The sequence below is a fragment of the Tsukamurella sp. M9C genome (assembly GCF_020169415.1).
Lineage (GTDB): Bacteria > Actinomycetota > Actinomycetes > Mycobacteriales > Mycobacteriaceae > Tsukamurella.
The window spans coordinates 115344-170476 of sequence record NZ_JAIULG010000004.1; the positions used below are offsets into that span (position 1 = coordinate 115344).

Here is a 55133-nt window from a genome sequence, read left to right on the forward strand (position 1 = left end):
ACGATCGCGTCGCGCCCCTCGTCGAGCAGCTTCCAGAAGTCGTCGGCGGAGCGCACACCGCCCGGCAGGCGGCATCCGATGCCGACGACGGCGATCGGCTCGCGGTGCGCCGGTTCTCCGCACACCCGGGTTGCACTTACCTCATCCCTCACGACGAATCCCCTATCCCCTGTGGACGATTGCGGTCCGACGGTCGCTCCCCAGCGACCGTGCTCCTACTGTCTCGTTCGGTCCTTAAGGCCCGCTTGTTACGGGCCAGTCGCCGCGGGGGAGCCGCTGGAGCGGGCGCGGATCGCGGCGCGGAGCCGAGACCTGCGCCGTCCGTTCGCCTCGTCATCGCACGAGTCAAACGCGGGGCGGGGTGCGGCGCGCGAGTGGCCGACTACTCGATTCCGGGGCGGCGCGCTACCCGGTCCGCCGCGCGTGCACCGCGTGGGTCGCGTGCGCTCGCCCCGGTCTGGTACCCGCCCGCGGGTGCCGGTCGGTAGGCTGGAGTCGTTTGCCCCCGGCACACCGGTGGGTCGTTTTCGCGTGAGACAGGGCAGGGACTGTGGCTGAGTTCATCTACACCATGAAGAAGGTGCGCAAGGCGCACGGCGACAAGGTCATTCTCGATGACGTGACGATGTCGTTCTACCCGGGCGCGAAGATCGGCGTGGTCGGCCCGAACGGCGCGGGCAAGTCGTCGATCCTCAAGATCATGGCCGGCCTCGACCAGCCGTCCAACGGCGAGGCCTTCCTGGACCCGGACGCCACCGTCGGCATCCTGATGCAGGAGCCGAAGCTCGACGAGACCAAGACGGTCAAGGAGAACGTCGAGGACGGCCTCGGCCAGACGATGGTCAACCTGCGCCGCTACAACGAGGTGGCCGAGCTGATGGCCACCGACTACACGGACGAACTGATGGAGGAGATGGGGCAGTTGCAGGAGCAGCTCGACGCCGTCGACGCCTGGGAGGTCGACTCGCAGATCGAGCAGGCCATGGACGCGCTGCGCTGCCCGCCGGGCGACTCGTCGGTGGAGAACCTCTCCGGTGGTGAGAAGCGTCGCGTCGCGCTGTGCAAGCTGCTGCTGAGCAAGCCCGACCTGCTGCTCCTCGACGAGCCCACCAACCACCTGGACGCCGAGTCGGTGCTCTGGCTCGAGCAGCACCTCGCGGGCTACGCCGGCGCCGTCCTGGCCGTGACCCACGACCGGTACTTCCTGGACCACGTCGCGCAGTGGATCTGCGAGGTCGACCGCGGCAAGCTGCACGGCTACGAGGGCAACTACTCGGCGTACCTCGAGAAGAAGGCCGAGCGCCTCGAGGTGCAGGGCAAGAAGGACCAGAAGCTGCAGAAGCGGCTCAAGGAGGAACTCGCCTGGGTGCGCTCCGGCGCCAAGGCCCGGCAGACCAAGAACAAGGCCCGCCTCGAGCGCTACGACGAGATGGCGGCCGAAGCCGAGAAGCACCGCAAGCTCGACTTCGAGGAGATCCAGATCCCCACGCCGCCGCGCCTGGGCAACGTGGTGGTCGAGGTCAAGAACCTCGACAAGGGCTTCGACGGCCGCGTGCTGATCAAGGATCTGTCGTTCACCCTGCCGCGCAACGGCATCGTCGGCGTGATCGGCCCGAACGGCGTCGGCAAGACCACGCTGTTCAAGACCATCGTCGGCCTCGAGAGCCCGGACTCGGGCGAGGTCAAGGTGGGCGAGACGGTCAAGCTCAGCTACGTCGACCAGAACCGCGCCAACATCGACCCGAAGAAGTCCGTCTTCCAGGTGGTCTCGGACGGGCTCGACTACATCACCGTCGGCCAGAACGAGATGCCGGCCCGCGCCTACGTCAGCGCGTTCGGCTTCAAGGGGCCGGACCAGCAGAAGCCGTCCGAGGTGCTCTCCGGTGGTGAGCGCAACCGCCTGAACCTGGCGCTCACGCTCAAGGAGGGCGGCAACCTGATCCTCCTCGATGAGCCGACCAACGACCTGGACGTCGAGACGCTGTCCAGCCTGGAGAACGCGCTGGAGCAGTTCCCCGGCTGCGCCGTGGTGATCTCCCACGATCGGTGGTTCCTGGACCGGACCTGCACGCACATCCTGGCGTGGGAGGGCAACGTCTCCGAGGGGCAGTGGTTCTGGTTCGAGGGCAACTTCGAGGCGTACGAGGCGAACAAGATCGAGCGCCTCGGCGCGGAGGCGGCGCGCCCGCACGCCGTGACGCACCGCAAGCTCACGCGCGACTGAGATCGAGCGCAGCGACGAAGCCCGCGACCGCACCGGTCGCGGGCTTCGTCGTCATTACTGGCGCGTAGCCCCCCTCCCGGTCGTAGTGTGGTGCCCGGAGCCGACAGGCTCCGTCACACCATGGCAACGGCGCCGCGTGCTGACCCCGCATTTGGCGTGCCGCTGTCACGACCCCGCAGGAGGAGCACGCCCGTGGCGCAGTCCGCGATCGATCCGTCCGTCTTCACTCGCGTCGCGTCCGTCGTGGCCACGCAGCCGCCCGGAAGGTCACCGTCCGACTTCCTGACGTGGCTGTCGGAGGACAACGCCCGCGTCCTCGGGAGCCGGGTCGACGGTGTCGGTACCGGCGTCCTCGCCGACCCCGATGCGAAGCTCCAGGCCGTGATCGACGCGATGCCCGCGCCCGAGCCGGGCGCCATCGCCGTGGTGGAGCTGGCGCAGCCGCTCGGCGACGCGGCGGGCTCGCCCTTCCTTCTGGCCGCGGCGCCCTCGGACGGCGGCGCGGTGGACCTGTTCGCGATGGCCCTCACCGTGCTCGGCCTGCACCACAACGTCTTCGGCATCCCCATGGTGGGCGCGAAGATCGAGCGCGTGCTCGCCCGGATCGGCGTGGACCGGACGGACCCGGCCAATCAGCGCCTCATGGAGTACATCCAGACCTACCCCCGCCTGCGGCTCGTCGTCGCCGACGAGGACGAGCTGGCCCGCGTCTTCGGCGCCCTGCGCGACCTGGGTGACGACGACCTGGCCCTGTTCCTGCGCACCGACAAGCTGGCCCGGTTCGCGCGCGCCCTCGTCTACCTGCCCCGCGACCGCTACACCTCGCGGGCCCGCGGCGTCCTGATCGACGTGCTCGAGGACGAGACCGGCATGCACGTCGACCGGTTCACCGCCCGCGTCACCGAATCGGCGATCGCCCGGATCCAGTTCGTGCTGCTGCCGCGCGGCGAGGACACCGTCCCCGTCTTCCAGGCCGCCGACGAGGCGCGGATCCGCGCCCGGCTCGGCGACGTGAGCCGCACCTGGGACGAGGACGTCCTCTCCGCCGCCGCAGCCGCCGGCGCGGACGCCGCCACCGTCTCCGCGTACCTCCCGGGCATCTCGCCCAACTACAAGGAGGACCAGACCCCCGAGGTCGCGCTGCTCGACATCAACCGCATCGCGGCGCTCCCCGCGCAGGGCAGCGACCTCGTCTTCTACGACCCGCCGGAGGGCCGGGGCGCCAACCTCGGGTTCACCATGTACATGACCGGCGGGCAGGTCACGCTCTCGCAGGTGCTGCCGGTCCTGCAGTCCCTGGGCGTCGACGTGCTCGACGAGCGGCCCTACACGGTCCGCCGGCCCGACGGTGCGCTGTGCTCGGTCTACGACTTCGGGCTGCGGGTCTCGCCCGTGCTGCGGGCGACCGCGGCCGAGGGCGTCGCCGAGGCGGATCTTCCGGCGCACCTGGCGCGCCTGCGCGGGCTGGCGAGCGAGGGCGCCGCCGCCGTCTGGCGCGGCGAGGCCGAGGTGGACAAGTTCAACGAGCTGATCTTCGCGTTCGGCCTGGACTGGCGCAGCGTCGCGCTGCTCCGTGCCATCGGCCAGTACCTGCGGCAGTGCGGCTTCCCGTACAGCCCGGGCCACATGGCGCAGGTGCTGCTCGAGCACCGCGACGCGGTCCTCGCGCTGGGCCGGCTGTGGACCGCGACGTTCGACCCGATCGCGGCGGACTCCGACGCGGCGGAGGCGGCGGAGGCCGACCTCAAGGCCGCCTTCGCGGCCGTGACCAGCCTCGACGCCGACCGGATCCTGCGCGCCTACCTGCACGTCGTGCAGGCGGCCGTGCGCACCAACTTCTACGCCGACAAGCCGGTGATCTCCATCAAGCTGGAGCCCGGCCGTATCCCCGAGGCGCCCAAGCCGCGCCCGCGGTTCGAGATCTTCGTGTACTCGCCGCGCGTCGAGGGCGTCCACCTGCGGTTCGGGATGGTCGCCCGCGGCGGGCTGCGCTGGTCCGACCGCCGGGAGGACTTCCGCACCGAGATCCTGGGCCTGGTGAAGGCCCAGGCGGTCAAGAACGCGGTCATCGTGCCCGTGGGCGCCAAGGGCGGCTTCGTCGTGAAGCAGCCGCCGGAGGTCACGGGGGACGCCGCCGTCGACCGGGACGCGCAGCGCGCCGAGGGCGTCGCCTGCTACCGCATGTTCATCTCCGGCCTGCTCGACGTGACCGACAACCTCGGCCCCGACGGGGACGTGCTCCCGCCCGAGCGCGTGGTGCGCCGGGACCCCGACGACACCTACCTGGTGGTCGCCGCGGACAAGGGCACCGCCTCCTTCTCCGACATCGCCAACGACGTCGCGGCCGGCTACGGCTTCTGGCTCGGCGACGCCTTCGCCTCCGGCGGCTCCGAGGGCTATGACCACAAGGGCATGGGCATCACCGCCCGCGGCGCCTGGGAGTCGGTCAAGATGCACTTCCGCGAAATGGGCGTCGACACGCAGTCCGAGGACTTCACGACGGTCGGCGTGGGCGACATGAGCGGCGACGTCTTCGGCAACGGCATGCTGCTCTCCGAGCACATCCGGCTGGTCGCCGCGTTCGACCACCGCGACATCTTCCTCGACCCGAACCCCGACGCGGCCACCGGTTTCGCCGAGCGCGAGCGGCTGTTCGCGCTGCCGCGGTCGTCGTGGAAGGACTACGACACCAGCAAGATCAGCGAGGGCGGCGGCGTCTTCAGCCGCGACCAGAAGTCGGTGCCGATCAGCCCGCAGGTGCGCGCGGCTCTCGGCCTCGCCGACGACGTCACCGAGATGACCCCGCCGGAGCTCATGCGCGCGGTGCTGCTGGCCCCCGTCGACCTGCTGTGGAACGGCGGCATCGGCACGTACATCAAGGCGTCCACCGAGACCAACCTGGACGTGGGCGACCGCGCCAACGACGCGATCCGCGTCGACGGGCAGGAGGTTCGCGCGAAGGTGGTCGGCGAGGGCGGCAACCTGGGGGTGACCCCGCTCGGCCGCATCGAGTTCGACCGCGCCGGCGGCCGGATCAACACCGACGCCATGGACAACTCCGCGGGCGTGGACTGCTCCGACCACGAGGTCAACATCAAGATCCTGCTCGACCGGCAGATCGCCGCGGGCGCGATCCCCGCGGGCGAGCGGCACGACCTGCTGGTCTCGATGACGGACGACGTCTCGCGCCTGGTGCTCGCCGACAACGTCTCGCAGAACACGGCGCTGTCGGTCGAGCGCTCGCTCGCCCCGAAGATGGTCGACGTGCACGCCCGGATCCTCGCGGACCTGTCCCGCAACCGCGGCGTCGACCTGCGCCTGGAGGCGCTGCCGACCCGCAAGGAGACCGACAAGCTGCAGGCCGCGGGCCTGGGGCTGAGCTCGCCGGAGCTGTCCAACCTCATGGCCCACGTCAAGCTCGCCGTCAAGGACGACGTGCTGTCCGGGGACCTGCCGGACAACGACGTGCTCGTCGCGAAGCTGCCGGAGTACTTCCCGGACCGGCTGCGCGAGCGCGCCGGCGAGGCCGTCTTCGCGCACCCGCTGCGCCGCGAGATCGTCGCCACCCAGACGGTGAACGAGATGGTTGACAACGCGGGCGTCAGCTTCGTCTACCGCCTCGCCGAGGAGACCGGGGCCGGCGCGGCCGACGCCGTGCGTGCCTTCGTCGCGGTGAGCCGCGTCTTCGGCCTGCCGCGCACCTGGGCGGAGCTCAAGGAGGTGCCCGTCTCGGCGGGCGAGACCGCGGCGCTGCTCGCCGAGAGCCGCCGCGTGCTCGACCGCGGCGCCCGGTGGATGCTCACCAACCGGCCGCAGCCGATCGCGATCGGCGCGGAGGTCAACCGCTACGCCGACCGGATCGCCGCGCTGTCGGCCGCCATGGGCTCGTGGGACCTGCGCTACGACCGGCACGCGTGCGCCTCGTCGGACCGCGCGATCGCCGCGGGCGTGCCGGAGGAGCTGGCGTACACCGTGGGCCGTGCGCTGTACCGGTTCAGCCTCCTGGACGTGGTGGACATCGCGGACATCGCCGAGCGCGAGGACGACGAGGTCGGGCAGCTGTACTTCGCCCTCATGCAGCGCCTGCGGGTGGACGAGATGCTGGCGGCCGTCGCCGAACTGCCGCGCGGCGACCGGTGGAGCGAGATGGCGCGGCTCGCGCTGCGCGACGACCTGTACGGCGCGCTGCGGGGGCTGACGATCGAGGTGCTCAACTTCACCGATCCCACCGAGCCGGCGACGCAGAAGATCGGCGACTGGGCCTCGCACAACGCGCGTCGCCTCGAGCGGGTCGGCGCGCTGCTCGGCGAGATCCTCGACCCCGCCGACGGCACCAGCCCCATCGCCAACGACGAGTCGCGGCTCTCCGTCGCGACCCGCGCGTTGCGGTCGCTGCTGCGGCACGTGGGGTAGCCCCGGGGCGGTCCGCTAGCGTGGAGCCGTGACCGAATACAGCTTCACCGCGGCGGGCGTCACGGGCGTGCGCACCGTCGCCGACGACGGTGCCGCGAGCCTGACGGTGCCCGTGGACGTGCGCTGGTCCGACATGGACGTCTACCAGCACATCAACAACGCGCGGATGGTGACGCTGCTGGAGGAGGCGCGGATCCCGCTCCTCTTCGCGCCGGACGCGCCCACGCGCGACCTGCTCGACGGGCTGCTGCTGGCGAAGCTGGAGGTCGAGTACCGCGGGCAGCTGCGGCATCAGGACTCGCCGCTGCAGATCACGCTGTGGACCTCCGCCGTGCGCGCGGCGGACTTCGTGGTGCACCACGAAGTCCGGCCCGCCGGCGCCGCGCTCGCCACCGCGCCGGCGGTGGTCGCGCAGGTGCGGCTCGCCGCCTTCGACGTGGCGGAACAGCGCGTGCGGCGGCTGTCGGGGGAGCAGCGCGACTACCTGAAGTCGTTCTCCCGGTGAGCGATCGACGCCTGACGGTGTCGGGCGCGGGTCCGCGCTCGAACCTCGCGGCCTTCGTCACCCGCCTACTGCGCACCGATGACTCGGCCGTGATCCGCGTGCGGCGCCGCGACGAGCAGCACGTGGAGGTCTGGGGGAGGACGGGCTTCGGGGTGCTCGCGGTGCGGGTGCTGACGGGGGCCGTCGCGCCGGAGTCGCTGGTGTGCAGCGCCGCGACCGTGCTCGACTCCCTGCGCGCGGCGCCGTCGGACGAGGGCGGCTACGTGGACGTGGGCTTCGCCCTGGACTCCGCGTGGCGCGGGGCGCTGCCGCCCGCGACGGGCTTCCAGCCGGTGGACGACGTTCCGGCGCAGGCGCTCCGCGCGGTCGCGGCGCGCGGCGTCGAGGTGGGCCGCGAGACCGGTGGACCGGCGGGCCCGCCCGCGTCCCTACTCGACTCTGCGGTGGTCAGCGTGAGCACCGACGGGACCACCGTGCCGATCAGCCTGCGCACCGCGTTCGCGTTGGAGGCCATGGGATTCGCCGCCGACGGTGCCGATGAGCCGGTCCGGGTGTCCGCGTCGGCGACCTGGGTGCGGGTGGACGCCCGGTTCGGCTCGCTGTACCAGCGGCGTGAGGCGGGGCCGGGCCTACTCGTCTGATCCGCCGTCCGCGCGCGTCGAGGCCTCGTAGAGCTGCGCGGTCCGGTTCTGCTGTGCCAGCCGGCGCAGCGTCTGCAGGACCTTGTCGGAGAGTACGGTGCCGACGATCGCCGTCCGCAGCGCCTCGGCGTCGTCCCCGGTGAGGGTGTCGAGGTCGGACGCGGCCACCGTCTCCGCGGCGTCGGCCCAGCGTTCCAGGGTCTCCCGGCCGCCCACCTCGCACGTCTCGGCGAGCGCCTTGAGCTGCGCGCCGAGCTGGGGCAGCAGCACGTCGCCGTCCTGGATCCGCCAGCCGCGCTGGTCCACGAACTCGGTCGCCAGGGCGGTCCACTCGGCGTCCTCGTCGAACTGCGCGGCGTCCATGAGCGCCTCCTGCGCGACCCCGAGCAGCTCGTGCCGCGGCACCGTCGGGCTGTCCAGGGCGTCGATCACGCGCCGGACCTGGGCCAGGGAGAGGCCGCCGGAGTCGACCAGCGCGCGGATCAGCCGCACCCGCTCGACGTGGGCGGGCCCGTACTCGGACTGCGTCTTGGTGACCGGCTCGCCGGGCGCGAGCAGCGACTCGCGCAGGTAGTACTTGAGCGAGGCGGTGCTCACGCCGGTCTCCGTGGAGAGTTCCGACAATTTCATCCCTTGATCTTGACACGGGATAGCTTCACTCTCCAATATGGGTAGTGGCACTATCCAAGCTGGCTCCGGCAGGGAGAGACTCATGAACCACGATCTGCAGACCGATACCCACGACGGTGACCTGGTGGTGTTCCTGCTCGGCATGCGCCCGCGGCGCACGTGGCGCCTGGGACAGGCGGCGTTCGTCGGGCGCTCCCTGCGCAGGATGCAGGCCGAGATCGAGCGCGACCGGAAGCGCGGCGGTGCGCTGGGCTACCTGGGCGGATTCAAGGCGATCGCGCCGGGCGGCCCGCTCCTCGTGCAGTACTGGCGCAGCTTCGAGGAGCTCGAGACGTACTCGCACTCCACCGATTTCGCGCACCGGCCGGCCTGGCTGCAGTTCTACAAGATGGCCCACGCCGAGGGCCGCTCGACCGTCGGCATCTGGCACGAGACCTACCGGGTTCCGGCCGGCGCGCACGAGTCGATCTACGCGGACCTGTCGGCCCCGGTCGGGCTCGCCGCCGCCGTCGGCGCGCAGCCGCTGGCCCGACGGGGCCGGACCTCGCGGGAGCGGATCGGCGCCTGAGGCGTCGATCCGGTCAGGCGAGCCAGCAGGCGGCGTTCGGCGGCAGCAGACCGTCGACCAGCGGTGCGCTGGAGAGGATGACTTCGCCACCCGGCAGCTCGACGGGGCCGTCCGACGCGTTGAGCACGCAGGTCAGGCGGCCGTCGGTGCGCCGGAAGGCCAGCGCGCCGGGGCGCGGCGCGCCGTACCACTCGATGGCGTCGCCGCGGAACTCCGGCCGCATCCGGCGCAGCTCGATGGCGGTGCGGTAGAGCGTCAGCGTCGAATCGAGGTCCTCGAGCTCGGCCTCGGCCGTGAGGTCCTTCCAGTCGTCCGGCATCGGGAGCCAGGTGTCCGGGCTCGTCGAGAAGCCGTACGGCGGGAGCGTCCCCTGCCAGGGGAGCGGCACCCGGCAGCCGTCGCGGCCGCGCTCGGTGTGCCCGGACCGCTCCCAGGTCGGGTCCTGGAGGGCCTCGTCGGGCAGGTCGACGTTCGGCAGGCCCAGCTCGGAGCCGTTGTAGAGGAAGGCCGTTCCCGGGAGCGCCAGCTCCACCAGGATCATCGCCCGCGCGCGGGCCGTCCCCAGCTCGCCGCCGCCGAACCGGGTCACCTCGCGCGGCACGTCGTGATTGGAGAGCGTCCACGTCGGGATGCCGTTCACCGACTCGACCGCGATCAGCGAGTTGTCGATCGCCTCGCGGATCCCGCGCGCGTCCCACTCCGCCTCCGCGAGCCGGAAGTTGAATCCCAGGTGCAGCTCGTCGGGCCGGATGTACTCGGCGAACCGGTCGTTGTCCTTGACCCAGATCTCGCCGACGGTCACCCGGCCGGGGAACTCGTCCATCACCCGGCGGATGCGCCGATGGATCGCGTGCACGCCGGGATCGTTGAACCGCAGGTCGTTCTCGTCGTTGTCCATGATCTGGTTGTTGACCAGGTCCATGTCCGGCAGGCCCGCGGGCTTCGCCATGCCGTGCGCCACGTCGATCCGGAAGCCGTCGACGCCGCGGTTCAGCCAGAACCGCAGGGTCTCGGCCAGGTCCTGGAAGACGTCCTCGTTCTGCCAGTTCAGGTCGGGCTGCTCGGGCGCGAAGATGTGCAGGTACCACTGGCCGGGGGTGCCGTCGGCCTCGGTGACGCGGTGCCATGCCGGGCCGCCGAAGATGCTGGGCCAGTTGTTGGGGGGCTCGTCGCCGTGCGGCCCGCGGCCGTCGCGGAAGACGTACCGGTCGCGCTCCGGGCTGCCGGGCCCCGCGGCCAACGCCGCCTGGAACCACGGGTGCCGATCGGACGTGTGGTTCGGCACCAGGTCCATGGTCACGCGGATCCGGTGGGCGTGCGCCGCCGCGATCAGCTCGTCCATGTCCTGCAGGGTGCCGAAGAGGGGGTCGATGTCCCGGGGATCGGAGACGTCGTAGCCGTGATCGGCCATGGGGGAGCGCATCACGGGCGAGAGCCACAGCGCGTCGACCCCGAGCAGCTCCAGGTAGCCCAGCCGGTCGATCACGCCGCGCAGATCGCCGACTCCGTCGCCGTTCGCGTCCGAGAACGACCGGGGGTACACCTGGTAGAAGATCGCGTCCTTCCACCACGGGGCCTCGATGTAGTGGGGCGTGCGGACGGGTGGCGTCATCTCACTCCTGTTCAAGCGCCCATGGGGGTGTTCACGAGCATCTGTGCGGCCATCTCACAGTAGTTCCTGAGCTGCTGCTTGCGATCCGGGCTCATCCGCGCGTCGTCGATCGAGGCGATCGCCACGTCCATGCACCGCAGCCAGGCGTCGCGCTCGATCTCGGTGATGCGGAAGGGCACGTGCCGCATGCGGAGTCGCGGGTGTCCGCGCTGCTCGGAGTAGGTACGCGGCCCGCCCCAGTACTGCTCGAAGAACATCCGCAACCGCACTTCCGCGGGGCCGAGGTCCTCTTCCGGATACAGGGGGCGGAGCAGCTCGTCGCGCGCCACCTCCTGGTAGAAGCGGTGGATCAACTCCGCGAAGGTGTCCGCGCCGCCGACGGCGTCGTAGAAGCTCTGCTGGTCCGGCGTGCTCACGCCCTCCAGTCTCGCACGGGCCGTCTCGACGGCCGTTCGAGGTTCGTCGTCGCGCCGGACTCGCATACTGTCGGGACGATGAGCGAGGAATCGATCGACGCCGGCGACGGTGCCACGGTCCGGCGCCTGCGCGAGCGCGTCGCATCGCTGACCGCCGAGCTCGACGACACCCGGCGGTCCCTGCCCATGTTCCGGGCGATCGCCGAGGCGGCGACGGACCTCATCTACGTCAAGGACCTCGCGGGCCGGTACCTGTTCGTCAACGACGCCGTCGCCCGGCTCTACGGGGTCCGGGTGGCCGACTTCCTCGGCAACGACGACCGGCAGATGTTCGACGCGGCGGCGGCGGCGCAACTGCGGGAGACGGACCGCGAGATCATGCGCACCGGGGTCGGGCAGGAACTCGAGGAGTCGACGACCGTCGACGGCCTGGCGCGGACGTTCCTGTCCACGAAGTCCCCGTACCGCGACGCCGACGGCGAGATCGTCGGGCTGATCGGCGTGTCCCGCGACATCACCGACACCCGCAGCACCGCCGAGGAGGTCGCCAGGTTGCGGGCGCTCCAGGCCGCCGCGACCGCTGCGGCGAATCCCGGCCCGGTCTCGGGTGCCGATTTCGCCACCTTCCGCACCTTCCAGGCCATCGCCGACGCCGCGCCCGACTCCGTCTACGTCAAGGATCGCCAGGGGCGATTCATGTTCCTCAACCGTGCCGCGGTGCGCGTCCTGCAGGCCACCGAGTTGCCCATCGGCGAGGTGCTCGGGAGCACCGACGACGACTTCCTCGACGCCCGGGCCGCTGCGCGGGTCATGGGCACCGACCAGGAGGTGATGGAGACCGGGATCGCGCAGGAGGTCGACGAGTCGGCCCTGATCGACGGCCGATGGCGCACCGTCCGTTCGCTCAAGGCGCCGTACCGCGACGAGTCCGGCCGTGTGATCGGGCTCGTCGGGATCTCGCGCGACGTGACGGCGACCCGGCAGATGGAGGCCCGCCTCCTGCGCGCCGAGGCGCGCTGGCAGTTCGCGCTCGACACGGCCGGCGAGGGCATCTGGGACTGGGACCTCGCTTCGCGGGAGGTCTACTACTCGCCCCGCTGGAAGAGCATGCTGGGCTACGGCGCCGACGAGATCGGCGACACCACGAACGAGTGGGAGCGTCGGGTGCATCCCGACGACCTGGAGGCCGCCCTGCGCGCCATGAACCGGCACATGCGCGGCGAGACCGCGGAGTATCGCTGCGAGCACAGGATCCGGACGAAGTCGGGCGAGTACCTGTGGGTGCGCGGCCGGGGGCGCGTCATCGAGCGGTCCGAGACCGGCGCGATCGTGCGGATCATCGGCAGCCTGACCGACGTCACGGCCGAGATCGCCGAGCGGCGCGCGCTCCAGGACGCGGCGCAGGAACTCAGCCGGCTCGCGGAGATCGACGAGCTGACCGGGATCGCGAACCGCCGGGGCTTCGGTCGCGCGCTCGACGCCGCACTGCGCGAGGCGGCCGACGTCGGGGACCTCGTGCACCTCGCCCTCATCGACGTCGACGGCTTCAAGACCTACAACGACACCCACGGGCACGTCGTCGGGGATCACGTGCTGCGCGAGCTGGCCGCGGTGATCGCGCGGATCCCGTCCCGCCGGGGCGAGGTCGCGGCGCGGTACGGCGGCGACGAGTTGGCGCTGCTGCTGGTGGGCGACGTCGACCTGGCCGCGGTGCTCGAGTCGGTCCGGCGCGACATCCTCGCGCTCGGGCTCGCGCCGAACGGGCTGCCGGTCTCGGTCAGCATCGGCGGGGTGTCCGCGACGGCGTCGACCACGGCTCCGGGCCTGCTGCTGCACGAGGCGGACCGTCGGCTGTACCGGGCGAAGGCGGACGGCCGCAACCGGGTCGTCGCCGGTTAGGTCACCTGACGTTCACCCGGTATCCGCCGATTCGCCTCGGGAAATGCGCGGAAATCACCGTGCGGATCGCCGTCGGCCGTGGTGCACTACTAGAGGCGAAGGGCCTCGGCCGACCGGCGGGGCCCGCGCGACGGTGAGGAGTGTCGATGAAGCGAACGCACGCCGCGGGTGGCCCCGCGACCACGGCGCTCGCCGACGACTCCCGTTCCGGTGGTGCCGTGTGGGGCACGCGCAGGGTGCTGCTGCTCAACGCCACCTACGAGCCACTGACCGCGATCTCGATGCGGAGGGCGATAGTCCTCATGCTCAGGGATAGGGCCGACGTGGTCCACGACGATCCGAACGGTCCGCTGGTTCATTCAGCGGACCGTTCGCTGTCTGTGCCGTCGGTCATCCGCTTGCGGACGTACGTCCGCGTGCCGTACCGCGCCCAGGTGCCCATGACGCGCGCGGCGCTGATGCACCGCGACCGGTTCCGCTGCGGCTACTGCGGCGGCAAGGCGGACACCATCGACCACGTCCTGCCGCGCTCCCGCGGCGGCGGTCACGGTTGGGAGAACTGCGTCGCCTGCTGCGCGTCCTGCAACCACCGCAAGGCCGACCGGCTGCTGTCCGAAATCGGCTGGAAGCTGCGCACCGAGCCGCGGGCGCCGCAGGGGCGGCATTGGCGCCTCCTGTCGACGCTCAAGGAGGTCGACCCGATGTGGAGTCGGTATCTCGACCTCGATGCGGCATAGGCTAAGTTGTTCCACAGACCGACCAGCGCCGTCGGGCGTCCGACAGAGAAGGAAAGGGGCCCACAGTGAGCTTGCTCAACATCGTCGGCGGGATCACCGTCGTCGCGACGATCGTGATCGTCGTCCTGTGTGTCATCTCGATGGCCACCGGCCGCAACGAGAAGTACCAGCAGCCGGGCGAGTACAAGCTCGGTGAGCCGTGGACCCGCGAGCCCATGCTGTTCAGCGCGGTCGACGAGGCCCCCGTGGGCCCGCACGGTGCGCACCACGGCGACCATGACAACGAGAACCTGATCGGGGGTGCCGCTCGTGGCAAGTGGTGACCAGACGCAGACCGTCGCCGTTCCGCAGGGCGAGCTGCCCATCGGTACGGCCATCACGTCGAGCGGCCGCATCTCGGCGGCGCGCCAGGCGAGCGACAGCCCGGCCAACCCGCCGTTCTCCCGTGAGGAGCTGATCGGCCTCGACGAGGCGCTGATCCGCGCGACCCGCGACGCGAACGCCCGGTTCTCGGTGTACATCGGCGACCTGGGTGACGACGCGCACGCCGGCGCAGAGGCCGTGCTCCGCCAGGCTCCCGAGCCCGAGTACGCCGCCCTCATCGCCGTCTCCCCGAACACGCGCGACATCGTCGTGCTCACCGGTAGCGGCGTCGCCGACCGCCTGGGCGACAAGGTCGCGCAGCTCGGCGTCACCGCCGCGATCCCGCCCTTCCAGGCCGGCGATCTGATCGACGGCGTCATCGCCGCCCTGCGCGTCATGGCCTCGGCCGTGAAGCCGCCCACGGCGTAAGCGCTTCGACACGCGACAGGCCCACCGGATCCGTCCGGTGGGCCTGTCTCGTTCCCGGGGGCTACTCGGGGAAGTCCCCGTCGACGTAGAACCACCGCCCGTCCTCGCGGACGAAGCGGGAGCGTTCGTGGAGGACGCCGTGCGCGCCGTCCGCGACGTACGTCGCCCGGAACTCGACGATGCCCGTGTCGTCGGTCGCGGCGCCGGCGACGGTGTCCACGATCTGCAGGCCGCGCCACCGCACGTCCTCGTCGAGCTCGAGGTCCGCCGGGCGGGTGCTCGGGTGCCACGAGGCGAGCAGCCACGCCGCGTCGCCGTCGCGGAAGGCGGCGAACCGGGAGCGCATCAGCGCCTCGGCGGTCTCGGGTGTGTGGTGTGCGTCCATTCGTGCAGCGTACGGCGATGGTCATCACGTTGTGCTCGGCGCCCGATCGTGTTCTGATCGAATCAAAGTATTGAAGTTTCAATGATTGGACACGGTATGAACCTCAACCGGACGATCCGTAACGCCGTCGCCGCCGTGCTCACCGTCGGCGCACTGGTCCTCGGCGTCGCCGCCCAGGCGAGCGCGGCACCGTCGACCCCGCGGGAGGTCGTGACGGCCTTCTACACCGAGGGCTTCGTGCAGCGGGACATCGCGGGTGCGGCGCAGCGCTACATCGGCGACCACTACATCCAGCACAACCCCGAGGTCGCCGACGGCCGCGACGCCTTCGTCAAGGTCCTCGGGCCCGTCGTGAAGGACCCGAAGTACAGCACGTCCATCGTGCGCGTCGTCGCGGACGGCGACATCGTCGTGGTCTACGCGAAGTCGGTCTACGACGGCAAGGCGCAGGCGGTCGCCGACATCTTCCGCGTCGCGAACGGCAAGATCGTCGAGCACTGGGACGTCATCCAGGACGACCCGGGCAAGACGGTGAGCGGCCACCCGTTCATCAGCTGAGCCCCGCACACGACCGCGGCCCCGGGATCGAACGATCCCGGGGCCGCCGTCGTATGAGCGTCAGGCGCGGTCGAAGGCCCGCGCCGCCAGCGAGCGGACGATGCCCGCGCGGCCCTCGAGCACGAGGCGGCGCAGGGCCGGGGGCTTGTCGCCCGCGAGCCAGGCGTCCGCGGCGGCCACGGCCCCGTCGGAGATGTCCCACGACGGGTACAGGCCCACGACCACCGTCTGCGCGACCTCGGAGGACCGGCGCCCCCACACCTGGTCGATCGAGTCGAAGTAGCGCGCCGTGAAGGGCGCCAGCAGCTCGCCCTGCCCGGGCGCGACGATGCCCGCGGAGATCGCGCGGGTCAGCGTGTTCGACAGCGAGTCGTCGCCGAACACCTTCTCCCAGGCCTCCTCCTTGACCCGGACGTCCGGCCGGGCGGCCAGCGCGGCCGCGGCGGACCGCTCGCCCGCGGCGGTCGGGTCGCGCAGCACCTCGGCCTCGATCTCGTCGGTGCCCGCGGCCCCGGCGCGCGCCAGGGCGGTCAGGAGGCGCCACCGCAGGTCGGTGTCGACGGTCAGCCCGGCCAGCCCGACGGTGGCGGGCTCGGCACCGTCGTACAGCGCCTGCAGCGCCTCGACCTCGGCGCGCCCCAGCGCCGACGCCGCGAGGGCGTTGACGAAGGCGAGCTGGAAGTCCGAGCCCGCCTCGGCATCGCGGGCCAGCCCGAGCAGGCCGGAGGCGAGCCGCTCGCGCCCCTCCGCGGCGGCCCAGGCGGGGTCGGCGTAGGACTCGACGGCCGTCTGCGCCTGCAGCACGACGCGCTGGACCACGCCCACCTCGGTCTCGGCGCCGATACCGCCGAGCACCAGCTCGACGAAGTCGCGGGCCTTCATCTCGGCCTGCCGCGTCATCTCCCAGGCCGCGGACCAGCCGAGCGTGCGGGGGAGCGAGTCGGCGATGTCCGCGATGCGGCTCGTCACCGTCGCCAGCGAGACCGGGTCCAGCCGCACCGAGCAGTAGGTGAGGTCGTCGTCGTTGACCAGAACGAGCTCGCCGCGGTGCACGCCCACCAGCTCCGGGACGTCGGTGCGCGCACCGGCGACGTCGAGCTCGACGCGCTGCGTGCGCACCAGCTTCCCGTCCTGATCGGCGTACACGCCCACGGCGAGGCGGTGCGTGCGCAGCTCGCCGGCGCCCGGCTCCGCGCCCTCCTGGACGATGGCGAACCGGGTGAAGTTCCCGTCGCCGTCGACCTCGAAGTCGGGGCGCAGGATGTTGATGCCGGTGGTCTTGAGCCACTGGGCGCCCCAGTCCGACAGGTCGCGGCCCGACGAGGCCTCCAGCGCGCGCAGCAGGTCGTCGAAGGTGGCGTTGCCGAACTTGTGCTCCACGAAGTACGTGCGCAGGCCGGCGAGGAAGGGCTCGAGGCCCACGTAGGCGACGAGCTGCTTGAGCACCGACGCGCCCTTGGCGTAGGTGATGCCGTCGAAGTTGACCTCGACGGCCTGCAGGTCGGGGATGTCGGCCGCGACGGGGTGCGTCGACGGGAGCTGGTCCTGCCGGTACGCCCAGGACTTCTCGACGTTCGCGAAGGTGGTCCACGCCGAGGTGTACTCGGTGGCCTCCGCCTGGCTGAGCACCGACGCGAAGGTCGCGAAGGACTCGTTCAGCCACAGGTCGTCCCACCAGCGCATGGTGACCAGGTCGCCGAACCACATGTGCGCCATCTCGTGCAGCACGGTCTCGCAGCGGCGCTCGTAGAGGTAGCGCGTGACCTTCGACCGGAAGACGTAGTCCTCGAGGAAGGTGACCGCGCCGGCGTTCTCCATCGCGCCCGCGTTGAACTCCGGCACGAACAGCTGGTCGTACTTGCCGAAGGCGTAGGGGATGCCGAAGTTCTTGTGGTAGAAGCCGAAACCCTGCTTGGTCTCGGTGAACAGCCGGTCGGCGTCCATGTACTCGCCGAGGCTGGCACGGCAGAACAGGCGCAGGTCGATGGTGCCGTGCTCGTCCGTGTAGGCGTCCGTCCACACCGCGTACGGGCCCGCGATGAGCGCCACCAGGTAGGTCGACATCGGCTCGGTCGTGACGAAGGTCCAGCGGTGCGCGCCGGTCGGCAGCGGCTCCCGGGTCGCCTCCGCGCCGCCCGTCACCACGGTCCAGTCCGACGGTGCCGTCGCGGCCACGTCGAAGACGGCCTTGAGGTCGGGCTGGTCGAAGCACGCGAACATGCGCTTGGCGTCGGCCGTCTCGAACTGCGAGTACAGGTAGACCGCGCCGTCCGCGGGATCGACGAAGCGGTGCAGGCCCTCGCCGGTGTTGGAGTAGAAGAACCGGCCCGAGATCACCAGCTCGTTCTCGGCAGCGAGGCCGTGCAGCGCGAGTCCGCCCTCCTCGGTGTAGCCGGAGGTGTCGACGGGCCGCCCGTTGAGCGTGGCCGTGATGCCGCTGGCGATGAGGTCGATGAACGTCTCCGCACCCGGCGTCGCCGTGAACGTGATCGTCGTGGTCGACCCGAAGGTCTTGTCGCCGGGCGCATCCGCCCCGTCGGTGAGGTCGAGGTCGATCGCGTAGCGCGAGACGGCGACGGTCGCGGCGCGCTCGGCGGCCTGGACCCGGGTGAGGTTGGGCGCGGACAAAGGGGACGCTCCTTCTGGACTCGGCGGACGGCGGAACCGGACGCACCGGCTCGACCCGTCCCACAATGCCACCCGCCGCCCCCGCGTGCCCGCGCGGGAAGCAGATCGGCGTGCGCGATGTTGCACCGAGGAGCAGGATCTTCGTCAGAAGTGACCGTCCCACGAGCAGGAGCCGAAGTGACCGATACCGCCCCGTCCACCACCAAGGATCGCGTCGAGTTCTGGTTCGACCCGCTGTGTCCGTGGTGCTGGATCACCTCGCGGTGGATCCTCGAGGTCGAGAAGGTGCGCGACATCGACGTGCAGTTCCACGTCATGAGCCTGGCCGTCCTCAACGAGGGCCGCGACGACCTGCCCGAGATCTACCGGGAACTCATGAAGACGGCGTGGGGCCCGGTGCGCGTGCTCATCGCCGCCGCGCAGCGCCACGGCGACGACGTGCTGCCGAAGCTGTACACAGCGATGGGCACCCGGATCCACAACGAGCAGAACAAGGACCTGGCCGCCGTGATCGCCGAGTCGCTGGCCGAGACCGGCCTGGAGCCCGACCTCGCCGCCGCCGCGGACAGCACCGACTACGACGAGGCCCTGCGCGCGAGCCACCACGCCGGCATGGACAAGGTGGGCCCCGACGTGGGTACGCCGACCATTCACGTCAACGGCACCGCGTTCTTCGGCCCCGTGCTCTCGCGCATCCCGCGCGGCGACGACGCGGGCCGCGTGTGGGACGGCGCGGTGCTCCTCGCGAGCTACCCGCATTTCTTCGAGCTCAAGAGGAGCCGCCACGAGGAGCCCGCGTTCGACTGACACCGCGAACGACGAACCCCGCCGCACCGGCAACGGTGCGGCGGGGTTCGTCGGTTCGAGGGCTAGGAGCCGGCCGGCGGGTTCTCGTTCTGCCCCGGCTGCTCGGGCTGCCCGTCGGGAGCCTTCCCGGCCTGCGTACCGGAGTCGCCCTGCGGGGCGTGCCGCTGCGCGAAGTAGCCGCCCTCCGGGTAGGGCTGACTCTGCTGCGCGGGTGCCGGCTGCTCCGTCGGGACGTGGGTGGGGCCGTACGGTCCCGTCGGGACCTGGTGCACGGGACCCGGTCCGACGGGGGCCGCCTGCACCTGCCCGGGAGCGGGCGCCAGCACCTCCTGCTGGGTGTACGTCGGCACCGGGCCGGCGGGCACGACCGCGCCGCCGCCGACGCCGCGCATCGGGCCGCTGGGGGCGAACCACAGCGAGCCGGCCTTGGTGCGGTTGCGCAGCGCGGCCGCGCGCCAGGTGAGCACGGGATGCGACGCGGTGAGGTTCACCAGCCAGGTGAAGAAGCCCTTGTCGGTGGACGCGCGGTCGGCGAGCTGGTCGAAGTCGACCTCCTTGCCGAGGTACTTGCCGGCGCCGAGGACGCCCATGCCGCCGGGCGTACCCGCGGGCTCGTTGAAGTAACCGTAGTTGTCGGCCGTGTACTCCTGCGAGCGGGACAGGGCCGCGCCGATCACCGGCAGGTAGCTCATCGCGAACGACCCGAGCTGCCGCCAGTAGGAGACGTGACCGGCGGCGATGTGGCCGACCTCGTGGCCGACGATGTAGGCGAGCGCCTCGGGGTCGCGGGCCTCGCCGCCGATCTCGAACAGGTCGCTGTAGACCACCACGAAGCGGCGGAAGCCGTGGCCCGAGGCGAAGGCGTTGATCTGGCCGTTGCCGATCACCACGAAGGCGTCGGGGACCTCCCGCATGCCGTACCGGGCCGCCGCCTCGCGCACCATCCGATAGCCCTCGGGGAACTGCGTCGGGGTCATCTGCACCCCCTGGACGCGGGGCGAGGCCCAGGTGATGCCTCGGACGAGGAACACGACGATCGGCGCGAGGAGTGCGAGCAGCAGGTACTCGTTGACCACCCCGACCGCGGCCAGGACCAGCGCGCCCCCGTAGATCAGCAGGGTCACGAGGATCACGATCACCAGCAGCGGGATCTCCCAGGGATGGCGCCGCGGCGGCCCGGCGTACGACGGGGCCTGCGGCACCGGCGGAACGGGGCCGCCGGGGCCACCCGGGAAGTGTCCGCCGGGGAAGTGTCCGCCGGGGACGTGCGCGCCCGGGAAGTGGCCCGAGCCGAACTGCGGGCCGCCGGGCTGCTGGGCGGGGGCGCCCAGGCCCGCGGTCACCGACGGGTCGTGTGCGCCGAGCTCGGGCAGCGCGTGGTGCCCGCCGGAGTGGTGCCGCTCGGTCGGGAAGTCCGCGGCGGGGATGGCGGAGGTCGCCGCGTCGGACGGCGACGGGTCCGCCGCCGGTTCGTCGGGCTGCACCACGGGGAAGAAGCCCGTGCTCGGCATCGTCGATTCGTCCGGTTCGGAGCTGAAGGCCCCGGTGCGGGCGGACGCGGTGGGGGAGGAGTCGCCCTGCGGCTCCCGGCCCGGTGTCTGCTCGGTGCTGTCATCCATGCCATCGAATGTAGGCTGTGCCGCTCATCGATGCGCGCGCGGCGCGTGTCAGACTTGTATTCATGCGCGTTTACCTCGGCGGCGACCACGCCGGATTCGAACTGAAGTCCCAGATCATCGAGCACCTGACGGCGAACGGTCACGAGGCCGTCGACTGCGGCGCCCACACCTACGACGCCGTCGACGATTACCCCGCGTTCTGCATCGACGCCGCAACCCGCGTCGTCGCCGACCCCGGCAGCCTCGGCATCGTCCTCGGCGGCAGCGGTAACGGCGAGCAGATCGCCGCGAACAAGGTGCCCGGCGCCCGCTGCGCCCTCGCGTGGAGCGTCGAGACCGCGAAGCTGGCGCGCGAGCACAACAATGCGCAGCTGATCGGCATCGGCGGCCGTATGCATAGCAAGGAGGAGGCGCTGGCCATCGTCGACGCCTTCCTCGGGCAGGCGTGGTCGGAGGAGCCCCGGCACCAGCGCCGAATCGACATCCTCGCCGAGTACGAGCGCACCGGCGTCGCCCCCGCCGTTCCGGGCGCCCCCGAGGCCTGACCGGCACCGACGATGCCCGAAGGGCACACACTCCACCGGCTCGCCCTCGCCCACGACGCACTGTTCGCGGGCGAGGGCGTCCGCGTCTCCAGCCCCCAGGGCAGGTTCGCCCCGGAGGCGAAGCGCCTCGACGGCCGCGTCTTCGAGCGCGCCGACTCGTGGGGCAAGCACCTCTGGCACCGCTACGACGGCGGGCTGATCGTCCACGTCCATCTGGGCCTGTACGGCGCCTTCACCGATTTCGGGGTGTCCGACGGTGCGCCCGCTCCCATCGGACAGGTGCGGTACCGCATCGTCGGGCCGCGCGGCGGCACCGACCTGCGCGGCCCCACCGCGTGCGAGCTCGTCACCGAGGAGCAGGTCGACGGTGTCCTCGCGCGCCTCGGCCCCGACCCGCTGCGGCCCGATTCCGATCCCGACGACGCGTGGCGCCGCATCGAGCGGTCGCGACGGCCCGTCGGCGCGCTGCTCATGGACCAGAAGGTGATGGCCGGCGTCGGCAACGTCTACCGCGCCGAGGTGCTCTTCCGCGCCGGGATCGACCCGCACCGCGAGGGCCGCGACGTCTCCCGTGCGGAGTTCGACGGGATCTGGGCGGATCTGGTCGCCCTGATGCCGATCGGCGTCGAGCGGGGGCGCATGCACGTGGTGCGGCCGGAGCACGACCACGGCGCACCGTCGTACGCCGAGGACCGGCCCCGGACCTACGTCTACCGGCGGACCGGCGACCCCTGCCGTGTGTGCGGCACGCCCGTGCGGACCGAGGTCATGGAGGCGCGGAACCTGTACTGGTGCGCCACCTGTCAGAGCTGACGCCGCTGTTAGCTCGGACACATCACCGGTTTCTTAACATGGATTTCAGCTCGTTCTCATCCGCGGGCGCAAGGGTTGTCCCATGAACACGCTGACCGTCCACAGCAGGGCGGCCCGGCGACCGGCGGACGCCGGCCGGGCCCGGATCACCGTGCTCGCCGTCGGGGGCACGGGCGAGTCCTGGATCGACGACCCCCGCACCGAGGTGACCGGCATGCTCAGCCACGTGGTGGCCGAGCTCGACGAGCGCTTCGGCGCCCGCTGGGTGGGCTACCCCGCCTCCTACGGGCCGGTGCCCGCGCGCGACGGCATCTCCTTCGCGGAGTCCGTGTCGGTCGGCGTCGAGCGCCTCCTGGCCGCGATCGCCGACGCCGACGGCCCCGTCGTCCTCATCGGCTACTCGCAGGGCTGCACCGTGGTCCGCCGGGTGCTCGGCGCGATGGCCGACGGGCCCGTGCTCGCGCCGAACGTGCTCGCCGCCGGCCTGATCTCCGACCCCGAACGGCCGCACGGCAGCGACCCGGCGCTGTGCGGCTCCGGCGTCGCGGGTGACGGCCCGTCGGTGCCCGACGGGCTGCCGCTGCAGTGGATCTCGCACCCGCAGGACGTGATCTGCAACGCCAGCGTCGACTCTTTCGTCCGCGACATCGCCGACGCCACCGCCTACCTGACGTTGCGCGACCTGGCGACGTGGGCGCCCCGCGCGGCGGGGGAGTACCTCGGCCACCGCTTCCAGAACGCCACCCGCACGGCGTTCGGCTCCCGGCAGTGGCGGCGCGACGTGGACCGGTTGCGCACGGCGGGCCGGGAGATCCTCGGCTACCTGCCGCGGGTGCAGTACCGCGGCCGCGACTACAACCTGCGCGGCAACCGGCACACCGCGTACGCCACCGAGCCGCTCGCGCGGCTGCGGCACGAGGACTACGAGCTCACGGGCTGCCAGATCCTGGCGCAATGGCTGCAGGTCCAGGCCACCTTCGCCCTCCCGGCGGAGCCGGATCGCGCCGCCGGGGCCCCGCAGAGCGGTGCGCCCGCGGCCGCTGGTCTAGAGTCGGTGAAGTATTTGCAGGCCGGCTGACCCGGAGGTAGAGCGAAGTGGCACGTGACACCGAGAGCATCGAGCGCGATATCGAGCGCGCCCGGGAGCAGCTGGCGGCAACGCTGGACCAGCTGGGCGAGCGGGCGGACCCCCGCAAGCTCGCCGAGCAGGCGCAGCAGTCGGTGATCGCCACCGTGACGAAGCCGCCGGTGCTCGCCGCCGCGGCCGGCGTCGCGGTGCTGGCCGCGCTCGTAATCGGTTCGCGCTTCAAGCGGGCACGTCGGGAGAAGCAGCTCATCCGCGCGATCGCCGAGGGCAAGATCTCGCTCTGACCCGCATGGATCGCACGAAACGAGGCGGCGCCGGCATCGGCGCCGCCTTCGTCGTCTCCGGGCTCCTCGTGGCCGGGTGCAGCGGCCCCGCGGCGGGCCCCGTCGCGCTGCCCGCGGGCTTCCCGGCGCAGCAGGTCCCGGTGGTCGGCGAGATCCGCAAGGCCGAGACCATCGAGGTCGGGCACGCGATGTGGCGGGTCACCGTCGAGGGGCGCGACACCGTGGCAGCGGCTCGTGCGCTGCTCGCGGCGGGCCTGGCCCCCGTCGCGCCGGGCGTCCCGCTCGACGCCGGCCGGATCGGGGCCGTGTACCGCGGCCACGGCTTCACCGTCGGGATCTCGTCGAACGACGGTGACGTGACCTACGTCGTGAGCCCCACGCCCGGCGCCTGACCTCAGGGAATCTCCTGATTCCGCCATCGCGGATCGGCGCTACGCTGGATCCATGGAGTTTCCGAAAGCACTGCTCGCCCCCGCCCGCGTCGGGCTGGCCGCGGCGGGCCTGGGCCTCGCCGCCGCCGAGACCTCGGTCGGTGTGGCGCGCGACGTCGTGTCGATGGCCGCGGACAGGATCGATCCCGGCTCGGGCGGAGGCACCCGCCACGAGAATCTGATCACCGCCGCGCAGCGCGTGCCCCACATCGTGCACCGCGTGTCCGACCTGCTGAGCGACGACGGCGCCATCCATCGCGTGGTGGGCCGCGGCGGCGCGGCGGACCGGGTGGCCGACCTGTTCGACGAGGGCGGCGCCGTCGACCGCGTGATCCGGCCCGACGGTCCGCTGGACCGCGCCACCCGCGAGGGCGGCATCGTCGACGCCTTCACCGCGGAGGACGGCGTGGTGCAGAAGCTCGCCGAGGTGACCGAGGCGATGAACAAGCTCACGCCGACGATCGCCGCGATGGGGCAGCGGTTGGGCGACATCGAGACGGTGGTCGGCGCGGCGAACACCGTCGCCGAGCCCGTGACCGACCTGCTCTCGAGCCTGCCGAAGTTCGCCCTGCGCACCGCGAGCGAGGTCGCCAAGGCGGCGCAACCGCGCCAACCCAGGCCCGCCCGGGTCGTGGCGGCCCCGTCGGTCGCGGTCCCGCCCGCGGTCGTCGTCGCCTCGGTCGTCGAGGTGGAGGCCGTCGAGGTCCAGCCCGAGGCGCCCGGAGCTCCGGCCGCGCCCGAGCCCCCGACTGCGACCGCGACCGAGGCTCCCGCGGCGGACGGCGGCGATCCGCCCGCGCAGGGCTGAGCGCTACGCGCCGTCCGGGTCGAACGGCGTCTCCTGGTAGACGCAGTAGTTGAGCCAGTTGCTGTAGAGCAGGTTCCCGTGGCCGCGCCAGCGGTTGCGCGGGAGCTGCGCGGGATCGTCGTCCGGGAAGTAGTGGGCGGGCGGAGCGACCGGGAGACCCTGTTCGCTGTCCCGCGCGTACTCGCGGGCCAGGGTGTCCGCGTCGTACTCCGGATGGCCCGTCACGTAGACCTGACGACCGTCCCGGCTGGCCGCGAGGTACACGCCGGCCTCCGCGCTGACGGCCAGCACGTCGACCTGGCCGGTCGCTTCGACGTCGGCCGCCTCGACGTCCGTGTGCCGCGAGTGCGGGGCCAGGAAGTCGTCGTCGAAGCCGGTGACGACGGGCGATCGCGCCGCGGTGAGACGGTGCGGGTAGACGCCCGAGAGCTTCTGGGGCAGTTCGTGTTTGCCGACGCCGTAGTGGTGGTACAGCGCCGCCTGGGCGCCCCAGCAGACGTGCAGAGTGGACTGCACGTTGGTCCGCGTCCAGTCGAGGATCCGGGTCATCTCCGGCCAGTAGTCGACGTCCTCGAAGTCGAGCCGCTCGACCGGGGCCCCGGTGATGATCAGGCCGTCGAAGTGCTGCTCGGCCACGTCGTCGAAGGTGGAGTAGAACGAGTCGAGGTGCTCCGACGCGGTGGTCCGCGAGACGTGGCTGGCCATGCGCAGCAGCGTGAGCTCGATCTGCAGCGGGCTGTTGCTGAGCAGGCGCAGCAGCTGGGTCTCGGTGGTGACCTTCATCGGCATCAGGTTCAGGATGGCGATCCGCATGGGGCGGATGTCCTGATGTCCCGCGCGGTCGTCGGACATGACGAAGACCTGCTCCGCGGCCAGGACGGCCCGGGCGGGGAGGTCGTGGGGCATGGTGACGGGCACCCGACCAGCTTAGTTCAGCGCCGCGGGCACCCGATCCCACCCGGGGCGACGGCGGACGACGTGACTACGTGTAGGACTTCGCGCAGATCGTGTAGACCGGGTCGTCGAAGAAGTAGCTGCGGTCCCACTCGCCCGAGCAGCGCCCGGAGTCCTTGAGGCCGCCCACCACGGAGACCACGGTGATGGTGCCCGGCGCGCCGCACTGCCCGGCCGCCTTGATCCAGGTGCCCGGCACGGGGGCCGTGTAGCAGTAATTCACGTTGAGGTTGGGCGTGAGGCAGTACCAGAGGCCCCGCGCGATCGAGGTCTGCTCGGCGCGGCACTTCTCGCCAGCCGGCATCACCTGGGTGACCTTGTACGGCGAGCCGCCGTCGTCGCAGTTGCCGACCTTCGGCGCCTCGGGCACGTCGTAGAGGCAGTCGTTGATGCGGAAGACGGCGCCGGCGCCGGTCGTGGCCGACGCGGTGTCCTTGCCCGGCTCGGCGCCGTTGGAGTCGCTGAGCAGCGCGGCCACCACGATCGCGGCGACCAGGGCGACGACCGACGCGACGGCGACGAGCGCCAGGATCACGTTGCGGCTCGAGTTGGGCTTCTGCGGCGGGGTCGGGGGAGGGCCGCCGGGCACGGGGCCGGGCGCGGCTGGGCCGCGCGGAGGGTTCGGGAGCGGGATCGCCTGCGAGTAGGCCTGCCCCGGCTGGTTCGGGTTCTGGCCGCCGTACGGACCGGGGCCGGTCATGCGCCCGCCTTCTTCGCCGCCGCCTTCATCTCCTTCTTGTGGGCCCGCACCTTCTGCAGGGACTCGCCGTCGACGACGTCCGCGACCGACCGGTATCCGGCCTTGCCGTAGTCGCCGACCGCCGTCGCCCAGCCGCGCGGCTTCACGCCGAGCTGCTTGCCGACGAGCGCCGCGAAGATCTTCGCCTTCTGCGCGCCGAAGCCGGGGAGGGCCTCGATCCGCTTCACCAGGTCGGCGCCGGACGCGGCCTCCGTCCAGATCCGCTCGGCCTGCCCGTCGTACTCGTCGACGACGATCTGCGCGAGGGTCTGCAGGCGCGCCGCCATGGCACGGCCGTACCGGTGGATCGCGGGCGGCGTGGTGCACAGTTCCTCGAACCGGACCGGGTCCGCGACCGCGATGTCGCGCGGGTCGATACTGCCGAACCTGTCGAGCACCTTCCACGGACCCGCGAACGCGCGTTCCATCGGGAACTGCTGGTCGAGAAGCATGCCCGCGAGCAGCGCGAACGGATGCTCCGAGAGCACCGCGTCCGACTCGGGTTCCCCCGTGATGTGCAACGTGACCGCCATGAGCGCCACTTTACTTCAGCCGTGCCTTCCCATACGGGGACCGACGCGGCGGCTAGGGTTGCAGATGACGGCCAAGGCGAGGCGAAACGAGGAGAAGCGGATGTCGAACATCGACTACGAGGTGCGCGACGAGGTCGCCCACGTGCGGATCAATCGACCCGAGAAGCACAACGGCCTCACCCTGGACATGATCGACGACCTCGCGAAGGCCGCCGATCGCGCGAAGAACGATCGCTCGCTGCGTGCCGTGATCCTCTCCGGCGAGGGCAGCTCGTTCAGCTCCGGCCTCGACTTCGCCTCCGCGGGCAAGGAGCAGCGCCGCCTGCTCATGAACTTCGTGCCGAAGCGCATCTCGGCGGCCAACAACTTCCAGGCCGCGGGCTGGGCGTGGCGCAGCGTGCCCGCGCCGGTGATCGCGGTCGTGCACGGCCACTGCTACGGCGGCGGCCTGCAGATCGCGCTCGGCGCGGACTTCCGCTACGCCTCGAGCGAGGCGGACTTCTCCATCCTCGAGGCCAAGTGGGGCCTCATCCCCGACATGTCGATCTCGGCGTCCATCGCCCAGCTCACCACCATCGACGTCGCCAAGCGCCTCACGATGACCGGCGAGATGTTCTCGGCGAAGCAGGCGCTGGACTGGGGCCTCGTCACCGGCGTCTCCGCCGACCCGATGAAGGACGCGCTGGAGCTGGTGGAGAAGCTCAAGGAGCGCTCGCCCGACGCGGTGGCCGCGTCCAAGGCGCTGTTCGAGAACACCTGGTACAGCGGCTCGCGCCTGTCCTTCCCCGTCGAGCAGGCCCTGCAGCTGGGCCTGATCCGCGGCAAGAACCACGTGATCGCCCGCACCGCGGCCGCCAACAAGGAGAAGCCCTCCTTCATCGAGCGGCAGTAAGCACTTCCCCACCCGATTGAACGCTGTTTTGGAGAGTCCGACCTGCGTCGTTCCTCTCCAAAACAGCGTTCAATCGCGTCAGGCGTCAGCCGCCGGGCCGGACGATGCCGTGATCGAACGCGAAAACTATCGCTTCCGCGCGGTTGCGCACGTCCAGCTTGGTGAAGATCGAGCCGATGTGGCTCTTCACGGTGACGATCGAGATCACCAGCTCGGCGGCGATGTCGTCGTTGGAGAGCCCGCGGCCGACGAGCGCGAGCACGTCCGCTTCGCGGGAGGTCAGTCGCGTCGCCTCGCCCGACGGTGCCGCCACCGTCGGTGCGGCCGTGCGGTAGGTCTCGAGCACGCGGCCGGTGACCGCGGGGTCGAGGACCGCCTCCCCGGCGGCGACGAGGCGCACCGCGCGGATGAGCTCCTCCGCGGGCGAGTCCTTGAGGACGAAGCCCGACGCGCCGGCCCGCAGCGCCTCGGAGAGCAGGTCGTCGTCGCGGAAGGTGGTGAGCACCAGCACCGGCGGCGCGCCCGCGGACGCGGTGAGGCGCCGCGTGGCCTCCATCCCGCTGACCCGTTTCATGCGCAGGTCCATCAGCACGACGTCGGGGTCCTCCGACGCGACGACGGCGGCAACCTCGTCGCCGTCGGCGCACTCGCCGACCACCTCGAAGCCGTCGCGGCGGCGGAGGATGCGGCGCAGCCCCAGTCGCACCAGGTCCTGGTCGTCCACCAGGACGAGGCGGATCGGTCGGTCGGTCACGGTGATGCTCCTTCGATCGAACCGATTGCCCCGGCGCCGGTCTCGGCGGGGAAGACGGCGTCCACGAGCCACACGCCGTCGGTGGGCCCCGCGGTCAGGGTTCCGCCCGCGCTCTCCACCCGGGCGCGCATCCCCGTCAGTCCCGTGCCGCCGGGGGCGCGCCGGGCACCGTCGGGGACGGGGCACGAGACCCGGATCCCGACGCGGCCCGTGGGGCGTGGCCCGACGAGCACGGAGACCCGTGCGCCCGGCGCGTGTTTCACGGCGTTCGCGAGCGACTCCTGCACCAGCCGGAAGGCGGCGAGGCCGGCGGTGCCGGAGAGCGCCGTCGACGGGGCGTGCTGCTCCAGCTCGACGGCCAGGCCCGCGCGCGCGAACGAGGCGACGAGCTCGGGGACCTCGGGGAGCCCCGGCTGGGCGGCATCGGCGCTGTCGGACCGCAGCAGCTCGATGGTGGTGCGGATGTCCTTCATCGCGGTCCGCCCCTGGGTCTCCGCGTCGCGGAGCGCGTCGACGGCCTCGGCCCGATCGTCGCCGGACTCGAGCGCCCGGCGCGCGGCGGTGACGTTGAGCAGCACCACCGCCAGGGAGTGGGCGACCACGTCGTGCACCTCGCCGGCGATGGCGGCGCGGTCGAGCGCGGTCCGGGAGGCCTGCGCGCGCCGCTCGGCCCGGAGCAGCAGGAGTTGGTTCTGCAAGAGTTGGCCGACCGCCGCCCCGAAGCACACCGTGAGCGCGATGAGCCACGCCTGATGGATCGCACCGAGCACGCCCGCGGTGATCACCACGGCCAGGTAGGCGATCAGATGCACCACCGTCACCCGTAACGGGGTCACAGCCGCGACCTGGGTGATCCCGAGGATGACGATGAGCGGCACGACGTCGAACGCCGCGGGCACGCACCAGAACAGCGAGGCGCTGGTGAGGATCACGATGGAGTGCGCGGTGAGTGAGACGCCGCCCTTGCGCAGCAGGCTGCCCGCCGTGTGGCACAGCGAGAGGAAGACGGCGGCCGCCAGCCAGATCCACTGGCGGCCTTCGGGGCCCTCCATGATCCGGGGCACCGCGGCCTCGATGACCAGCGCGAGCATGGCCACTTCGGTGATCGTCATGTAGTACGGCGGGTACTCGTAGCCGAGCAGCTCGAAGTCCCGCCGGTACCGCGCCTCCAACCACCGCAGCCAGCGCATGGTGTGCATCGTAGCCGCGCGAGCGCGCCCGGTCGCCCACCCTGGGGCGGATCCGCGCGCCCACCTCAGGACGGAACCGGAGTTCCGTCCTGAGCACGCTGACCTGCGTCGATCGCGCTCGTAGCGTCGAAGGCGACCCGGAACACCGACCGGGCACCGGAGAAGGAGAAGGCCATGATCACCGTTCTCGCCCTGGCAGCGTTCGTCCTCGCGGTCCTGTGGCTCACCCACGACCGCGACGGCCTCGACTTCGGAGCGCGGGACATCCACCGCGCGATGGCGGCCCGGGACCGCCGGACCGGCCCCGGAGGCACCGTCGTTCCCTGACGATCGCGACGGCCCGCCCGCGCGCCGCGATCGGCGTGCACAATCGACGTAGGAGGACGACATGACCACGATCACACGAGCCTTCCGGACCGGCATCGGCAGCGGGCTCGGCGGCACCGTCGCGCGCACCCTGTCCATCCCCGAGCCCGCCTGGCACCTGCGCGATCCCGCGCGTCCGGGCCTCGACGGCCGGAACGCCGTCGAGGCGGGCCCCGTCGACGCCGCGGGAGCCGCGGCGCTGCGTGCGGCCCCGTCGCTCCCGATGGGGCCGCTGCGGGCCTCCCTGAGTTACACCCTCCGCGAGGGCGACGTGACGTTCCGCGCGGCGGACCGGTACGGCGACGTCTTCCGGTCCGAGTTCGCTGGCGGCCCCGGGCAGGTGGTGATCGTGTCGAACCCGGCCCACGTCGCCTCGCTGATGTCGCGGCCCGACGAGGCGCCGTCGGCCACCCGCTTCTCGCCGCTGCGGCCCATCGTGGGGCCGGATTCGGTGCTCACCGCGGTCGGGCCGCGCCACAAGCAGCAGCGCGGCCTGCTGCTGCCGCAGTTCCACGGCCGCGCGGTCACCGAGTACCAGCGGCGGATCGACGCGGCCACCGCGCACCGCATCGACGAATGGCGGACGGGGGAGCCGGTGGCCCTGGCGGACATCGGCCAGCAGATCACCCTCGACGTCATCATGTCGGCGGTGTTCGGGATCGAGGACGAGGCGGGCGCCACCGCCGCCGAGAGCGCGGTCCGCACGTCGATGATCCGGCTGCTCCAGCTCTCGACGCACCCGCTCGCGACTGCGGTGCAGTTGGTGAACGCGCGTAGCCCCGAGCCGCGGGGCGTGCTGAAGATGATCCTGCGTCCGCTCGACCGCGCCATCTACGCCGTGATCGCCGAGCGGCGGCGCGAGGGCGTCGACGGCCCCGACGGTGCGGGCCGGTCCGACATCCTCACGGTGCTCATGGCGGCCCGCGGCGACGACGGTGCGCCCCTGGCCGACAGCGAGATCCGCGACGAGCTGCTCACCCTGGTCCTCGCGGGGCACGAGACGACGTCGAACTCGGTGGCGTGGACCTTCGAGCGGCTCACCCGCAACCCCGACGTGTACCGCCGGTCCGTGGAGGCGGCCCGGGAGGGCGACGAGGCGTACATCGAGGCGCTCATCAACGAGTCGATGCGCAACCGTCCCGTGGTCCCGGTCGTCGCGCGGGAGCTGCTGTCGGACTGGCAGTTCGGGCCGTACACCGTGGAAAGCGGTGTGATCGCGCTGATCTCGATCCTGCTGCTGCACCACCGCGAGGACCTGTACCCGCGGCCCTATGCCTTCGATCCCGACCGCTTCCTCGGCGTGAAGCCCTCGCCGCAGAAGCTGATGCCCTTCGGCGGCGGCACCCGGCGCTGCCTCGGCGCGGGGCTGGCGATGGCGGAGCTGCGGTCGGTGGTGACGCAGATCCTGCTGCGCGTGGACCTCGCGATGACCGATGCGCCGGCCGAGCAGCCGCGGCACCGCAACGTCACGATGATCCCCGCCGACGGGGGCATGGTGACCGCGCTGCGCCGCGACTGACCCCGCCGACCGGCCTCGGGCGCGCAGACCTCGGGCGTGGCAGACCTCAGGCGCGCGTGCCCCGCTCGTCGCCGAGCCGGACCGGGGCGATGTCTGCGAAGACGTCGCCCGGTCCGGGATTGGTCTCCGCGGTTCCCCCGCCGAGGTGGTGCACGACGCCCCAGACCGCGTTGAGCGCGGTCTGCAGCGCACCCTCGGCCCACCCGGCGGTCCACGAGATGTCGTCGCCCGCCAGGAAGAAGCCGCGGTGCCGCGGGTCGAGGGACTCCTGCATGAAGTGCGTGTACAGCCGCTCCTGGTAGCGGTAGTGGCCGGGCAGGTTCGCCTTGAAGGCGCCCATGAAGTACCGCTCCGTCTCCCACGAGACCGTCTTCGGGGTGGCGATGATGTGGCTGCGGATGTCGACGCCGGGGTAGATCTCGCCGAGCGACTTGAGCATCAGGTCGAGCCGCGCGTTCACGTCCAGCGGCAGCACCTTGAGCGAGTCGTCGGACCAGGTGTACGACAGGCAGATCACGCCGGGCCGGTCGGGCCCGTGGTCGAGCAGGTAGGTGCCGCGGCTCATCCGGTCGGTGAGCGTCATGGACATCGTGTCGCGCCCCGTGGCCGGGTCGACGTCGCGCCAGAAGGGCCGATCCACCAGTGCGAAGACCTTGGAGCTGCCCATGTAGTGGGTGCGCTCCACCGCGGTCCAGTGATCGATCGGCAGCAGGTCGTCGTCGCAGTCGATCGTGTTGAGCAGCATCCAGGCCTGGCCGGTGAAGACCGCCGCGGGGAAGGTGCGGGTCTCGCCCGCCGCGTCGGTCAGGGTGTACGCCGGCGCCCCGCCGGGGCCGACGGTGCGCCTGATCGCGGTGACCGCCGGACGGTGCGCGCCGCCGTTGAGGTCCCGGACGGACCGCGCACCGTCGAACGGGCTCTCCCACAGGTGCTTCGGCAGCCGGTCCGCACCCCCGACGATGCCGCGGTGGTGGTCGTCGGCGGCGGTGCAGGTGACGCGGAGGATCTCCAGCATCGAGTTGGGGTAGTCGGTGTCCCAGCCGCCCGTGCCGAATCCGACCTGCCCGAACAGTTCCCGGTGCGCGAACGAGCGGAAGTGCTTCGATGCGGTGAGGAAGCCGTAGAAGGTCTGGTCGTCGAGCTCCTCGACCAGGCGCGACCACACGGCGCGGATCCGCGTGACGTCGCGCGCACGGATCGCGTCCTGCAGCTCGGCGGCGTCGGCGTAGTCGGCCAGCGTCGCGTCCCACGCGCGGGCGACCTCGGCGAACTCGGGCGGGAGGTCGGCGGTGGTGCGGGCGTAATGGCTGCGGCCCTTGAGGTCGATGACGGTGCTGGGCGTCGCCTCGGCGAGGGGATTGGGGAAGGCCTCGGTCTCCAGGCCCGCGCGGTCGAGGTAGTGCTGCAGCGTGGTCGACGACGGCGGGAAGCGCATCGCACCCATCTCCGCGACCAGGTCGTCGGCGTAGCCCTCGAAACGCTCGCTGCGCATCCGGCCGCCGATCCGGTCGGCTTCGTACACCACGGGTTTCAGGCCGAGGCGGGCCAGCTCGTAGGCGGCGGTGAGGCCGGCGAGGCCGGCGCCGATCACGGCGACCTCGGTGCCGCGCACGGCCTCGGGCACGGAGCCCAGGCCGTCGGGGTGGGCGACCCAGTCGTCGTAGGCGAACGGGAAGTCGGGTCCGAACATCGTCAGGGGCGCGTCCGAGGCGGACGGACTGTGGGCGGGCATGGCGGGCTGGGTCATGTGGGCTCCTGGGGTGGCGGGGCTCAGTACAGGTCGGTGCGCCGGTCGCGCAGGTAGGTGTTGGCGATCCGCGCCTCGCGCAGGGCCTCCGGGTCGGCGGTGAAGACGAGCAGTTCCTCGTCGCGCCCGGCCCGGGCCACGACGTCGCCGTCGGGCCCCGCCGCGGTGCTCAGCCCGCAGTACTCGAGCGAGGTCTCCCGGCCGCAGTGGTTGGTGTAGGCGATGTAGAGCTGGCTCTCGAAGGCGCGCACCGGGACGACCAGTTCGGCGATGCGGCCGAACGGCTCCATCAGGCCCGTGGGGATCAGGAGCAGGTCGGCGCCCGCGTCCGCCTGGGCGCGTACGGCTTCGGGGAACTCCACGTCGTAGCAGATGAGGAGCCCGCATCGCAGGCCGCCGAGGTCGAACTGGACGGGCAGCTCGCCGCCCGGCGCGAACATCGTGCGGTCGAGGTCGCCGAACAGGTGCGTCTTGCGGTAGTGCGCGAGCTCGGTGCCGTCGGGTCCGACGACGGTGACGGCATTGAAGACGTCGCCGTCGTCGAGCTCCGGGTAGCCGGCGACGACGGCGATGTCGTGCCGGCCGGCGATGCCCGCGAGCGCCGCGTGGTACTCGCCGCCGCGCGGTCGGGCGAGGTCCCGTGCGGCCGTGCCGATGTCGTAGCCGGACACGGACATCTCGGGCGTGACCAGGATCTGTGCTCCCGCGGCGGCGGCCCGGGTCGCGGCTGCGTCGATCGCCGCCAGGTTCCGCGCGACGTCCGGTTGCGGCCCGAGGCCCTCCGGCCCCTGGAACATTCCGACGGTGACCGTCATCGCGCGTCCTTCGCGAGGTCGACGTCCTGCCGCAGCCGCGAGTGCTGGTAGCCGTAGGCGAAGTAGACGACGAGGCCCACCGCGGACCAGACGGCGAAGGCGATCCACGTGCGGGCCTCGAGCTGGAGCATGAGGTATCCGCAGAAGCCGATGCCCAGCACGGGGATCAGCGGGAACAGGGGTGTCTTGAAGGCGCGGGGCAGGTCGGGACGGTTGATCCGCAGCAGGATCACGCCGACGTTGACCAGCGCGAACGCGAACAGCGAGCCGATCGACGTGGCGTTCGCGAGCTCGCCGAGGGGGACGAGACCCGCGAGCACGGCGATGACCACGCTGACGATCACGATGTTGCGGACCGGCACGAAGGTGCGGGGGTTGACCTTGGCGAAGACGCGGGGGACCAGGCCGTCGCTGCCCATCGTGTAGAGGATGCGGGTCTGGCCGTACATGACCGCGAGCACCACGCTGGCGATCGCGATCACCGCGCCGATGGAGAGGATCACGGAGGGCCACGTCTGGCCGGTGACGTCGGTGAGGATCTTCGCGAGGGAGGCCTCGGTGCCGCCGAATTCCTGCCAGGGCATCGCGCCGACCGCCGCGAGCGCGACCAGGCAGTAGAGCACGGTGATGATGCCGAGCGAGAGGATGATCGCGCGCGGCAGATCGCGGGTGGGATTCTTCGCCTCGTTGCCCGCGGTCGAGGCCGCGTCGAATCCGATGTAGGAGAAGAAGACCATCGCCGCGGCGGCCGTCATCCCGTTGGTGCCGAAGGGCATGAACGGGCTGAGGTTGCCCGAGTTGAAGGCGGTGAAGGCGATGGCGCAGAAGAAGACCAGGACGCACACCTTGAGCACGACCATCGCCGTGTTGAGGCGCGCGCTCTCGGTCGCGCCGCCGACGAGGACGAGGCACGCGAGCGCCACGATCACCATGCTCGGGATGTTCACGATGCCGCCGTCGCCCGGGGGTGCGGCGATCGCGGTGGGGAGCTCGACGTCGAAGAGGGTGCGGAGGAGTTCGTTGATGTATTGGCCCCAGCCGACGGCGACGGCCGCCACGGAGACGCCGTACTCGAGGAGCAGACACCAGCCGCAGATCCAGGCGAAGAACTCGCCGATGGTGGCGTAGGCGTACGAGTACGAGCTGCCCGACACGGGGATGGTGCCCGCCATCTCGGCGTAGGACAGCGCGGAGAACAGGGCGGTGACCGCGGCCAGGATGAAGGCGACGATGACCGCGGGCCCCGCCTTGGGCGTCGCCTCACCGAGGATCACGAAGATGCCGGTGCCGAGCGAGGCGCCGATCGACAGGGCGGTGAGGTGGCCGAGTCCCATCGAGCGCTTGAGCTGGGGCCCGTCGTGCGCGGCGGCACTGTCGGCGAGGATGCGGTCGACCGACTTGCGGGCGAAGAGACTCTCGGTGATGGTGCTCATCGGGCGTTCACCGCGAGCACCGACAGCAGCTCGTAGGCCACGTGGGCGGCCGCGACGCCGGTCAGTTCGGCGTGGTCGTAGGGCGGCGCGACCTCGACGACATCCGCGCCCACCACGTCCGTGCCGACCAGGGCGCGGAGCGTGTTGAGCAGCTCGCGGCTCGTCATGCCACCGGCCTCGGGGGTGCCGGTGCCGGGCGCGTGCGCGGGGTCCAGCACGTCGATGTCGACGGAGACGTAGACGGGGCCGCCGGCACCGTCGGGCCCGGCGAGGCGCCGGCGCATGCGCTCGATCACGCTGGCCAGGCCGTCGTTCTCGTAGTCGTCGGAGCGCACCACCTGGAAGCCGAGGACGCCGTCGGCGGTGAGGTCCTGCTCGCCGTAGAGGGGTCCGCGGATGCCGATGTGCATCGAGCGCTCGAGGTCGATCAGACCTTCCTCGCTGGCCCGCCGGAACGGGGTGCCGTGCGTGTACGGGGCGCCGAAGTAGGTGTCCCAGGTGTCGAGGTGCGCGTCGAAGTGCAGCACGGCGACGGGGCCGCGGTCGGCGGCGACGGCGCGCAGGATCGGCAGCGCGAGGGTGTGATCGCCGCCGAGGGTGAGCACCTTGGAGCCGGCTCCGCGCAGGCGCGTGATCTCGGCCTCGACGGTCCCCAGTGCCTCGACGATGTCGAACGGGTTCACCGCGAGATCGCCGGCGTCGGCCACCTGGTGCACCGCGAAGGGCGAGACGTCGAGCGCGGGGTTGTACGGGCGCAGCAGCTTCGACGACGCCCGGATGTGCCCGGGGCCGAACCGTGCGCCCGGGCGGTAGCTCACGCCCGAGTCGAAGGGGATCCCGAGGACGGCGACGGCGGCACCGTCGACCTCGTCGAGGCGGGGCAGGCGGGCGAAGGTCTCCGGCCCGCAGTAGCGGGGGACGAGGCTCGCATCCACCGGTCCGCGGGGCTGAGAAGGGCGCTGGGTTTCTTCAGGCACGGATGGATCCTCTCGCAGGGGCTGCTTTTGTGGGCCGGATCACATAGTGTGGGACATCGACCGACTTGTCAACTCGAGTTTCCTGAAAGGAAACATCTGTTGGATGCCACTGCTGTGCGGGCGGATGACGTTCTCGCCGTGCCGGATCAGGTGGGTGCCGCGCTCAAGGCGGCCCGCCGGGCCCGCCGTCTGACGCTCGCGGACGTCGCGGAGCGCATCGGCGTCACCAAGGGCTACCTGTCCAAGGTGGAGCGCGGCCTGGCGGCGCCGTCGATGGCGGTCCTGGTCCGGTGGTGCGAGGCGCTGGAGGTCCCCGTCGGATCGCTCTTCGACGGTGGCGCGGCCGGGTCGATCGTCCGCGCGGACGCCTACCCGCAGGTGCGCTTCGGCGGCGACGGACTCGCGGAGTTCCTGCTCACGCCGTCGGGGGAGCAGCGGGTCCAGGTGCTGCTCAGCGAGATCGAGCCCGGGGGCGGCAGCGGGGACGAGGCCTATGCGCTGCCCGCCGAGGTGTCCTTCGTCCTGGTGCAGCGCGGCGAGCTGCGACTCGCGTTCCCGCCGGAGCCGGGCGTGGACCTGGCCGCCGGGGACGCCATGACCTTCGACCCGGGGCGGCCGCACACCTTCGTCGCGGGCCCCGACGGTGCCCGCGTCCTGTGGGTGATGGCCCCGGCGCTGCCCGCCGGGGAGCGGCGCTAGGCCCCGTCGAGTGCGTCGGACGATGCGACGGCGGCGGCGCCCGCGCGGCGGCCGGAGAAGATGCAGTCGGCCAGCGAGAGGCCGCTGACGTAGGAGTTCGAGCAGATCCCCACGGCGGTGCGGCCCGCGGCGAACAGGCCGGGGATCGCGGTCCCAGCGTCGGTGCGGACCGCGCCCGAGTCCTCGTCGACGACCAGTCCGCCCAGCGTGAGCATCGGCATGGGATAGGTCATCCGGTCGGTGAACGAGATGTCGAGCAGGGTGAACGGGGCCTTGGTGGCGGGCCGGCGGAGGTCGTCGGGTTTGTCGAACGGGTCGGGCAGGCCCTGCGCGATCGCCTCGTTGTGCGCGTCGACGGTGCGCCGCAGCCCGGCGGGGTCGACTCCGGCGCGCCGCGCGGCCTCCTCGACGGTGGGTGCGGAGACGCTGCCGATGCGGAGGAGACGCTCGAGCTGGAGTCGCTGGAACCACACGGTCTGCTCGCCGATCTGCGCGCGTACCCGTGCCGCGAGGTCGGCGTCGACGAGCAGCCAGGCGCGGTGCGCCGGCGCGTCCGCGATGGCGGCGCCCAGGGCGGCGCCGTAACGGGACTCGTCGACCATCCGCCGCCCGTCCGCGTCGACGGCGAGCGCGCCGAGATAGCCGCTGGGCGGCGCGATGAACCGCCAGTTCGAGAGGGAGTCCATGCGGTCGGTGGCGCCGCCCGCCGAGACGCCGAGCCGGATGCCGCTGCCGTCGTCGCCGGCGGTACCCAGCGGCAGGCCCTGCGACCAGGGGTAGCCCGGCGCGTGCTCGCCCACCATCGCGCCGTTGGCGATGAATCCGCCGGTGCTCAGGACGACGCCGGAGCGGGCGCGGATGCGGATCGGCCGGCCGTGTCGGCGCTCGATCCGGTCCAGCAGCCGCTGCATCGTCGCGCGCAGGCCCTGGTGGTAGACGCCGGGTTTCGCCGAGATCCGGGTGAGGACGGCGAACCGTCGCCGGACCGCGGCGGGCGCGTTCTCGATCGTCCGGGCCTCGACGCCGACCACCCGCCCGTCCTCGACGACCAGGCCGGTGACGCGGGTGCCGGTGCACACGCGGACGCCGTGCGCCGCGGCCGAGGCGGCGAGCGGCCCGTAGAGCTTCTTGCCCGAGACGCCGGGGCCGTGGGCGCGGTGGCCGCGCTGCCGGGGCGCGGCCGCCTCGCGGAAGCCGCCGGAGTTCTCGCTGCCGGAGAAGTACAGGTAGTAGTCGTCGGTGGGGTAGGACGTCTTGAACGGGCACAGCGACGGGTCGAAGGGCACGCCGTGGTCCATCAACCAGTCGATCATCGCGGGGGACTGCTCGCAGAACCGCCGCAGTGTCCCGTCGGACACCGCGTCGCCGACCTCGAGGCGCAGGTAGGCGAGCATGTTCTCGACGTCGTCGTCGACGCCCGCCGCCCGCTGGATCCGGGTGCCGCCGCCGGCGTAGACGATGCCGCCCGAGAGGTTCGTCGCGCCGCCGCCGAGATAACGATCCAGGGCCAACACGTCGGCCCCGGCCTCGCGGGCCGCCAGCGCCGCCGCCGCGCCCGCGCCGCCGAATCCGACCACCACCACGTCCGCCGTCGTGTCCCAGTCCTGCGCCATGCGCGGACTATAACGTGTTCTAGAAATGTGCGGGATCGGTTCCCGCGAAGGTCAGTTCCCGGTGAACCGGGGCGGCCGCTCGTCGAGCATCGCGGCGACGGCCTCGTGGTGATCCGCGGTGGAGTGCGCGATCGTCTGCATGGCCGCCGAGAGCTCGAGCAGCGCGTCGAGGCTCTGGTGCTGGCCCTCGCGGAGCAGCCGCTTCGTCATGCGCAGCGCCTGCGGCGGATTCGCGGCCACCCGGTCCGCGAGCGCCCGAGCGGCACCGAGCAGCTCGTCGGGCTCGACGACGCTCGAGACCATGCCCCAGTCCAGCGCGGTCGCCGCATCGACGGCGTCGCCGGTGAGCGCCATCTCCGTGGCCCGCGCCATGCCGACGATGCGCGGCAGCAGCCAGGCGCCGCCGTCGCCCGGAATGAGCCCCACCTTGACGAAGCTCTCGGCGAAGACCGCCTTCGTGGACGCCACCCGCAGGTCGCACATCATCGCGAGGTCGCAGCCCGCGCCGATCGCCGGGCCGTTCACGGCCGCCACCGTCGGGACCTCGCAGTGGTACAGCGCGCGGGGGATGCGCTGGATGCCGTGCCGATAGCCCTGCCGCTGCTGCGCCGCGGTGCCGCCGAACATGCCCTCCTTGTCGCGCATGTGCTTGACGTTGCCGCCGGAGCTGAACGCCGAACCGGCGCCGGTGAGGATCGCGACCCGCACCTCGTCGTCGCGGTTCACCGCATCCACGGCGCGCTCGATCGCCTCGATCATGGCCTCGTCGGAGACGGGGTTGCGGGCAGCGGGATCGTTCAGGGTCCAGGTGACGACGGGGCCGTCGCGCTCGATCAGGAGTGGTTCGGTCATGGGGGAGACCCTATGTGGTTCGGAACCGCGACGGGGGCGTCCCGAACTCGGCGGTGAAGGCCGCGGTGAACGCCGCGGGCGTCGCGTAGCCCAGCCTCCCTGCGGTCTCCGTCACGGTCGCGGTGCGCAGGAACGGCAGCGCGGCGAGCAGCCGGGCCCGTCGCCGCCACACCGCGGGGCTCGTACCCGTCGCGGCGCGGAACCGGGCGGTGAAGGCGCGCTCGCTCAGCCCGCAGCGGTCCGCCCACGCGGCGTTGTCGACCGCGACGTCCGGCGCGGCGAGGTAGTCCCGGCACAGGGCGCGCAGCTCCGGGTCCGCGGGGAGCGGAACGTGCAGCGGGAGCGGTGCGAGCGCGGCGATCTCGTGCAGCAGGAGCGACGCGATCGCCCCGTCGCGGCCGGCCTCGTCGTACTCGGCCTCGAGGTCGACGGCGGCGAGCAGGAGTTCGCGGAGGAGGGGCGTCACGTCGACCACCGTGCACCGCGCGGGCCACCACGGCGCCGCGGCCGGCTCGATGTACAGGCTGCGCGTGCTCACGCCGCAGTAGCGGACGCCGTGCGGCACACCGGGCGGGATGAGCACGCCGCGGTCGGTCGGCACGGTCCACGCCCCGTCGTCGGTGTCGACCTCCATGACGCCCGCGGCGGCGTACAGGAACTGCGCGCGCCGGTGGTGGTGCCGGGCCTGCGCGTAGCCGTCGGGGTAGTCCGTGCCGACGGCGAGCACGTCGCGCGGGACGTCCTCCAGCGTCGCGACGGGGATGTTCCGCATGGCGACCATGCTACCGAGATTCGAAGGTATCGCGCCCAACTTCGATTGCCGGAAGGGGCACCGTGCGGTGGACTCGGAGCAGTGAGTGCACTGATCCTGATTCTGGTGGGCGCCGCGTCGGGCGTCACGACGGCCCTCTTCGGCTTCGGCGGCGGCTTCGTCGCGGTGCCGGTCCTCGTCTGGGCCGACGCCGCCCTCGGCGGCGACGCGCCCCGCGTCGCCGTCGCCACCTCGTCCGTGCAGATGGTGGTCGCCGCCGCGGTCGCGACGGCCTCCACGTCGCGCGCCGTGCTCGCGGAGCTGCGGGGGAGCGCACGCCTGCTGCTCCTGCTGGCCCTGGGCGGCGCGGTCGGTGCCGTCGGGGCGCGGCACGTGCCCGGCGACGTCATCGCCGTCGGCTTCGTCGCGTACCTCCTGCTGACGATCGTCTCGGTCACCGTCCGGCCCGGATTCCTGCAGGCGGGGGACGACGGTGCGCGACCGATCCGGCCCGGCGCCGGCCTCCCGATCGGCGCGGTGGCGGCCTTCCTCGGCGTTGGAGGCAGCGTGGTGACGGTGCCCCTGATGCGCCGCAACGGCCACCGGATGGCGGTCGCGACGGCCCTGGCGAACCCGCTGACCCTGGCGGTGGCACTGCCCGCGACGGCCGTCTTCCTCCTGCTCTCGGGCGGACGGCCCGCGGGCGCCGGGACCGGCTTCGTGGGCGCCGTGGACGTCCGCGCCGCGGTCGCGCTGCTCGTCGGCTCGCTGCCCGTGATCGTGCTCCTGCGTCGCCGCGGCCCGCGCTTGTCCGACCGCGCGCATGCCCGCTGGTACGTCGGGCTGCTGGTGGCGGTCACCGTTGCGATGGCGGCGACGCTGCTCCGGTGACGGTCAGGCGGGCCAGTCGACGGCGAAGCGCCGGGCCAGGACGCGCTCGCCGGCCGGGGTCACGCGGACGGCGCGGTACGTGGGGAGTCGCTCCGCCCACCCGGCCTCGAAGAAGCGGTCGCACAGGGCGCGCCCGGCACCGCCCGCGAGGTGGTGCCGCGTCTCGGTCCAGTCGATGCAGTACCGCACGACGGGGCGGGAGGATCCGTCGGGCAGCGCGACGCCCAGGCCCGCGAGGAAGGCGCGCCCGTCGTCGGTGAGCCGGTAGTCGAGTTCGCGGCCGGCGGACGCGGGGCGGTCGGCGCCGTCGGCGTGGAATCGGCCGTCGCCGCCGGTGATCCGGCCGTGGTCGAGGAGCGAGCCCATGATCGCCACGCCGAGTCGGCCGGCGAAGTGGTCGTAGCAGGTGCGGGCGGTCCGGAGCCGCTCTGCGCGGGCGGATGCCTTGAGCGAGGCCACCGGCAGCGGCGGCGCCAGCGCCGCGAGCCGTTCGACGAGGTCGCCGACCTCCGGCCCGGCGATCCGGTACCAGCGATGGCGGCCCTCCGCCCGGACGGCCAACAGCCCACCGTCGACCAGCTTGCGCAGGTGGCCGCTCGCGGTGGGGCGGGAGACGCCCGCTTCGTCGGCGAGGACGCCGGCGGCCAGCTCGCGGCCGCCCAGCAGCGACAGGAGGATCCGGCTGCGGGTGCGGTCGGCGAAGAGCTCGCCGACGCGAGCCAGGTCAGCGTCACCCGACATCGCAGCCCACCCCCGTCCGGTCCGTCGCGGTGGCTCCGATGCTGGTGGCCACCCCGACCACGAGTATGGCCGCGACCACCACGAAGGTCAGCGCGAGTGCCGTTGACGAGCGGCCCGCGGCGTTGTACAGCGCCCCGAACCCGGCGACGCCGAGCGCGCCGCCCGCCTGGCGGGCGCAGTTCAGCACCGCGCCCGCGAGACCCGCGTGCTCGGGCGGCGCGGCGGACAGGGCCACCGACGTCATGGCGGGCATGGCGAGCGCGGCGAGGCCGATGAGGGCCAGGCCGGTCACGATCGTTGCGGCGTGGTTCGCCCCGGCGGCCACGACCAGCGCGCCCGCCGCCGCGCAGGTGAATCCGGCGATCATCGGCGCCCGCGGACCGGTGCGTGCGGTGACGAAGCCGCTGGTGGTGGAACCGAGCGCGACCACGACTGTCATCGGCAGGATCGCCGCGCCGGTCTCCAGGACGGTGAGGCCGTGGACGTCCTGCAGCGCGAGCCCGACGACGAGGAGCGCGCCGTAGAGCGCGAAGTTGAATACGAGCCCGGTGAGGACGGCGCCGCGGAACGGACCGTGAGCGAGCAGCCCGCGCGGGATCATCGGTCTGTGCGCCGACCGTTGCGCGACGATGAAGGCGCAGGTCGTCGCGGCAGCCGCGGCCGCGAGCCCGAGCGCAAGGGCGCCGCGCCCCTGCCCGAGTTCGATGAGGGCGGCGGTGCCGAGGGCGAGGGCCGTGGCGCCGAGCGTCGCGCCCCTGAGGTCGAGGGGCCGGGCATGGCGCGGCGAGTCCGGCGCCGTCCGTGCCACGGCGATCCCCGCGACGATCGCGATGGGCGCGCCCACCCAGAACGCCGCACGCCACCCGGACGTCGCGGCCAGCAGGCCGCCGACCGGCGGGCCCGCGGCGAAGCCCGCGCTCGCGATCCCGCCCCAGATCCCCAGCGCGCGGGCCCGCTCGGCGCCGTCGGGGTAGAGCTCGCCGATCATCGCGAGCGAACTGGGCAGGATCATCGCGGCCGCCATGCCCTGCACGATTCGCGCATCGATCAGGACGGGCCAGCCCGGCCCGAGCGCGCACGCCGCCGTGGCCATCGCGAACAGCGCGAAGCCGAGGACGCAGACCCGCCGCCGCCCGAACCGGTCCGCCGCCGGCCCCGCGATCAGCATCAGGGCGGCGAAGGGAATCGCGTACCCGTCGATCGCCCACTGCGCGAGCCCGAGTCCGCCGCCGAGGTCGCGGGTCATGGACCCCAGGACGACGTTGACGACGGTCGCGTCGAATTGGATCAGGCCGAACGCGATCGACAGGGCGAGGAGGGCGACGGCGCGCCGCCGGGCGGGATGCATGCCCTCAGCCTGGTGCCGGAACGGTTCGGCCCCCGCCGAACAGTTCGCGCCCCGGTAGACGACGAAAGCCCCGGCCGGGGCCGGGCTTTCGTGCTGGAGCGGGCGACGGGAATCGAACCCGCGTAGCTAGTTTGGAAGACTAGGGCTCTACCATTGAGCTACGCCCGCGTGCGCCGAATTCGGCGCGCGAGACATGTTACGGCATGCGACCCGCGGGACGGAATTCTCCCCGCCGGACGGGTCGCAGCGAGGATCAGCGGAAGCTCTCGATGTGGTCAGCGACCCAGTTCGCGTAGTCGCGAGCCGGGCGGCCCAGGACTCGCGGCACAGCGTCGGACGGTAGGACGGGGTGTTCGGCCGCGAGCTCGAAGGACCGCAGCAACGACTCGACGGCGGGCGCGGGCACGCCGGCCCCGGCGAGCCGCCTCCGCACCTCGTCCGGCTCGATCTCGCGCACGTCGAGGTGAGTGCCCAGCGCCTCGGCCAGCAGCCCGAGCTGCTCGCGCGAGCTGAGCCCTTCCGGGCCCGTGAGGTGCAGCGGACCGTCGGGCTCGGACGTACCGAGCAGGAGCGCCGTGGCGACGTCGGCGACGTCCCGCTCGTCGACGGGCACCATCGGGACGTCGAGGTAGGGCGCCTCCGCGAACCGGCCGACGCGCACCGTCGGGCCCCACCAGTGCAGCGTGTTCAGCGCGAACGGGACCGGGCGCAGCACGTGCCTCGCCCCGGCGAAGCCGGCGCTGACCTCCTCGAGGGCGCGGTGGTGCGCGCCGGTCGGGCTCAGCGGGTCCGTGACGGACGCGGTGGAGATGTGCACCAGGCGACCGGCCCGCGCGACGTTCGCGGCGGCGACGAGCTCTGCGAGCCGGCCCAGCTGCGCGGCACCCAGCGCGGACGCGACGATCAGCACGGACGAGCACCCGTCCAGGAGCGCATGCGCGGGGGCGGACGACGACAGCGTCTCGATATCGTCCGGCAGGTCCGCGGCGTCCGGCGTCCGGCTCGTCGCGCGAACCGAGGCCCCGTTCGCCGCGAGTTGCGCGACCACGCGGCGTCCGACGGCCCCCGTTGCTCCGGTCACCAGGATCATGCGTACCTCCGGTCGGATGGGGCGTCGAGCATGTCGTTGCTCACCCTACGGACATCGAGCCCCCGGCAAGTTGATAAGAGTGCATTCGCAATGCAGGATGTGTGCTGTGAATCCCGACGGAACCGGCAATCAGCCCAGCTACGGCCCCGATGGTCAGTGGGCCGGCCCCACCGGTGGCTACCCGCAACAGGGCTACCCGCAGCAGGGGTACCAGCAGCCGGGCCCGCCGCAGTACCCCTACGGCGACCCGTGGGCACAGCAGTACGGCCAGCCGCAGCCCGGGTACGCCCAGCCGGGATACCCGCAGGGCTATCCCCAGCAGGGATACGGGCAGCCCGGCCCCGGCTGGGGCGCGCCGGCGCCCGAGGTGAAGGTCGGGATCGTCGCGCTGCGCCCGCTCGACCTGGGTGACATCTACGGCGGCGCGATGGCCGCCATCCGTACCAACCCCGGCGTCATGGTCGGGCTGACGGCGGTGCTCGTGCTGGTCACGCAGCTGATCACCTTCCTCGCGCAGATTCCCATGACGCGCATCGCGGTGGACCCGGACGCCGAGACGGACGCGGCGCTCGGTGACCTCGCCGCCGCGACGGGGCTCAGCATCGGTGTCGGGCTGATCGCGGGCATCGCCTCGCTCTTCCTCACGGGCGTCCTGACGGTCGCGGTCGCGCGTGCCGTGATGGGGGAGCGGACCAGCGCCGCCGAGGCGGTGCGGGCGATCGGTCCCCGCCTGCTGTCCCTGATCGGGCTCAGCCTGCTGCAGTTCCTCATCTTCCTCGTGCCCACCGCGCTGGTGGTGGGCCTCGTCGTTGTCCTCGCGGTGGCGGCCGGCGACGCCGGGCCGATCGTGGCGATCCTCGTCGCGTTCCTGCTGTTCCTCGTGCTGATCGTCGGGTACCTGGCGCTCCTGCCGATGGTCTCTCTCGCGTATCCCGCAGTCGTCCTCGAACAGCTCGGCCCGATCGCCGCGCTCAAGCGCGGTTACGAGCTGCAGCGGCCGGGCTTCTGGCGGGTCCTCGGCATCCTGCTGCTCACCTACCTCATCACCGGCATCATCGGCATCGTCGTCTCGATCCCGTTCGGCGTCGTCAGCGTGCTCGTCGACGACGGTGCCGGGCTCGAGACCCTCGCGGGCTCGACGGTGACGGGCCTCGCCATCGCCGGTGTCGGCGCCGCGATCGCGCAGATCCTGACGGTGCCCTTCCTGGCCGGCGTGCAGACGCTGCTGTACGTGGATCAGCGGACGCGCAACGAGCAGTTCGACCAGGTGCTTCGCGACGAGGCGCTCCGCCGTTGGCAGTTCGGTACGCAGAACCTGTCGACGGACGCGCTGTGGCTGCAGAAGCCGCAGGCGGCACCGTCGAGCTGGTACTGACGCGCGGGTCGCTCAGGCCCGTTCGCGGGCCACGATCCAGCGGCTGACGGGGGTCCGCAGCACCAGGTCGACGAAGAGCAGCGACATCGCCAGCACGACGACCGACAGCGCCGCGGCGCGCAAGAACGCCGACGCGGGGAACCAGCTGCCCAGCAGCTCGAAGAAGCCGGCCTTGCTGAGGATGTCGAGCATCAGTGGGTGCACCGCGAAGACGCCGAAGGCGCGGATCGTCGCGTAGGAGACCACACGCTCGCCCACGGCCCGGCCGGAGGCGCGCAGGTCGTCCCACATCATCGCGCCGAGCCAGATCAGGATCGTCGCGGCGACGTACCAGGGCAGGTACAGCGGATTCCACGCCGCGGTGGCGGCGTCCGGGACGTTCCCGGGCTCGGTGTCACGCAGGTAGATCACGAGGCTGAAGGCGCCCGCCGCGAGGCAGACGGCGACCAGCCGCAGCGCATGCGCGCGGAGCCAGGGGCCGACCTTCTCGTAGTGCTGCGCGGCGAGCATGCCCATCGCCACGAAGAGCACGTACATGGGGAGCAGCTTCCACATGTGGTTGAACAGCGTCTCCCACGGCTGACCCGCCGGCCGCGGTGCGTACTGGTACAAGGCGAAGAACCCGAGCTGGATCGCGCCCGCGGTCAGCAGCACCGTCCACGGGTGGCCCTCGAGCTTGCGGGAGAGCTTCTGCAGCGCGGGGAAGAACAGGTAGATCTGCATCGAGATCAGCAGGAAGTACAGCTGGTACTTCGCGTCACCGGTCAGGGTGGTGCGCGCGAGATCGCCGAGCCACCGCCCGGGTGAGGGGAACGGATCGCCGGCGATGAGCAGGTGGTCGGTGATCGAGTAGACGAGGGTCCACACCAGGTACGGGCCCACGATGAGCCCGAAGCGTTTGCGCCAGAACTCCCGGGCCGTCATGGTGCGGCCGCGCATGCTCAGGACCAGCACGAACAGCGTCACCGCGACGAAGCCGTAGCGGGTGAGGTGCAGCGCCGCCGAGACCAGCCCGGTCTGGCGGATCACGTCCGGGGAGTAGTTGATCGTGGTCACGCAGTGTGCGATCACCACGCCGAGGAACAGCAGGACCCGGGTGAGGTCCGCGGTCTGCTCGCGTTTCGGCTTCGCCGGGGCCTTCTCGGGCGCGGCGACCTGCGGCGGCTTCGTCGTTTCGATGGTGGGCACCACCCTGGTGTCGTGCAAGGGCTGAGCGTCTTCACCCCGGGCTGCGGTCGTGTTTGTTTCGGTATCCTACGTGATACTGCTGCAAGAATCGGACAAGGGGCGCGTGCGCCCGTGTCCGATCATGGCGTCGTGGTGATCAGGGGGATGGCCTGTTCGTCGACGGTCCACGCACCGTGATGTCCGAGCATCCGCGACTCCATCGGCTCCTGGCTGGGTGTGACCAGCACCGACCCGCCCTGCGCCACGGCGAGGACGTGGCCGATGCGGTGGGCGACCACGGGGTTCGGGGGCGTGGGGCCGAACCAGTGCTCGTCGAGCGCCTGTTCGCGGGTCACCACGTGGGCGTGGGTGCCGAGGGTCTCCGACCAGCGCGCGCGCACGTCGTCGACGTGGTGGCCCCGCGAGAGGTAGACGTGCCGCACCCGCGCCTCGCCGGCGATGATCCGGACGCCGCGGTGCAGGGCGGGCAGTGCGTCGAGGTTCACCAGCGACTCGGCCTGGATCATCCCGTGATCGCCGGTCACCAGAAGAGTGCACGTGCCGGGCAGGTCCGCGAGGAGGTCCGCGAACATCGCGTCGACGGCGCGCAGCACGCCCAGCCACTCGGGCGAGCCGGGGCCGTGCACGTGCCCCGCCGCGTCCAACAGGCCGGTGTACGCGTAGGCGAAGCGCCGGGCGGCGGTGTCGTGCCGGGCGACGGCGAGCACGCCCTCGCGCACCTCGTCGAGGTTTGCGGCGGGGTGCTGAACGCCCGTGGCGCGGAACGAGGCCCTGGTCAGGCCCGACGTCTCCTGATACGCGGGGACTACGTAGTGGATCTCCGCGCCCGCGTCGGCGAGGTCCTCCAAGCGGCTGCGGCGGCGCTGCAGCTCGCGGGGCGGGTGCGATGCGCGGGCGTCGGGCCCGCTCGCGCCGTCGATGGTCCAGCGCAGCGAGTTGAACAGGCGCCGGCCGTGTTCGTCGGGGACGCCGAAGCTGTATCCGACGATGCCGTGCGCCGCGCACGGCGCGCCCAGGGCGAGGCTCGACAGGCTGCTCGCGGTGGTCGCGGGGAAGCCCGCGTTGAGGGTGGTGTGCACGTGCGCGGCGAGCGTCGGGGCATCGTCGGCGTGGCGGCGCAGGAGCTCCGCGCCGAGGCCGTCGATGAGCAGCAGGACGACGTCGCGTTCGATCGTCACGCCCAGCGGGTTCTCCCCGGCGATGCCGAAAGCGGTACAGACCGAGGGCAATACGTCGGAGAGCATGCCGGTCATCCGTCGATCGTAACGCTCGCAAAGGCGCGCCGAGGCGGGAACCGCGGCGTGTGACGCGCTCTCCGGCGCGCCCGCTACGTGATCGCCGAGGGGATGAGGGTGGCGACGCCGCCCTCGACGAGCAGAGCCTGGTCGTCGTTGACGCGGGTCAGCGGGAAGCGGCCGCCGTAGGTGCGGACCACGTCGTCGATCATGGCCGAGGGATAAGGCGGGAGCGCGCCGTCGGCGTGCGGGATGACGACGGTGTCGACCAGGCCCAGCCCGGTGAAGTCGGTGACGCCGGGCGCGTCCGTGGGGTCGTCGAGGGGAGCGACCGGCTCGACGTTCGGCCCCGCGACGACTGAGCCCGCGCTGAGCCCGACGTAGGGCAGGCCCGCGCGTACCCGGGCCTTGAGCACCTCTCCGGTGCCGTTGGCCTGCAGCGCGCCCAGCAGCACGAACGTGTGGCCGCCGGAGAGGTACACGGCGTCGACGGTGTTCAGGTCCGAGTCGAAATCGGCCGGGTCCGTGTACTTCGCGAGGGTCATCCGGGTCAGCCGGAAGCCGAGGTCCGTGAGCTGCGTCCACTCGAACGAGCCGAAGGGCTGGTCGGCGTACGGCGCGCCGGCGTCGTCGATGAAGCCGATCCGCAGGGCGCTCGGTTCCCGCCCGGTGTGCCGGCGGAGGAAGTCGGGCAGGGCGCCCGCGTTGAGCGACAGCAGCAGGAGATTCACGATCGCGACGCTACGCCGGGAGTCTCTGGAGCGGCGCGGACCGGCCGGGAGTGTGAGCCGGTCGGACGGGCGCCGCGGGCGCCGTCCGTGCAACGAGTGGGATGGAAGTCTACGCTTGTGGCAGAAGTGACGAGAATGATGCGGAGGTCCGGATGCGCGCACGACTCGCGCCCGCGGTGGTGGCGGGCTGCTTTGCGCTCCTCGCGGGATGCTCGGCGACGGTGTCCGGGAACGGCGCCGGTGTCACGGTGATCCGCGGCGGGGTCGGCCCGGGGATCGCCACCCCCGCGCCGGCCACGCCCGCACCGGTCACGACGACCACCGCACCGTCGACGACGAGCAGCGCGCCCTCGTCGAGCGGGCCGACCGCGGCGGTCGCCCTGCCCGACAACGGGAACGGCTTCACCTTCATTCAGACCCGCAGCGGCCGCACGCGCTGCCAGATCAGCGCGAGCAGCGCCGGCTGTCAGCTCGTCTTCGATCAGCCGCGGCCACGGACCGACTCCGGCGACGAGGCGAACGGCGTCAACGTCACCAGCGACGGCGAGCTGTCGTACGTGCTCGGCAACCTGGGGGCGATCGATCCGGTGACGCTCGATTACAAGACCTACACCGCCCGTGGGTGGTTCATCGTCGCCAACGAGTACGGCACTGCCTTCACCAACCGGACCACCGGGCACGGCATGGTCGTGAGCGCGCAGGGCGCGGAGTCCTTCTAGCGGGGCGTCGTGATCACCACGACGGCCTCGGCGCCGTCGACGGTGGCGAACCGGTGCGGCCCGTCGCTCGTCCACGAGTGCGAATCACCCTCGTGCACCGTTGTTTCGGCGCCCACCGGGCCGACGGTGAGGGCGCCGTCGACCACCGTGAGGTGCTCCCGGACGGCCGGACCGTGCCCGGGGGAGACGTGATCGGACCCGGCGGGGAACTCGAGCCGGAACACCTCGACGGTGACGTGCGGCAGGTGGCGCACCGAGAGTAGTGCCGTGCGCATGCCGCCGTCGGCGACGCTGTGCGCGCCGGGGGACTCCCCGACGAGGGCCGTGAGCGGCACGTCGAGCGGGCCGCACAGCGCGTAGAGGGTCTCGACCGTCGGATTGCGGCCGCCGGCCTCGATCTCCGAGAGCGAGCCCTTGCCCACGCCGGCCTGGCGCGCGAGCTCGGACAGGCTGAGGCCGCGCTCGGTGCGCAGCTCGCGGAGGCGTCGGCCGACGTCGGGGGAGGGCATGACCCCATGCTACGTTCTGTTCATGGAACGTTCTGAGAACGGAACGATGGTGCCGGTGGGCGCGGGCATCGTGACCGCCCTGGTCGGGTACACCTCCGCCTTCGCGGTGGTGCTCGCGGGCCTGCGCGCGATGGGCGCGAGCCCGGGCCAGGCGGCGTCGGGCCTGCTGGCCGTCACGGTGACCATGGGCGCCGCGTCCGCCCTGCTCTCCTGGCGGTACCGGATGCCGATCATCAGCGCCTGGTCCACGCCCGGCGCGGCCCTCCTCGCGACCACCGGCGCCGTCGCGGGCGGCTGGCCGGCGGCGGTGGGGGCCTTCGTCATCTGCGGCGTGCTGTTCGTACTCACCGGGCTCTGGCCGGCCCTCGCGCGCTGGGTGCAGAAGATTCCGACGCCCATCGCCCAGGCCATGCTGGCGGGCGTGCTGTTGCCGCTGTGCATCGCGCCGGTCACGTCGCTCGCGAAGCATCCGTGGGCGGTGGCGCCCGTGCTGGTGGTGTGGCTGGTACTGCTCAAGCTCCGCCCGCGGTGGGCCGTGCCGCTGGCCTTCGTGGCCGCGCTCGTCGTGATCGCCGTGGCCCTCGTGCGCGACGATGCCGTCCCCGCCGTCGCGGAGCTGGTCCCGCACGTCGAGTGGACGACCCCCTCGATCACGCTGCAGGCGCTCACCGGGGTGGTGTTGCCGCTGTACATCGTGACCATGGCTTCGCAGAACATCCCGGGCGCAGCGGTGCTCGCGAGCTACGGGTACTCGGTACCGTGGCGGCCGTCGCTCGCCGTGACCGGCGTCGGCAGCGTCGTCGGGGCGCCCTTCGGCGGGCATGCGATCAACCTCGCCGCGATCAGCGCGGCGCTCGCGGCGGGACCCGACGCGGGGTCGGACACGTCTCGACGGTGGATCGCCGGCGTCTCCTCGGGCGCGGCGAATCTCGTTCTCGGCGTGCTGAGCACGGGCCTGACCGCCGTGGTGTTGGCCGCGCCCGAAGGCGTGATCCAGGCGGTCGCCGGCGTCGCGCTCGTGGGCGCCTTCGCCGCCGCGTGCGCCGGTGCCATGGCCGACGAATCGGCTCGCGTGCCCGCCGCTGTGACGTTCATCGTCGCCGCCTCGGGCACGACGGTGGCCGGCGTCGGCTCCGCCTTCTGGGCGCTGCTCGTCGGGATCGTCGTGTACCTGGTGCTGGGAGTCCGGCGGTCGCTAGACGCGTGACTCCGCTTGTGGCTTCGACGACGAGGTCGTCGTCGGGGTCGAGGACGTGGTCGTCGGCGTCGTTGTCGTCGTGCTTGTCGTGGTCGGCGTCGTGGTGGTGGTCGACGTCGGCGTCGTGGAGGTGCTGGTCGGCGTCGTCGAGGTACTGGTGGGCCGTGGGACGGTGGACGTCGTGGTCCGCGGGATGTCCGTCGGTCGCGTCAACGGCGCGGGGTCGGCCCGGTCGGACGGGCGCTCGGCCATCGCCCGCGCCGTGGTCATCGCGCCGGGGTTGTCGGCCGTCGGTCCCGCCGTGGGCCCGGCACCGTCGTCGCCCATGCCGTTGACGGCGAGCGCGCCCCCGAGGGCGATCGCGGCGACCGCCAGCGCCCCCGCGACGGCGACCGACCGCTTCCGGCGGTGGCCGGCGGTGGCGCCGTGGGCATGGGGCTGTGTGGGCGCGGTGGATCCGATGGGTGGCGGCGTCGCCGGTCGCGTGACCGTGCGCGGCCCGACGGTGCGGCGGACCGTCGGGGCGTACGCGGCGGTGCGACCGGACCGGAGGGTAGGGGACAGCCGGGCCCTCGTGATCGCCTCCGCCAGTTCGCCTCCGCTGGCGAAGCGGCGCCGGGGCTCCTTCGTGAGGGCGCGCATGATGACGTCGTCGACACCTGCTGGCACCCACGCCGGCAGCGCCGGCGGCTCCTCCCGGATGTGCTGGACGCACAGGGCGACCGCGGTCGGCGCGGTGAACGGCGGGTGCCCCGTGAGGCATTCGTAGCCGACGACGCCGAGGGAGTAGACGTCGGAGGCGGCGGTGGCGTCCTCGCCGGAGGCCTGCTCGGGGGAGATGTACTGGGCGGTGCCCATGACCATGCCGGTCTTGGTGACGGGTGCGGCGTCGACGGCCTTGGCGATGCCGAAGTCGGTGATCTTCACCTGCCCGGTGGGGGTGATGAGGATGTTGCCGGGTTTGACGTCGCGGTGCACCAGGCCGGCGGTGTGGGCGACCTGGAGGGCGCGGCCGGTCTGCTCGAGCAGGTCGAGGGCCTGGGCCTGGCTCAGGTGCCCGAGGCGGCTGAGGACGGCGTTGAGGGGTTCGCCGTTGACGAGTTCCATGACGAGGTAGGCCAGGGGTGCGCCGCCGGCCTGGTCGGCGGTTTCGCCGTAGTCGTAGACGCCGGCGATGCCGGGGTGGTTGAGGGCGGCGGTGGTGCGGGCCTCGTTGCGGAAGCGGGCGAGGAACTCCTGGTCCTCGGAGAATTCGGCCTTGAGGACCTTGACGGCCACGCGGCGGTCGAGCCGCGTGTCCATCGCCTCCCAGACCTGACCCATGCCACCGGTGGCGATGAGCCGGAGGAGTTCGTAGCGGCCGGCGAGTGCGGTTCCGCAGCGCATGCTGGTCCCTCCTGTGTCGGGATCGTCGTTGTTACTCCGGCGCGGGGTACCGGTGGAAGCGGGCGCGCATCGTCGGCACGGCACCGCGCACGACGGAACGGGGTACGGCTGGTCGTCGGGCATATCGCCGGGGGCGGTCGAATCGTTACAGACTGCCGGGGGCCGGGCAGAGGCAGGACGGTCTCCGTCGGGATGACAGGCTTAGGGTGCACGTACGAATCGGCTACCTCGTCGTGGGCCCAGGGCTCACACCCGGCGTTGCCTGGAACGAAAATGACGACAAGTACAGGAGATGCAGTGCCAGGTGGAAGTCGTGAGAAGTGGAATCCCTACGAAGACAAGGCCTTGGCTCGGATTGCTGTTGACATGCTGGTCAACGCATTGGAGCGGTCTCAGTCAACGCAATCATTCTTGTCGGACTCGCTGGTGGCTGAGTTGCGCGGAAGGTGTGAGGCTGACGCGCAGGCGTATCTCAAGGCCATGATCTTCCGTGACGGGATGGCGCCCAACCTGTCGAGCAGAAAATTTGCGGTCGACCTCAATCGCGGGGGTGACAGCTACATCAAGAGTGTGGCCTACTACGACAAAGATATTCGTCCGGGTGTGAATCATGAGAATGTCCGGGTGGACCTGCTTTTCGAGGATGGGGCATGGCATGTTGATCGTTGGACACGAGAGCGCTGATTGACCGCGACCTTCAGTCGGACTCACGCTTCCTCGCGACTGGTCCTGTGTTCTGTCGGGATGACAGGATTTGAACCTGCGACCCTTCGCTCCCAAAGCGAATGCGCTACCAAGCTGCGCCACATCCCGTGATCGCTCGCGCGACCAGGTAAGAGAGTACCCGTGGTGAGGACCCCGACTACGCCCGCGTCGATGTGAGCCCTCCGGCTCCGGCCCGGCTCGAACGGGCGGCCACCCTCACCATCGCGGGTAGGTCGCGTCCTTACCGGGTAGACGCGACTTGGGCGGAGTCGGCACCGACGGTACGGTCGCTGCCGCGGAGCGGGCAATCGCTTTTCCGCGGGGCGGGCAGCGCGGGTGAGTCGGAACTACTGTTCACCGCATGGTCCTGAGCAGTGACGCGGGTGCCGGCTACCTCATCCGGCGGCTCGAGGACGGCGACGCTCGAGCGCTCGCCGACGTGCACGTCCGCGTCTGGAAGGCGACCTACCCCGGCCTGGTGGACCGCGTGAAGCTCGACGCCCTCACCGTGGCGGACGGGACGGAACGCTGGCAACGGATCATCGGCGGGCTGGATCGTCAGGAATCGGAGGGCGTCCGTACTCGCTGCGCCGTGCACACGGCGACGGGGAGGATCGTCGGTTTCGCGACGGGCGGTCCCGCGCGCGACGTGGGCGCACCGTCGACCACGCAGCTCTGGTCCCTGAACGTCCTACCGGGCGACCACGGCACGGGAGTGGCGGCGGACCTCCTGGACGCGGTGATCGGGGAGTGCGGGGCGTACCTGTGGCTGGCGACGGGCAACGCCAGAGCGCTCGCCTTCTACCGCAAGCACCGGTTCGAGCTCGACGGTGCCGTCCAGGTCGACGAGGAGTGGTCGTGTCACGAGTCGCGGATGGTCAGACCTGACCTTTGTTAACGACTCCGAGTGCTTTGGCAAACTGATCTGATGACGAGAACGCGCGCCGTGCTGCTGCTGGCCTCCCTGCTCGCCACGACGGCGCTCACCGTGGTCCTCGGGACCACCGACACCTCGGCCCCGCTCACCTACCCCAGCCGCTTCCTCATTTGGAACCTCTTCCTCGCGTGGATCCCGATGGTCTTCGCCGTCGGCTTCGCGACGGTCCGCAGCCGGTGGGCGCTCGTGCCGCTCGGCCTCGGCTGGCTGGCCTTCCTGCCCAACTCGCCGTACCTGGTGACCGACCTCGTCCACCTCGGCGACGACGAGAACATGTGGCGGCACGTGCTGCAGTACGGCTTCGCCGCGTGGACGGGGATCCTGCTGGGCGTCGTCTCGATGCTCCTGGTGCATCGCCGCCTGCAGCGGGAGTTCGGCGCGCGCTGGGGGTGGCTCGCCGTCGTGCTGTCGGTGGGGCTGTGCGCGATCGGGGTGGTGATCGGCCGGTTCCAGCGGTGGAACTCGTGGGATCTGGTGACGCGGCCGGACGCCGTCGTGATCGCGACGCTCGACTGGGTGACCTCCCCGTTCTCCTACGTCCAGTCCACCGGCGTCGCGGTCGCAGTGGCGGCGTTCTTCGGGCTCGCGTACCTGACCATCTGGTCGCTCACCCCGCCGGTCTCGGCCCCGGCCGGGAACGCGGCGGAACGCGACTGAGCGGCGTACCGTCGGTCCCGTGTACCTGGAGCGTTTCGTCGCGCACGGCTATCTCGATGCCGATCGCGCCGCTCGTCTGAGCTGGGAGAGCTCCCGGTACGCCTCGAGGATCTACCTCATCGTGGGCGAGCGGCGTCTGCTGGCGCAGAATCTCTCGCTCTGCTGGGACGATCTCGGCGTAGGGCCG

The 55133-nt window shown here is 71.9% G+C and carries 54 protein-coding genes, 2 tRNA genes and 2 pseudogenes (2 of these 58 cut by a window edge); 29 read left to right on the forward strand and 29 right to left on the reverse strand.

Going from position 1 to position 55133, the window contains the following annotated elements; all coding sequences use genetic code 11:
• On the reverse strand, positions 1-152 hold the 5' end (the start) of the coding sequence (locus tag LB823_RS23970; RefSeq protein WP_224645478.1) for a type I polyketide synthase. Its footprint begins 5332 nt before the window's first position; only the first 152 of its 5484 coding nucleotides appear in the window; its start codon is at positions 150-152; the stop codon falls past the left edge of the window.
• 398 nt (positions 153-550) lie between these two features.
• On the opposite strand from LB823_RS23970, the gene ettA reads away from it, so the two are divergent.
• The 4 genes from ettA (at position 551) to LB823_RS03995 (ending at position 7783) form a co-directional block, all read left to right on the forward strand.
• Positions 551-2224: an energy-dependent translational throttle protein EttA gene (gene ettA, locus LB823_RS03980; protein ID WP_224645479.1), complete on the forward strand. Its 1674-nt coding sequence runs from the start codon at positions 551-553 to the stop codon at positions 2222-2224.
• A 192-nt stretch (positions 2225-2416) separates the two neighbouring features.
• Positions 2417-6637 carry an NAD-glutamate dehydrogenase gene (locus LB823_RS03985; protein ID WP_224645480.1) on the forward strand — a complete coding sequence of 1407 codons (4221 nt, stop codon included), beginning with the start codon at positions 2417-2419 and terminating at the stop codon, positions 6635-6637.
• 67 nt (positions 6638-6704) lie between these two features.
• Positions 6705-7142, forward strand: a complete 438-nt coding sequence (locus LB823_RS03990) for a thioesterase family protein (protein ID WP_308011419.1) — start codon at positions 6705-6707, stop codon at positions 7140-7142.
• The gene (locus LB823_RS03995; protein WP_224645482.1) at positions 7139-7783 is read left to right on the forward strand and encodes a hypothetical protein; all 645 of its coding nucleotides are present in this window, start codon (positions 7139-7141) and stop codon (positions 7781-7783) included. Before LB823_RS03990 ends, LB823_RS03995 begins: the two co-directional genes overlap by 4 nt.
• Here LB823_RS03995 and LB823_RS04000 read toward each other — a convergent pair.
• Entirely contained in the window at positions 7772-8413 is a 642-nt protein-coding gene (locus tag LB823_RS04000) for a MerR family transcriptional regulator (RefSeq protein ID WP_224645483.1), read from the reverse strand. The genes LB823_RS03995 and LB823_RS04000 overlap by 12 nt on opposite strands.
• 82 nt (positions 8414-8495) lie before the next feature.
• Between LB823_RS04000 and LB823_RS04005 the strand changes: the two genes are divergently transcribed.
• Positions 8496-8981, forward strand: a complete 486-nt coding sequence (locus LB823_RS04005) for a DUF4188 domain-containing protein (RefSeq protein ID WP_224645484.1) — start codon at positions 8496-8498, stop codon at positions 8979-8981.
• A gap of 13 nt (positions 8982-8994) precedes the next feature.
• Here LB823_RS04005 and LB823_RS04010 read toward each other — a convergent pair whose 3' ends face one another.
• Together LB823_RS04010 and LB823_RS04015 are read right to left on the reverse strand one after the other, a co-directional pair.
• The gene (locus tag LB823_RS04010; RefSeq protein ID WP_224645485.1) at positions 8995-10593 is read right to left on the reverse strand and encodes a glycoside hydrolase family 13 protein; all 1599 of its coding nucleotides are present in this window, start codon (positions 10591-10593) and stop codon (positions 8995-8997) included.
• A gap of 11 nt (positions 10594-10604) precedes the next feature.
• A complete protein-coding gene (locus LB823_RS04015) occupies positions 10605-11009 on the reverse strand; it encodes a globin (RefSeq protein WP_224645486.1) in 405 nt (134 codons plus the stop codon).
• Positions 11010-11087: 78 nt separating this feature from the next.
• Here LB823_RS04015 and LB823_RS04020 point away from each other — a divergent pair, with 78 nt between their 5' ends.
• The 4 genes from LB823_RS04020 (at position 11088) to LB823_RS04035 (ending at position 14437) form a co-directional block, all read left to right on the forward strand.
• Positions 11088-12908, forward strand: a complete 1821-nt coding sequence (locus LB823_RS04020) for a PAS domain-containing protein (protein WP_224645487.1) — start codon at positions 11088-11090, stop codon at positions 12906-12908.
• Positions 12909-13054: 146 nt separating this feature from the next.
• Positions 13055-13645 (forward strand): HNH endonuclease, encoded by a 591-nt coding sequence (locus tag LB823_RS04025; protein ID WP_224645488.1) that lies wholly within the window; start codon positions 13055-13057, stop codon positions 13643-13645.
• A 65-nt stretch (positions 13646-13710) separates the two neighbouring features.
• On the forward strand, positions 13711-13968 hold the full coding sequence (locus LB823_RS04030) for a hypothetical protein (RefSeq protein ID WP_068526454.1): 258 nt from the start codon (positions 13711-13713) through the stop codon (positions 13966-13968).
• Positions 13955-14437: a DUF5130 domain-containing protein gene (locus tag LB823_RS04035; protein ID WP_224645489.1), complete on the forward strand. Its 483-nt coding sequence runs from the start codon at positions 13955-13957 to the stop codon at positions 14435-14437. Before LB823_RS04030 ends, LB823_RS04035 begins: the two co-directional genes overlap by 14 nt.
• 61 nt (positions 14438-14498) lie before the next feature.
• Here the strand turns inward: LB823_RS04035 and LB823_RS04040 are convergent, their stop codons facing one another.
• Complete coding sequence (locus tag LB823_RS04040; RefSeq protein WP_224645490.1) at positions 14499-14822, reverse strand: YchJ family protein; 324 nt, start codon at positions 14820-14822, stop codon at positions 14499-14501.
• Positions 14823-14918: 96 nt separating this feature from the next.
• Here LB823_RS04040 and LB823_RS04045 point away from each other — a divergent pair, with 96 nt between their 5' ends.
• Positions 14919-15380, forward strand: coding sequence for a nuclear transport factor 2 family protein (locus LB823_RS04045; protein WP_224645491.1), 462 nt, complete (start codon positions 14919-14921; stop codon positions 15378-15380).
• A 60-nt stretch (positions 15381-15440) separates the two neighbouring features.
• Here the strand turns inward: LB823_RS04045 and pepN are convergent, their stop codons facing one another.
• Positions 15441-18008 carry an aminopeptidase N gene (pepN, locus tag LB823_RS04050; RefSeq protein ID WP_224645492.1) on the reverse strand — a complete coding sequence of 856 codons (2568 nt, stop codon included), beginning with the start codon at positions 18006-18008 and terminating at the stop codon, positions 15441-15443.
• 177 nt (positions 18009-18185) lie between these two features.
• Here pepN and LB823_RS04055 point away from each other — a divergent pair, with 177 nt between their 5' ends.
• A complete protein-coding gene (locus tag LB823_RS04055; protein WP_224645493.1) occupies positions 18186-18815 on the forward strand; it encodes a DsbA family protein in 630 nt (209 codons plus the stop codon).
• 248 nt (positions 18816-19063) lie between these two features.
• On the opposite strand, the pseudogene LB823_RS04060 reads toward LB823_RS04055, so the two are convergent.
• A pseudogene (locus LB823_RS04060) lies at positions 19064-20017 on the reverse strand (M48 family metallopeptidase); the annotation flags it as partial.
• A 479-nt stretch (positions 20018-20496) separates the two neighbouring features.
• Between LB823_RS04060 and LB823_RS04065 the strand changes: the two are divergent.
• The 6 genes from LB823_RS04065 (at position 20497) to LB823_RS04090 (ending at position 24402) form a co-directional block, all read left to right on the forward strand.
• Entirely contained in the window at positions 20497-20979 is a 483-nt protein-coding gene (locus tag LB823_RS04065; RefSeq protein WP_224645494.1) for a ribose-5-phosphate isomerase, read from the forward strand.
• A 12-nt stretch (positions 20980-20991) separates the two neighbouring features.
• Positions 20992-21792 (forward strand): Fpg/Nei family DNA glycosylase, encoded by an 801-nt coding sequence (locus tag LB823_RS04070; RefSeq protein WP_224645495.1) that lies wholly within the window; start codon positions 20992-20994, stop codon positions 21790-21792.
• Between the two features lie 82 nt (positions 21793-21874).
• On the forward strand, positions 21875-22870 hold the full coding sequence (locus LB823_RS04075) for a PE-PPE domain-containing protein (RefSeq protein WP_224645496.1): 996 nt from the start codon (positions 21875-21877) through the stop codon (positions 22868-22870).
• Positions 22871-22887: 17 nt separating this feature from the next.
• Positions 22888-23163 (forward strand): DUF3618 domain-containing protein, encoded by a 276-nt coding sequence (locus tag LB823_RS04080; RefSeq protein ID WP_068526462.1) that lies wholly within the window; start codon positions 22888-22890, stop codon positions 23161-23163.
• A gap of 5 nt (positions 23164-23168) precedes the next feature.
• Positions 23169-23555, forward strand: a complete 387-nt coding sequence (locus LB823_RS04085; protein ID WP_224645497.1) for a hypothetical protein — start codon at positions 23169-23171, stop codon at positions 23553-23555.
• Between the two features lie 52 nt (positions 23556-23607).
• A complete protein-coding gene (locus LB823_RS04090; RefSeq protein ID WP_224645498.1) occupies positions 23608-24402 on the forward strand; it encodes a hypothetical protein in 795 nt (264 codons plus the stop codon).
• 3 nt (positions 24403-24405) lie between these two features.
• Here LB823_RS04090 and metA read toward each other — a convergent pair whose 3' ends face one another.
• From metA to LB823_RS04105, 3 genes are all read right to left on the reverse strand, one after another.
• Positions 24406-25320 (reverse strand): homoserine O-succinyltransferase, encoded by a 915-nt coding sequence (gene metA, locus LB823_RS04095; protein ID WP_224645499.1) that lies wholly within the window; start codon positions 25318-25320, stop codon positions 24406-24408.
• A 64-nt stretch (positions 25321-25384) separates the two neighbouring features.
• Positions 25385-26056, reverse strand: coding sequence for a hypothetical protein (locus tag LB823_RS04100; RefSeq protein WP_224645500.1), 672 nt, complete (start codon positions 26054-26056; stop codon positions 25385-25387).
• Entirely contained in the window at positions 26053-26628 is a 576-nt protein-coding gene (locus LB823_RS04105) for an HhH-GPD-type base excision DNA repair protein (protein WP_224645501.1), read from the reverse strand. The genes LB823_RS04100 and LB823_RS04105 overlap by 4 nt, the downstream gene beginning before the upstream one ends.
• Positions 26629-26728: 100 nt before the next feature.
• Between LB823_RS04105 and LB823_RS04110 the strand changes: the two genes are divergently transcribed.
• Positions 26729-27520, forward strand: coding sequence for a crotonase/enoyl-CoA hydratase family protein (locus tag LB823_RS04110; RefSeq protein WP_224645502.1), 792 nt, complete (start codon positions 26729-26731; stop codon positions 27518-27520).
• 85 nt (positions 27521-27605) lie between these two features.
• Here the strand turns inward: LB823_RS04110 and LB823_RS04115 are convergent, their stop codons facing one another.
• Together LB823_RS04115 and LB823_RS04120 are read right to left on the reverse strand one after the other, a co-directional pair.
• Entirely contained in the window at positions 27606-28274 is a 669-nt protein-coding gene (locus LB823_RS04115; RefSeq protein WP_224645503.1) for a response regulator transcription factor, read from the reverse strand.
• Positions 28271-29464 (reverse strand): sensor histidine kinase, encoded by a 1194-nt coding sequence (locus LB823_RS04120; RefSeq protein WP_224645504.1) that lies wholly within the window; start codon positions 29462-29464, stop codon positions 28271-28273. Before LB823_RS04120 ends, LB823_RS04115 begins: the two co-directional genes overlap by 4 nt.
• 174 nt (positions 29465-29638) lie before the next feature.
• On the opposite strand from LB823_RS04120, the gene LB823_RS04125 reads away from it, so the two are divergent.
• A complete protein-coding gene (locus LB823_RS04125; RefSeq protein ID WP_224645505.1) occupies positions 29639-29791 on the forward strand; it encodes a hypothetical protein in 153 nt (50 codons plus the stop codon).
• A gap of 61 nt (positions 29792-29852) precedes the next feature.
• Entirely contained in the window at positions 29853-31349 is a 1497-nt protein-coding gene (locus LB823_RS04130; RefSeq protein WP_224645506.1) for a cytochrome P450, read from the forward strand.
• Positions 31350-31395: 46 nt separating this feature from the next.
• On the opposite strand, the gene LB823_RS04135 is transcribed toward LB823_RS04130, so the two are convergent.
• The 4 genes from LB823_RS04135 to speB are packed head-to-tail and all read right to left on the reverse strand — an operon-like array spanning position 31396 to position 36321.
• Entirely contained in the window at positions 31396-33096 is a 1701-nt protein-coding gene (locus tag LB823_RS04135; protein ID WP_224645507.1) for an NAD(P)/FAD-dependent oxidoreductase, read from the reverse strand.
• 23 nt (positions 33097-33119) lie between these two features.
• On the reverse strand, positions 33120-33911 hold the full coding sequence (locus LB823_RS04140; RefSeq protein WP_224645508.1) for a carbon-nitrogen hydrolase family protein: 792 nt from the start codon (positions 33909-33911) through the stop codon (positions 33120-33122).
• Entirely contained in the window at positions 33908-35344 is a 1437-nt protein-coding gene (locus tag LB823_RS04145; RefSeq protein WP_224645509.1) for an amino acid permease, read from the reverse strand. The genes LB823_RS04140 and LB823_RS04145 overlap by 4 nt, the downstream gene beginning before the upstream one ends.
• Positions 35341-36321 (reverse strand): agmatinase, encoded by a 981-nt coding sequence (gene speB / locus LB823_RS04150; protein WP_224645510.1) that lies wholly within the window; start codon positions 36319-36321, stop codon positions 35341-35343. Before speB ends, LB823_RS04145 begins: the two co-directional genes overlap by 4 nt.
• Positions 36322-36459: 138 nt before the next feature.
• On the opposite strand from speB, the gene LB823_RS04155 reads away from it, so the two are divergent.
• The gene (locus LB823_RS04155; protein WP_224645511.1) at positions 36460-37020 is read left to right on the forward strand and encodes an XRE family transcriptional regulator; all 561 of its coding nucleotides are present in this window, start codon (positions 36460-36462) and stop codon (positions 37018-37020) included.
• On the opposite strand, the gene LB823_RS04160 is transcribed toward LB823_RS04155, so the two are convergent.
• From LB823_RS04160 to LB823_RS04170, 3 genes are read right to left on the reverse strand one after another with little or no spacing between them, the layout of a single operon-like run.
• Positions 37017-38633, reverse strand: coding sequence for an FAD-binding protein (locus LB823_RS04160; RefSeq protein ID WP_224645512.1), 1617 nt, complete (start codon positions 38631-38633; stop codon positions 37017-37019). The genes LB823_RS04155 and LB823_RS04160 overlap by 4 nt on opposite strands.
• A 51-nt stretch (positions 38634-38684) precedes the next feature.
• Positions 38685-39485: a crotonase/enoyl-CoA hydratase family protein gene (locus LB823_RS04165; RefSeq protein WP_224645513.1), complete on the reverse strand. Its 801-nt coding sequence runs from the start codon at positions 39483-39485 to the stop codon at positions 38685-38687.
• A 10-nt stretch (positions 39486-39495) separates the two neighbouring features.
• Positions 39496-40257: a helix-turn-helix domain-containing protein gene (locus LB823_RS04170; protein WP_224645514.1), complete on the reverse strand. Its 762-nt coding sequence runs from the start codon at positions 40255-40257 to the stop codon at positions 39496-39498.
• A gap of 81 nt (positions 40258-40338) precedes the next feature.
• Here LB823_RS04170 and LB823_RS04175 point away from each other — a divergent pair, with 81 nt between their 5' ends.
• Positions 40339-41127, forward strand: coding sequence for a sulfite exporter TauE/SafE family protein (locus tag LB823_RS04175; RefSeq protein ID WP_224645515.1), 789 nt, complete (start codon positions 40339-40341; stop codon positions 41125-41127).
• Between the two features lie 3 nt (positions 41128-41130).
• On the opposite strand, the gene LB823_RS04180 is transcribed toward LB823_RS04175, so the two are convergent.
• From LB823_RS04180 to LB823_RS04195, 4 genes and pseudogenes are all read right to left on the reverse strand, one after another.
• Positions 41131-41868 carry a helix-turn-helix transcriptional regulator gene (locus LB823_RS04180; RefSeq protein ID WP_224645516.1) on the reverse strand — a complete coding sequence of 246 codons (738 nt, stop codon included), beginning with the start codon at positions 41866-41868 and terminating at the stop codon, positions 41131-41133.
• Positions 41858-43228 (reverse strand): annotated as a pseudogene (locus tag LB823_RS04185) (MFS transporter); the annotation flags it as partial. The pseudogene LB823_RS04185 and the gene LB823_RS04180, both read right to left, overlap by 11 nt.
• An 82-nt stretch (positions 43229-43310) precedes the next feature.
• Positions 43311-43384: transfer RNA gene (locus LB823_RS04190), tRNA-Gly, on the reverse strand.
• Between the two features lie 85 nt (positions 43385-43469).
• Positions 43470-44306, reverse strand: a complete 837-nt coding sequence (locus LB823_RS04195; RefSeq protein WP_224645518.1) for an NAD(P)H-binding protein — start codon at positions 44304-44306, stop codon at positions 43470-43472.
• Between the two features lie 106 nt (positions 44307-44412).
• On the opposite strand from LB823_RS04195, the gene LB823_RS04200 reads away from it, so the two are divergent.
• A complete protein-coding gene (locus tag LB823_RS04200) occupies positions 44413-45681 on the forward strand; it encodes a DUF2076 domain-containing protein (RefSeq protein WP_224645519.1) in 1269 nt (422 codons plus the stop codon).
• Positions 45682-45693: 12 nt separating this feature from the next.
• On the opposite strand, the gene LB823_RS04205 is transcribed toward LB823_RS04200, so the two are convergent.
• The 3 genes from LB823_RS04205 to LB823_RS04215 all read right to left on the reverse strand — a co-directional run bounded on the left by LB823_RS04205 (position 45694) and on the right by LB823_RS04215 (position 48835).
• A complete protein-coding gene (locus LB823_RS04205; protein ID WP_224645520.1) occupies positions 45694-46887 on the reverse strand; it encodes an acyltransferase in 1194 nt (397 codons plus the stop codon).
• Positions 46888-46988: 101 nt separating this feature from the next.
• The gene (locus LB823_RS04210; protein WP_224645521.1) at positions 46989-48122 is read right to left on the reverse strand and encodes an alkaline phosphatase family protein; all 1134 of its coding nucleotides are present in this window, start codon (positions 48120-48122) and stop codon (positions 46989-46991) included.
• 74 nt (positions 48123-48196) lie between these two features.
• Entirely contained in the window at positions 48197-48835 is a 639-nt protein-coding gene (locus LB823_RS04215) for a Type 1 glutamine amidotransferase-like domain-containing protein (protein WP_224645522.1), read from the reverse strand.
• 152 nt (positions 48836-48987) lie between these two features.
• On the opposite strand from LB823_RS04215, the gene LB823_RS04220 reads away from it, so the two are divergent.
• The gene (locus tag LB823_RS04220) at positions 48988-49554 is read left to right on the forward strand and encodes a hypothetical protein (RefSeq protein WP_224645523.1); all 567 of its coding nucleotides are present in this window, start codon (positions 48988-48990) and stop codon (positions 49552-49554) included.
• On the opposite strand, the gene LB823_RS04225 is transcribed toward LB823_RS04220, so the two are convergent.
• Positions 49551-50063, reverse strand: a complete 513-nt coding sequence (locus LB823_RS04225; protein ID WP_224645524.1) for a helix-turn-helix domain-containing protein — start codon at positions 50061-50063, stop codon at positions 49551-49553. The genes LB823_RS04220 and LB823_RS04225 overlap by 4 nt on opposite strands.
• Positions 50064-50085: 22 nt before the next feature.
• Between LB823_RS04225 and LB823_RS04230 the strand changes: the two genes are divergently transcribed.
• Entirely contained in the window at positions 50086-51270 is a 1185-nt protein-coding gene (locus LB823_RS04230) for a benzoate/H(+) symporter BenE family transporter (protein ID WP_224645525.1), read from the forward strand.
• Here the strand turns inward: LB823_RS04230 and LB823_RS04235 are convergent.
• Positions 51259-52647, reverse strand: coding sequence for a protein kinase (locus LB823_RS04235; RefSeq protein ID WP_224645526.1), 1389 nt, complete (start codon positions 52645-52647; stop codon positions 51259-51261). The two genes, LB823_RS04230 and LB823_RS04235, sit on opposite strands and share 12 nt — an antisense overlap.
• A 366-nt stretch (positions 52648-53013) precedes the next feature.
• Between LB823_RS04235 and LB823_RS04240 the strand changes: the two genes are divergently transcribed.
• On the forward strand, positions 53014-53331 hold the full coding sequence (locus LB823_RS04240; protein ID WP_224645527.1) for a hypothetical protein: 318 nt from the start codon (positions 53014-53016) through the stop codon (positions 53329-53331).
• A 55-nt stretch (positions 53332-53386) separates the two neighbouring features.
• Here the strand turns inward: LB823_RS04240 and LB823_RS04245 are convergent.
• A tRNA-Pro gene (locus LB823_RS04245) sits at positions 53387-53460 on the reverse strand.
• Between the two features lie 253 nt (positions 53461-53713).
• Between LB823_RS04245 and LB823_RS04250 the strand changes: the two genes are divergently transcribed.
• The 3 genes in view from LB823_RS04250 to LB823_RS04260 are tightly spaced (at most 30 nt apart) and all read left to right on the forward strand, a layout consistent with a single transcriptional unit that may run on beyond the window.
• Positions 53714-54250, forward strand: coding sequence for a GNAT family N-acetyltransferase (locus LB823_RS04250; RefSeq protein WP_224645528.1), 537 nt, complete (start codon positions 53714-53716; stop codon positions 54248-54250).
• Positions 54251-54280: 30 nt separating this feature from the next.
• Positions 54281-54946 carry a DUF1361 domain-containing protein gene (locus LB823_RS04255; RefSeq protein WP_224645529.1) on the forward strand — a complete coding sequence of 222 codons (666 nt, stop codon included), beginning with the start codon at positions 54281-54283 and terminating at the stop codon, positions 54944-54946.
• A gap of 19 nt (positions 54947-54965) precedes the next feature.
• On the forward strand, positions 54966-55133 hold the 5' portion of the coding sequence (locus LB823_RS04260; RefSeq protein ID WP_224645530.1) for a hypothetical protein. It continues 156 nt past the right edge of the window; 168 of the gene's 324 nt are visible here — the first part of the coding sequence; it begins with the start codon at positions 54966-54968; the stop codon falls past the right edge of the window.

Excerpts from the sequence above, each read along its gene's own strand:
- LB823_RS04000 (WP_224645483.1), bottom strand. The coding sequence starts at position 8,413 with ATGAAATTGTCGGAACTCTCCACGGAGACCGGCGTGAGCACCGCCTCG.
- LB823_RS04225 (WP_224645524.1), bottom strand. The coding sequence starts at position 50,063 with ATGCCCTCCCCCGACGTCGGCCGACGCCTCCGCGAGCTGCGCACCGAG.
- LB823_RS04110 (WP_224645502.1), top strand. The coding sequence starts at position 26,729 with ATGTCGAACATCGACTACGAGGTGCGCGACGAGGTCGCCCACGTGCGG.
- LB823_RS04250 (WP_224645528.1), top strand. The coding sequence starts at position 53,714 with ATGGTCCTGAGCAGTGACGCGGGTGCCGGCTACCTCATCCGGCGGCTC.
- LB823_RS04105 (WP_224645501.1), bottom strand. The coding sequence starts at position 26,628 with ATGGCGGTCACGTTGCACATCACGGGGGAACCCGAGTCGGACGCGGTG.
- LB823_RS04100 (WP_224645500.1), bottom strand. The coding sequence starts at position 26,056 with ATGACCGGCCCCGGTCCGTACGGCGGCCAGAACCCGAACCAGCCGGGG.
- LB823_RS04180 (WP_224645516.1), bottom strand. The coding sequence starts at position 41,868 with ATGTCGGGTGACGCTGACCTGGCTCGCGTCGGCGAGCTCTTCGCCGAC.
- LB823_RS04240 (WP_224645527.1), top strand. The coding sequence starts at position 53,014 with ATGCTGGTCAACGCATTGGAGCGGTCTCAGTCAACGCAATCATTCTTG.
- LB823_RS04165 (WP_224645513.1), bottom strand. The coding sequence starts at position 39,485 with ATGACCGAACCACTCCTGATCGAGCGCGACGGCCCCGTCGTCACCTGG.
- LB823_RS04210 (WP_224645521.1), bottom strand. The coding sequence starts at position 48,122 with ATGACCGGCATGCTCTCCGACGTATTGCCCTCGGTCTGTACCGCTTTC.
- LB823_RS04255 (WP_224645529.1), top strand. The coding sequence starts at position 54,281 with ATGACGAGAACGCGCGCCGTGCTGCTGCTGGCCTCCCTGCTCGCCACG.
- LB823_RS04085 (WP_224645497.1), top strand. The coding sequence starts at position 23,169 with ATGGATCGCACGAAACGAGGCGGCGCCGGCATCGGCGCCGCCTTCGTC.
- LB823_RS04075 (WP_224645496.1), top strand. The coding sequence starts at position 21,875 with ATGAACACGCTGACCGTCCACAGCAGGGCGGCCCGGCGACCGGCGGAC.
- LB823_RS04010 (WP_224645485.1), bottom strand. The coding sequence starts at position 10,593 with ATGACGCCACCCGTCCGCACGCCCCACTACATCGAGGCCCCGTGGTGG.
- LB823_RS04020 (WP_224645487.1), top strand. The coding sequence starts at position 11,088 with ATGAGCGAGGAATCGATCGACGCCGGCGACGGTGCCACGGTCCGGCGC.
- LB823_RS04235 (WP_224645526.1), bottom strand. The coding sequence starts at position 52,647 with ATGCGCTGCGGAACCGCACTCGCCGGCCGCTACGAACTCCTCCGGCTC.
- LB823_RS04220 (WP_224645523.1), top strand. The coding sequence starts at position 48,988 with ATGCGCGCACGACTCGCGCCCGCGGTGGTGGCGGGCTGCTTTGCGCTC.
- LB823_RS04140 (WP_224645508.1), bottom strand. The coding sequence starts at position 33,911 with ATGACGGTCACCGTCGGAATGTTCCAGGGGCCGGAGGGCCTCGGGCCG.
- LB823_RS04125 (WP_224645505.1), top strand. The coding sequence starts at position 29,639 with ATGATCACCGTTCTCGCCCTGGCAGCGTTCGTCCTCGCGGTCCTGTGG.
- LB823_RS04160 (WP_224645512.1), bottom strand. The coding sequence starts at position 38,633 with ATGGCGCAGGACTGGGACACGACGGCGGACGTGGTGGTGGTCGGATTC.
- LB823_RS04195 (WP_224645518.1), bottom strand. The coding sequence starts at position 44,306 with ATGATCCTGGTGACCGGAGCAACGGGGGCCGTCGGACGCCGCGTGGTC.
- LB823_RS04170 (WP_224645514.1), bottom strand. The coding sequence starts at position 40,257 with ATGCGGAACATCCCCGTCGCGACGCTGGAGGACGTCCCGCGCGACGTG.
- LB823_RS04045 (WP_224645491.1), top strand. The coding sequence starts at position 14,919 with ATGAACCTCAACCGGACGATCCGTAACGCCGTCGCCGCCGTGCTCACC.
- LB823_RS04070 (WP_224645495.1), top strand. The coding sequence starts at position 20,992 with ATGCCCGAAGGGCACACACTCCACCGGCTCGCCCTCGCCCACGACGCA.
- LB823_RS04065 (WP_224645494.1), top strand. The coding sequence starts at position 20,497 with ATGCGCGTTTACCTCGGCGGCGACCACGCCGGATTCGAACTGAAGTCC.
- LB823_RS04145 (WP_224645509.1), bottom strand. The coding sequence starts at position 35,344 with ATGAGCACCATCACCGAGAGTCTCTTCGCCCGCAAGTCGGTCGACCGC.
- LB823_RS04025 (WP_224645488.1), top strand. The coding sequence starts at position 13,055 with ATGAAGCGAACGCACGCCGCGGGTGGCCCCGCGACCACGGCGCTCGCC.
- LB823_RS04120 (WP_224645504.1), bottom strand. The coding sequence starts at position 29,464 with ATGCGCTGGCTGCGGTGGTTGGAGGCGCGGTACCGGCGGGACTTCGAG.
- LB823_RS04230 (WP_224645525.1), top strand. The coding sequence starts at position 50,086 with ATGGAACGTTCTGAGAACGGAACGATGGTGCCGGTGGGCGCGGGCATC.
- LB823_RS04135 (WP_224645507.1), bottom strand. The coding sequence starts at position 33,096 with ATGACCCAGCCCGCCATGCCCGCCCACAGTCCGTCCGCCTCGGACGCG.
- LB823_RS04040 (WP_224645490.1), bottom strand. The coding sequence starts at position 14,822 with ATGGACGCACACCACACACCCGAGACCGCCGAGGCGCTGATGCGCTCC.
- LB823_RS04090 (WP_224645498.1), top strand. The coding sequence starts at position 23,608 with ATGGAGTTTCCGAAAGCACTGCTCGCCCCCGCCCGCGTCGGGCTGGCC.
- LB823_RS04005 (WP_224645484.1), top strand. The coding sequence starts at position 8,496 with ATGAACCACGATCTGCAGACCGATACCCACGACGGTGACCTGGTGGTG.
- LB823_RS04130 (WP_224645506.1), top strand. The coding sequence starts at position 29,853 with ATGACCACGATCACACGAGCCTTCCGGACCGGCATCGGCAGCGGGCTC.